The organism is Flavobacterium fluviatile, from assembly GCF_010645065.1.
GTDB classification, from domain to species: domain Bacteria; phylum Bacteroidota; class Bacteroidia; order Flavobacteriales; family Flavobacteriaceae; genus Flavobacterium; species Flavobacterium fluviatile.
Genome location: NZ_JAADZW010000016.1, coordinates 1 through 57671, shown reverse-complemented (window position 1 = coordinate 57671; position 57671 = coordinate 1). Strand labels below are relative to the sequence as shown.

General features: G+C 35.7%; 48 protein-coding genes (1 of these 48 running past the window's edge). 24 read left to right on the top strand and 24 right to left on the bottom strand.

The window, feature by feature from the left end:
* On the bottom strand, nucleotides 1-723 hold the 5' portion of the coding sequence (metG, locus tag GXM17_RS15060; RefSeq protein ID WP_163400152.1) for a methionine--tRNA ligase. It extends 1413 nt beyond the left edge of the window; 723 of the gene's 2136 nt are visible here — the first part of the coding sequence; it begins with the start codon at nucleotides 721-723; its stop codon lies off the left edge, out of view.
* A 409-nt stretch (nucleotides 724-1132) separates the two neighbouring features.
* Here metG and GXM17_RS15055 point away from each other — a divergent pair, with 409 nt between their 5' ends.
* On the top strand, nucleotides 1133-1360 hold the full coding sequence (locus GXM17_RS15055; protein ID WP_073485872.1) for a CDGSH iron-sulfur domain-containing protein: 228 nt from the start codon (nucleotides 1133-1135) through the stop codon (nucleotides 1358-1360).
* Between the two features lie 47 nt (nucleotides 1361-1407).
* Here GXM17_RS15055 and GXM17_RS15050 read toward each other — a convergent pair whose 3' ends face one another.
* The 4 genes from GXM17_RS15050 to GXM17_RS15035 all read right to left on the bottom strand — a co-directional run bounded on the left by GXM17_RS15050 (nucleotide 1408) and on the right by GXM17_RS15035 (nucleotide 4158).
* Nucleotides 1408-2307, bottom strand: coding sequence for a PhzF family phenazine biosynthesis protein (locus tag GXM17_RS15050; RefSeq protein ID WP_163400151.1), 900 nt, complete (start codon nucleotides 2305-2307; stop codon nucleotides 1408-1410).
* A 119-nt stretch (nucleotides 2308-2426) separates the two neighbouring features.
* Nucleotides 2427-2984 (bottom strand): YdeI/OmpD-associated family protein, encoded by a 558-nt coding sequence (locus GXM17_RS15045; protein WP_163400150.1) that lies wholly within the window; start codon nucleotides 2982-2984, stop codon nucleotides 2427-2429.
* A 6-nt stretch (nucleotides 2985-2990) separates the two neighbouring features.
* Nucleotides 2991-3569, bottom strand: coding sequence for a YdeI/OmpD-associated family protein (locus GXM17_RS15040; protein ID WP_163400149.1), 579 nt, complete (start codon nucleotides 3567-3569; stop codon nucleotides 2991-2993).
* A gap of 133 nt (nucleotides 3570-3702) precedes the next feature.
* The gene (locus GXM17_RS15035; protein WP_163400217.1) at nucleotides 3703-4158 is read right to left on the bottom strand and encodes a protease complex subunit PrcB family protein; all 456 of its coding nucleotides are present in this window, start codon (nucleotides 4156-4158) and stop codon (nucleotides 3703-3705) included.
* Between the two features lie 518 nt (nucleotides 4159-4676).
* Here GXM17_RS15035 and GXM17_RS21575 point away from each other — a divergent pair.
* The 10 genes from GXM17_RS21575 to proC all read left to right on the top strand — a co-directional run bounded on the left by GXM17_RS21575 (nucleotide 4677) and on the right by proC (nucleotide 15225).
* On the top strand, nucleotides 4677-4844 hold the full coding sequence (locus GXM17_RS21575; protein ID WP_167522123.1) for a hypothetical protein: 168 nt from the start codon (nucleotides 4677-4679) through the stop codon (nucleotides 4842-4844).
* Between the two features lie 35 nt (nucleotides 4845-4879).
* Nucleotides 4880-5422: a DMP19 family protein gene (locus GXM17_RS15030; protein ID WP_163400148.1), complete on the top strand. Its 543-nt coding sequence runs from the start codon at nucleotides 4880-4882 to the stop codon at nucleotides 5420-5422.
* Between the two features lie 80 nt (nucleotides 5423-5502).
* A complete protein-coding gene (locus tag GXM17_RS15025) occupies nucleotides 5503-7056 on the top strand; it encodes a patatin-like phospholipase family protein (protein WP_163400147.1) in 1554 nt (517 codons plus the stop codon).
* An 84-nt stretch (nucleotides 7057-7140) separates the two neighbouring features.
* Nucleotides 7141-8064 (top strand): hypothetical protein, encoded by a 924-nt coding sequence (locus GXM17_RS15020; protein WP_244307410.1) that lies wholly within the window; start codon nucleotides 7141-7143, stop codon nucleotides 8062-8064.
* 195 nt (nucleotides 8065-8259) lie between these two features.
* Nucleotides 8260-9531: a serine--tRNA ligase gene (gene serS, locus GXM17_RS15015; protein WP_163400146.1), complete on the top strand. Its 1272-nt coding sequence runs from the start codon at nucleotides 8260-8262 to the stop codon at nucleotides 9529-9531.
* 86 nt (nucleotides 9532-9617) lie between these two features.
* Nucleotides 9618-11399, top strand: a complete 1782-nt coding sequence (locus tag GXM17_RS15010; protein ID WP_163400145.1) for a tetratricopeptide repeat protein — start codon at nucleotides 9618-9620, stop codon at nucleotides 11397-11399.
* Nucleotides 11400-11549: 150 nt separating this feature from the next.
* A complete protein-coding gene (locus GXM17_RS15005; RefSeq protein ID WP_163400144.1) occupies nucleotides 11550-11861 on the top strand; it encodes a DUF4286 family protein in 312 nt (103 codons plus the stop codon).
* A gap of 328 nt (nucleotides 11862-12189) precedes the next feature.
* Nucleotides 12190-12975 (top strand): 16S rRNA (adenine(1518)-N(6)/adenine(1519)-N(6))-dimethyltransferase RsmA, encoded by a 786-nt coding sequence (gene rsmA, locus GXM17_RS15000; protein WP_163400143.1) that lies wholly within the window; start codon nucleotides 12190-12192, stop codon nucleotides 12973-12975.
* Nucleotides 12959-14308, top strand: a complete 1350-nt coding sequence (gene mgtE, locus GXM17_RS14995; protein WP_163400142.1) for a magnesium transporter — start codon at nucleotides 12959-12961, stop codon at nucleotides 14306-14308. The genes rsmA and mgtE overlap by 17 nt, the downstream gene beginning before the upstream one ends.
* A gap of 140 nt (nucleotides 14309-14448) precedes the next feature.
* Complete coding sequence (proC, locus tag GXM17_RS14990) at nucleotides 14449-15225, top strand: pyrroline-5-carboxylate reductase (protein ID WP_163400141.1); 777 nt, start codon at nucleotides 14449-14451, stop codon at nucleotides 15223-15225.
* A 65-nt stretch (nucleotides 15226-15290) separates the two neighbouring features.
* Here the strand turns inward: proC and nhaA are convergent, their stop codons facing one another.
* Nucleotides 15291-16439: a Na+/H+ antiporter NhaA gene (gene nhaA / locus GXM17_RS14985; protein ID WP_163400140.1), complete on the bottom strand. Its 1149-nt coding sequence runs from the start codon at nucleotides 16437-16439 to the stop codon at nucleotides 15291-15293.
* Nucleotides 16440-16610: 171 nt separating this feature from the next.
* On the opposite strand from nhaA, the gene GXM17_RS14980 reads away from it, so the two are divergent.
* The 3 genes from GXM17_RS14980 to GXM17_RS14970 all read left to right on the top strand — a co-directional run bounded on the left by GXM17_RS14980 (nucleotide 16611) and on the right by GXM17_RS14970 (nucleotide 18444).
* On the top strand, nucleotides 16611-17558 hold the full coding sequence (locus GXM17_RS14980; RefSeq protein ID WP_163400139.1) for a 2-hydroxyacid dehydrogenase: 948 nt from the start codon (nucleotides 16611-16613) through the stop codon (nucleotides 17556-17558).
* Between the two features lie 165 nt (nucleotides 17559-17723).
* Nucleotides 17724-18146, top strand: a complete 423-nt coding sequence (locus tag GXM17_RS14975; protein ID WP_163400138.1) for a DUF805 domain-containing protein — start codon at nucleotides 17724-17726, stop codon at nucleotides 18144-18146.
* Between the two features lie 19 nt (nucleotides 18147-18165).
* Nucleotides 18166-18444 carry a TM2 domain-containing protein gene (locus GXM17_RS14970; RefSeq protein ID WP_163400137.1) on the top strand — a complete coding sequence of 93 codons (279 nt, stop codon included), beginning with the start codon at nucleotides 18166-18168 and terminating at the stop codon, nucleotides 18442-18444.
* A gap of 58 nt (nucleotides 18445-18502) precedes the next feature.
* On the opposite strand, the gene GXM17_RS14965 is transcribed toward GXM17_RS14970, so the two are convergent.
* Nucleotides 18503-20311 carry a GNAT family N-acyltransferase gene (locus GXM17_RS14965; protein ID WP_163400136.1) on the bottom strand — a complete coding sequence of 603 codons (1809 nt, stop codon included), beginning with the start codon at nucleotides 20309-20311 and terminating at the stop codon, nucleotides 18503-18505.
* A 114-nt stretch (nucleotides 20312-20425) separates the two neighbouring features.
* Between GXM17_RS14965 and GXM17_RS14960 the strand changes: the two genes are divergently transcribed.
* Both GXM17_RS14960 and GXM17_RS14955 read left to right on the top strand, forming a co-directional pair.
* Nucleotides 20426-21187 (top strand): exodeoxyribonuclease III, encoded by a 762-nt coding sequence (locus GXM17_RS14960; RefSeq protein WP_163400135.1) that lies wholly within the window; start codon nucleotides 20426-20428, stop codon nucleotides 21185-21187.
* A gap of 254 nt (nucleotides 21188-21441) precedes the next feature.
* Complete coding sequence (locus GXM17_RS14955) at nucleotides 21442-22383, top strand: OmpA/MotB family protein (RefSeq protein ID WP_163400134.1); 942 nt, start codon at nucleotides 21442-21444, stop codon at nucleotides 22381-22383.
* Between the two features lie 72 nt (nucleotides 22384-22455).
* Here GXM17_RS14955 and GXM17_RS14950 read toward each other — a convergent pair whose 3' ends face one another.
* The 14 genes from GXM17_RS14950 to GXM17_RS14885 form a co-directional block, all read right to left on the bottom strand.
* Nucleotides 22456-23625 carry a beta-ketoacyl synthase N-terminal-like domain-containing protein gene (locus tag GXM17_RS14950; RefSeq protein WP_163400133.1) on the bottom strand — a complete coding sequence of 390 codons (1170 nt, stop codon included), beginning with the start codon at nucleotides 23623-23625 and terminating at the stop codon, nucleotides 22456-22458.
* 222 nt (nucleotides 23626-23847) lie between these two features.
* Entirely contained in the window at nucleotides 23848-25119 is a 1272-nt protein-coding gene (gene bioA, locus GXM17_RS14945; protein ID WP_163400132.1) for an adenosylmethionine--8-amino-7-oxononanoate transaminase, read from the bottom strand.
* A gap of 62 nt (nucleotides 25120-25181) precedes the next feature.
* Nucleotides 25182-25802 (bottom strand): dethiobiotin synthase, encoded by a 621-nt coding sequence (gene bioD / locus GXM17_RS14940; protein ID WP_163400131.1) that lies wholly within the window; start codon nucleotides 25800-25802, stop codon nucleotides 25182-25184.
* Between the two features lie 162 nt (nucleotides 25803-25964).
* Nucleotides 25965-26579 carry a hypothetical protein gene (locus GXM17_RS14935; protein ID WP_163400130.1) on the bottom strand — a complete coding sequence of 205 codons (615 nt, stop codon included), beginning with the start codon at nucleotides 26577-26579 and terminating at the stop codon, nucleotides 25965-25967.
* On the bottom strand, nucleotides 26569-27072 hold the full coding sequence (locus GXM17_RS14930; RefSeq protein ID WP_163400129.1) for an RNA polymerase sigma factor: 504 nt from the start codon (nucleotides 27070-27072) through the stop codon (nucleotides 26569-26571). Before GXM17_RS14930 ends, GXM17_RS14935 begins: the two co-directional genes overlap by 11 nt.
* Nucleotides 27073-27079: 7 nt before the next feature.
* On the bottom strand, nucleotides 27080-27943 hold the full coding sequence (locus GXM17_RS14925) for a TraB/GumN family protein (protein ID WP_163400128.1): 864 nt from the start codon (nucleotides 27941-27943) through the stop codon (nucleotides 27080-27082).
* A 217-nt stretch (nucleotides 27944-28160) separates the two neighbouring features.
* On the bottom strand, nucleotides 28161-29315 hold the full coding sequence (locus tag GXM17_RS14920) for an aminotransferase class I/II-fold pyridoxal phosphate-dependent enzyme (protein ID WP_163400127.1): 1155 nt from the start codon (nucleotides 29313-29315) through the stop codon (nucleotides 28161-28163).
* A gap of 184 nt (nucleotides 29316-29499) precedes the next feature.
* Nucleotides 29500-29781 carry a F0F1 ATP synthase subunit delta/epsilon gene (locus GXM17_RS14915; protein WP_163400126.1) on the bottom strand — a complete coding sequence of 94 codons (282 nt, stop codon included), beginning with the start codon at nucleotides 29779-29781 and terminating at the stop codon, nucleotides 29500-29502.
* An 81-nt stretch (nucleotides 29782-29862) separates the two neighbouring features.
* Nucleotides 29863-31374 (bottom strand): F0F1 ATP synthase subunit beta, encoded by a 1512-nt coding sequence (gene atpD, locus GXM17_RS14910; RefSeq protein WP_163400125.1) that lies wholly within the window; start codon nucleotides 31372-31374, stop codon nucleotides 29863-29865.
* Between the two features lie 235 nt (nucleotides 31375-31609).
* Entirely contained in the window at nucleotides 31610-33172 is a 1563-nt protein-coding gene (locus GXM17_RS14905) for an SGNH/GDSL hydrolase family protein (RefSeq protein WP_163400124.1), read from the bottom strand.
* 91 nt (nucleotides 33173-33263) lie between these two features.
* On the bottom strand, nucleotides 33264-36080 hold the full coding sequence (locus GXM17_RS14900) for a carboxypeptidase-like regulatory domain-containing protein (protein WP_163400123.1): 2817 nt from the start codon (nucleotides 36078-36080) through the stop codon (nucleotides 33264-33266).
* A 296-nt stretch (nucleotides 36081-36376) separates the two neighbouring features.
* Nucleotides 36377-38224 carry a glutamine--fructose-6-phosphate transaminase (isomerizing) gene (gene glmS, locus GXM17_RS14895; RefSeq protein WP_163400122.1) on the bottom strand — a complete coding sequence of 616 codons (1848 nt, stop codon included), beginning with the start codon at nucleotides 38222-38224 and terminating at the stop codon, nucleotides 36377-36379.
* 10 nt (nucleotides 38225-38234) lie between these two features.
* The gene (gene bamH, locus GXM17_RS14890) at nucleotides 38235-39944 is read right to left on the bottom strand and encodes a BamH family beta-barrel-assembly machinery protein (RefSeq protein ID WP_163400121.1); all 1710 of its coding nucleotides are present in this window, start codon (nucleotides 39942-39944) and stop codon (nucleotides 38235-38237) included.
* 21 nt (nucleotides 39945-39965) lie between these two features.
* Complete coding sequence (locus GXM17_RS14885) at nucleotides 39966-40772, bottom strand: glycogen/starch synthase (protein WP_163400120.1); 807 nt, start codon at nucleotides 40770-40772, stop codon at nucleotides 39966-39968.
* Nucleotides 40773-40850: 78 nt separating this feature from the next.
* On the opposite strand from GXM17_RS14885, the gene panC reads away from it, so the two are divergent.
* The 5 genes from panC (at nucleotide 40851) to GXM17_RS14860 (ending at nucleotide 46762) form a co-directional block, all read left to right on the top strand.
* On the top strand, nucleotides 40851-41729 hold the full coding sequence (panC, locus tag GXM17_RS14880; protein WP_163400119.1) for a pantoate--beta-alanine ligase: 879 nt from the start codon (nucleotides 40851-40853) through the stop codon (nucleotides 41727-41729).
* Between the two features lie 14 nt (nucleotides 41730-41743).
* A complete protein-coding gene (gene panD / locus GXM17_RS14875) occupies nucleotides 41744-42094 on the top strand; it encodes an aspartate 1-decarboxylase (RefSeq protein WP_031456621.1) in 351 nt (116 codons plus the stop codon).
* A 167-nt stretch (nucleotides 42095-42261) separates the two neighbouring features.
* Nucleotides 42262-43419: an alpha/beta hydrolase gene (locus GXM17_RS14870; RefSeq protein ID WP_163400118.1), complete on the top strand. Its 1158-nt coding sequence runs from the start codon at nucleotides 42262-42264 to the stop codon at nucleotides 43417-43419.
* Entirely contained in the window at nucleotides 43419-44780 is a 1362-nt protein-coding gene (radA, locus tag GXM17_RS14865) for a DNA repair protein RadA (RefSeq protein ID WP_163400117.1), read from the top strand. The genes GXM17_RS14870 and radA overlap by 1 nt, the downstream gene beginning before the upstream one ends.
* A 17-nt stretch (nucleotides 44781-44797) precedes the next feature.
* Nucleotides 44798-46762, top strand: coding sequence for a biosynthetic peptidoglycan transglycosylase (locus tag GXM17_RS14860; RefSeq protein ID WP_163400116.1), 1965 nt, complete (start codon nucleotides 44798-44800; stop codon nucleotides 46760-46762).
* A 192-nt stretch (nucleotides 46763-46954) separates the two neighbouring features.
* On the opposite strand, the gene GXM17_RS14855 is transcribed toward GXM17_RS14860, so the two are convergent.
* Both GXM17_RS14855 and GXM17_RS14850 read right to left on the bottom strand, forming a co-directional pair.
* The gene (locus GXM17_RS14855) at nucleotides 46955-47704 is read right to left on the bottom strand and encodes a LytR/AlgR family response regulator transcription factor (RefSeq protein WP_163400115.1); all 750 of its coding nucleotides are present in this window, start codon (nucleotides 47702-47704) and stop codon (nucleotides 46955-46957) included.
* Entirely contained in the window at nucleotides 47701-49512 is a 1812-nt protein-coding gene (locus tag GXM17_RS14850; protein ID WP_163400114.1) for a tetratricopeptide repeat-containing sensor histidine kinase, read from the bottom strand. The genes GXM17_RS14855 and GXM17_RS14850 overlap by 4 nt, the downstream gene beginning before the upstream one ends.
* A 176-nt stretch (nucleotides 49513-49688) precedes the next feature.
* Between GXM17_RS14850 and GXM17_RS14845 the strand changes: the two genes are divergently transcribed.
* A complete protein-coding gene (locus GXM17_RS14845; protein ID WP_163400113.1) occupies nucleotides 49689-50849 on the top strand; it encodes a vWA domain-containing protein in 1161 nt (386 codons plus the stop codon).
* Between the two features lie 28 nt (nucleotides 50850-50877).
* Complete coding sequence (locus tag GXM17_RS14840; RefSeq protein WP_163400112.1) at nucleotides 50878-51501, top strand: murein L,D-transpeptidase catalytic domain-containing protein; 624 nt, start codon at nucleotides 50878-50880, stop codon at nucleotides 51499-51501.
* Nucleotides 51502-51844: 343 nt separating this feature from the next.
* Here the strand turns inward: GXM17_RS14840 and GXM17_RS14835 are convergent, their stop codons facing one another.
* Nucleotides 51845-52882, bottom strand: coding sequence for an aldo/keto reductase (locus GXM17_RS14835; protein WP_163400111.1), 1038 nt, complete (start codon nucleotides 52880-52882; stop codon nucleotides 51845-51847).
* Nucleotides 52883-53418: 536 nt separating this feature from the next.
* On the opposite strand from GXM17_RS14835, the gene GXM17_RS14830 reads away from it, so the two are divergent.
* The coding region (locus GXM17_RS14830; protein ID WP_163400110.1) for an Ig-like domain-containing protein at nucleotides 53419-57671 on the top strand (4253 nt) is incomplete at its 3' end.

Genomic DNA, 57671 nt, shown 5'->3' with positions numbered 1-57671 from the left:
ATCCAGGTCACGTGTTACGGCACGAGGCTCTAATCCGGCATCAATCCATGATTTTACCTGTCCGTAAACGTTCGTTTTCCAGTCGTTTTTATGACCTTCCAAAATCCATTCACGTAAGAAAGCATCGTAACGATCCAAAGGTAAAAACCAGTGTTTTGTTGATTTCAAAATTGGAGTCTCTCCAGTAATTGTCGATTTTGGGTTAATCAGATCGGTAGCGTTCAAAGTCGAACCGCATTTTTCGCACTGATCGCCGTAAGCTTCCGGATTGTCACATTTTGGACATGTACCTACAACAAAACGATCTGCCAGGAACTGATCTGCTTTTGCATCGTATAATTGTTCTGTAACCTCTTCTATAAAATCGCCTTTATCATACAATGTCCTAAAGAATTCCTGAGCCGTTTCATGATGAATTTTAGCCGAAGTTCTGGAATAATTATCAAACGAAATTCCGAAATCAGCGAACGATTTTCTGATAATTCCGTCGTATTTGTCTATGACTTCCTGAGGTGTAACTCCTTCTTTTTTGGCTTTCATCGAAATGGCAACGCCGTGTTCATCGCTTCCGCAGATAAAAGCAACGTCTTTTCCCTGCATGCGCAGGTATCTTGAATAAATATCCGCAGGCACGTAAACCCCCGCCAAATGCCCAATGTGAATTGGTCCATTCGTGTAAGGCAATGCCGCTGTAATGGTATATCTTTTTGGATTTTGTATCATCTTTCAAATTTATTGAGTGCAAAAATAAGCAATAGAATTGAGATTTTGTTATTGCGCATTGATTCGCAAAGGTTTTTCGCAGAGATTCGCAGAGAATTTTTAATCTAGCAGACTCGCGAAGTCACATAATTTAAATTAAACAATGAATTGCCTCCTGCTTTAGCTGGAGGTTTGCAGGATGTCAATTTATTTGGCTTTAGCCAAAATGAGTGGTTTGGCTAAAGCCAATTTGGAAGTCAATTATAGTTTCATCCAGCTAAAGCTGGACGCAATTCAATAAAAACCTTTGTGTATTTCTGCGGAATTGCCCATTAAAATAGAACCAGTTTAAACTAACACTACAAGCGAGATCTTCAAAATATATTTCGCAATCTTTGCCATCCAAAAAAACAATAAAAACAAATTTTTTATGAGCAAGACTAAACTTATTATCAATAAAAACGGATCAATCAAAATTGAAGGTGATTTTGAAATCATGGATCCGGAAGGAACTCTTTACGGGTTACAGGGACGATCAGCATTAGGCCTCTGCCGTTGCGGATTATCAAATAATAAACCATTTTGCGATGGAGGGCACAGAAACAACTTCGAACATGATTCTGTGGCATTTGATTTGCCTCCGATGAAAACGAATTAAGGATTTTGTCCAAACATAAAAAGCGGTAATTGTAAATGCCGCTTTTTTTATATGTAAAGTTCCCCTTTCATCGTAACAATCGAAGAACCACCCACCAAAATATCATTTTCACGATTCATTACTTCAATTATTGAAGGCTGGTTTAGCTTAACGCCTTGCAGAATTTTATATTCCTGATTGGGTTTTGTGTATTTCTTTTGAGTAAGAAACCCAATTAAGGGCCCGGCAGCAGTTCCCGTTGCAGGATCTTCATTGATTCCGATTACAGGGTTGAAAAACCGGGTTTCGGCAATGTTGTCATTCTGATCTGAAATAGTAAAGCAATAAAACCCGTCAGAGTGGTATTCTTTCGAAATCCCGATTAAAAGTTTGTTGTCAGGAACGATTTCATTAAGAATCCGGCTGTTTTTGACAGGAACCATCGTATGGGCAACTTCTGTTTTTACAATCGTCGGTACAAAATCATTGCTGTCTAAATCTTCGATTTTTAAACCAAGTGCAACAGCTAATTTATATGTAGGAATTTCTTCTTTGACAACTGCTGGTTTTTGGTGCATCTGTACTACCGGATATTGCGTAACCGGATCAAAACTTACTGTTACCGGAATCGCAGAATGTTTCATGATCACAAACCGACTGCTTTCTGATTGTTCTTCAAATATGGGCATTTTTTTGAATAAGGCGCCACAGACTGCACCCAGCAAATTGTGTCCTGCGCCGTCAATTTCAATTCCGTTAGAGGTAAATGAACGGACGTTTAATGCTTTTTGCTCTTTTGAATAATAAACGAAAGAAGTCTCAGAATAACCAAATTCTTTAGAAATATCCTGATAGGTTTCGATTGGTAAATTTCCGGTAGTAAAAACAACAGAAAGCGGGTTTCCTTTATAACTTTCGTTCGAGAATACGTCTAAAACATAATATTCTAATGCTTTTCTTTCCGTCATACTTTTCCTTTTTAGAGCTGAAATCTTTTAGAAGGAATAAAATTACAGTTTATTCTTGTATTTCGATTATAAGATTAACCTTTCATACGTTATTTTAGCATTACTTTAATATTAAAAATTTAAAGAATGCGTTTTTGCTGTGCACTTGCAGCTATCGCTTTTTCAAGTCTCGAAATTCTGGTTTTTTCCTGTTTGGCACTCATTATTATATGAATCACTACTCTTTTGTAAGATGGAGCCTGTTTTTCAAAAAAATCCCAGGCGATTTTATTGGCTCTGAATTGTTTTTCTAATTCAGGGTCGAGTATATAAGCTTCTTTTTCGTGTGAATAAATTCCGGATCTTTCTTCAGATTTTAATTCGAAAGCTTTTAGTCCGGCTTCTTTCATGAGTCCGGCTTTTGTAAGCTGTTCGACTTTTTTGATATTGATAACACTCCAGATACTCGATTTTTTTCTTGGCGTAAACCGAATCGAATAACTTTCGTCATCAATAGTTTTGCGGATACCGTCAATCCAGCCAAAACAAAGTGCCTGATCTACAGATTCTGACCAGGACATGGTTGGTTTTTTGCTGCTCACTTTATAGAAACCAACTATTAATTCGGTTTCGGTTTGATAATGTTTTTCCAGCCATGCTCTGAAGTTTTCCTGGGTTGGGAAGAAGGTTGCTTTCATATTGGGCTAATCATTTAATCCTTTTCCGTTAAGAATGTGCGGAATTGCTTTTTCAATTCGTGACTCTCTGGTTTTAGATTGCTTAGGTGCAGAAAAATGAAGCATATAGGCTCTTTGTCGTCCCGGAGTCAATGCCTCAAAAGCGGTTTTTAAATCCGGATTTTCATTTAATCTGGTTTGAAATTCTTCGGCGACAGCGAATTCTTGCGTTTTTTTGAATTCAAATTTCAAACCAGCTTTTTCTACTTCAACAGCTTCATAAATATAGGCTTTCAGGACAGGCTCCAGTTCGTTGATTTCCTGAATATTGGTAAACCGGATCTGGCGTGCCGACTGTACATTGGCGGTTTGCTGTACCAGAATATGGTCTGTGTCTTTTAATAAAGCACCTTTGAAAAACAATAGCGCACAATATTCCTTAAAATCATGAATCAGAACGATATTTTTGTTTTGGAAAGTATAGCATGGAGTTCCCCATTTCAATTCTTCGGATAACTGGCAGTCCAGAACAATGGTTCTTAATTTTTCGGTTTCTTTCTGCCATTTTTCGTTTTTGCTAAAATAAAAATCAACTTTAGGATTCATTCTATATCATTAATTTTAGTAGTTTGTAAAAAGGCTAAGTTCCTGTAAAGACTTATTATACAGAGTCTCTGCAGAAACAAAAATACAAATAAATCAGAAATGGATTTGACTTGTAAATTATAGGATTATCCTTTTATTTAAAAACTACTTTTTTTGGAGACTTAGCTATTTTAACGATATGATAAGGCTGCGTTACCACTGTAGCAATGTTTCCTTTGAGCAATTTTTCCACGTGCACGAATATGCTATTATTATTTTCAGTGATTTTTGTGATGTCAATCGAATGCCCGCCGTTGCCATATACCTGATCAAAAACAATAATGATCTGATATTTTGTAAAATCAATACTGGTTTCCGTAAATTTAGAGGTTTCGTAGCTGCTCATTTTACTCAGAAAAGCGTTCCAGCTTTCGGTATTTTTTACGACAAAATTTGATTTAGAAATATTTTCTGTCTGAGAAGGACTTGGGTCTCCCTGAGCAATAACTTTAAATTCAACATCGGACTGACCTGAATCGTTATTGTCATTATCATTGCTGCAGCCAGTTAATAAAAATAAAATAGTAAAAAGGGTAATAATCTGTTTCATGGTTTTTAGTTTTTTAGTTTTGAGAATTGGTTAGTTATTCTCTTTGTTAACAGATGTTTATTTTTTTAAAAGGTTGCGTTGAGGTTCTGGTCTTTAGGATATTTAATTAAAGAGATTCTTTTTAATGTCGCATATTAATCTTTTAAAACTAAATCTTCTTATGAAAACGAGATTGCGTTAGGGATAGAATTCAATGTCATTAAATTAAGGGATATTGTCGTCAGTTCGAGTGTTTTCTTTAAAAATGCGATAGCTTTTTTTAAAGAAAATGTATCGAGAACCTTAGTATTAGAAAGCTTCTCGATACAATTTTTAATAATAAAGCTATCGCATTATGATTAAAAATCACTCGAAGTGACGTTAACTTAATGACATTGGGATAGAAGTGGAAAGCCCGCAGGCTGACGAAGGAAGAGTGTGGACTTGCAACGGATAGCCCGGCCCGGAGGGAAACGCCCAAAAATTTATTGCCAATTTTATCATTATTTACCCGAAATTTGCAAAAAACAAATTGTATCATGGCAAAAGGACCTGAAAAAAATACAAAAAACAAGGCGTTACACACCAAATTGCTAAACCGGAAAAAGGCCAGAGTTCAGGAAGAGAAAAAAGAGCGTGCCATGCGTTTAAAAGCTTTGGTGGCAAAAATGAATGAAAAGAAGAATAATGACGAGGGTGTCATATAATCAGATTGTGCAAAACAATCCCTAAACAAATCAAAATGGAAGAATTCGGCAGAATACAAGTTTCAGAAACGGCTATGGACAGCAGCAATCCACAGGATATAATCAATTCTAATATTTCCGTAATCAATTTAATGCGTGAAGAAGGCGTGGGCGACGAGTTTATTCACGAAGATGCTTTGATGAGTTATTATCTTGACTTTTATGTGTCTAAATATACTGAAGGTAATTTTGCAAAATTTGTATATGATTCCCGTTGGAATAAGGAACTTAATGAACTTATCGAAGAAGGTCTTGCCCTGATTGGTGCCGAAAAACATTTAGAATTATTTCAGGCTCAGGCCAAAAGGGTTAAATTATTAAGCAGTGTAAAAATTGGTAAATTCTTAAACGGAAAGTTTGAAGGCATCAATCCAACCAGGGATTTACTGAACAATAATGCCTTTTTTGAATTGAATGAAAACCTTACTGAACTCAATGCAGCCTTCTTAAAAAACCATCCCGATTTTGAAGTGCTTCCGGTTGACGATATGTTTGCTGTTTTGGAGGAATATTTGGGTCATGAAATTAAGCGTTCTTAGTTGTATATTTCGATTAGGGTTGTTTTTGTATTTAACTTTCTTGTAACTTCGCTTTCAGTGAATTAGTTATTAAAGTCAAAATGAAGTGCACATATTCCAAGATTGTCCTGATTGTATTTCTTTTTAGTTTTAAACCAGGAATTTCTCAAAATAAAATCAGTCTTTTCTCTGAGATTAGCTACAATTCGATTCCGCCCGTTTCTTTAAGTGAATATAAATCGGTTCAGGAACGCGATAAAGACTTCCAAAATCCCAATATTGCTTTAGGAGTGGCTATTTCAGGCGGGGGTTCCAGAGCACAGTTTTTTAGTATGGGTGTGCTTTTGGGATTAGAAGAAATCACAGAAGACAATTCCCATCACAAATTTTTAAACGAAATCGATTATTTCTCAACGGTTTCCGGAGGCTGTTATTCGGCAGGTTACTATTTGACGATTCTGAAAAACAAACTCTATCAGGAACATCAGTCCTTTAATGATTTTTACTTTTCCAAAGCCGATGCTTATAAAGATTATGTGAATAAATCGGCCAGTATTTTATCACTTCTCAATAACAGTAAGAACGAAAAAGGTGATAAAATATCGATGAGTCAGCAACTGGATCTGGAGGTTTTGCAATATGACAGCACTAATCCTGACAATCCTGATAAATGCAAAACCCAAATGCTTTTGTCTGATTTTTTTGTTCCAAAGGGCAGCACTTTACAGCCTTTTTTGCCGATGATGGTGGCCAATGGAACAGCCTATAACAACGGAGAACGAATTGCGTTTATGCCGCACGTTATCAGAGGGCTGCATATAAATTCGTCTCTGGCTCCCAATAAAGCTTCGATTTGTTTAGACGAAAACGATGTAAACGATGGTTATGGTTTTCCGCTTACATTCGGAATTACTGCGAGTTCTGCTTTTCCGGGAGTGCTTCCAAAAACGAAATTCGGAATTAAAGGGCAGGATAAAATATTGTGCATCATAGATGGAGGCGCCTCGGATAATATGGGTTATAAAACTTTAATGGAGCTCCTTCAAGATGATACTAAAGTGAATAATAAAAACAAAAAAGCACTTTTTATCGATTGTCTGGGTCAGGGAAAAAAGGAACCTTATATAAATGATGAAAAAATTAAACTGATTTCATTGCTTGAAACCGCTTCCTTATATACGGTTCAGACGCGATACATGACTTTTGAGAGCGATATTGAAGATGCATTTGAAAGTTATAAAATGCCTTTATCAAATTATCAGATAATTGGTTTTACGACCCTGAAAGATCATTTGCTAAAACTTAAAAAAGACGAAGCATATGAAAAAATCGTTACAGAACTGAAAAATGCTGATGATGATTATAATAACTGGCTCAAATTTTATGACAAGTTCAGACACGATTTAACAGAACAGTTTGGAGAACTTAGTTTTACACGTGACAAAGACGGAGAAATAATCCTGGCCACACTTACCCGTGATAAGTTTAACGAATTAACGGCATCCAATATCCTGATTTTATATGAATTTGCTTCGCATGTTGAAACCAAACTAAAAATAACGCCCGAAGAAAGAGAAATGCTCTTGTTGTCCGGACGTTTTGCTGCCTTTTTAAAAGCCAAAGAATTAAAAGGTTTGCTGACCGAGCATAAATAGTTATGTATCAATTAATCTGGTTTTATTTAAAAAGCTTAGTAAGAATATTTTATATTTGAAAGCCCCTAATAATAAAATCAAAAAATGATGAAACTTAAAACCTACCTGATTGTCATTGGCGTTTTCTTATTTTTAAGCTCCTGCGAAGAACATAAAAAACAAACCATTGGTGAAAATTCCACTCTTGTGGAAGATGTGCAAACTGAAAATGAAAAACCAAAACCAGTCGAAAAGCTTGTTTTTAAAGACAATGAAAATATACTACTGTCTGATGAACTGGATTTGGATCTCTTGAAAAAAACAGCTACAAGTCTAAATATCAGCTATTCTGATTTAAGAATCAATGAAACAACTTCTGTTACTTACAATGATAAAATTACCTTTTTTGTCATCACTTATTTAGTTGATACCGAAGAACACGGTCAGGAAGCAGAAGAGTATGATTTGGGTGATTATTTTGAAAGAAAATACATTTTTGTTAATAAAGAAGATGGTAGAATAATTGCGCAGGAAGCCGATTTTAATCTGAGTTACAATGAAAATGAGGGAATGAAGTTTTCGAAAACCTATATTCTTAAAGATTTGATTCAGCTTAATGAAAATACAACAGGTGTAGCAATTTATACCGAGGAAGCTTCGGGTAGTCGTGTTAGTTTATATTCTCAGCAAAAATTTACGATTTTGGCATTAGTAAATAACAAAATCAAAAAAGTGTTATACGAATATCCAATCAGAAAAACGCAGGGTGATTCAAACGGAAGAAGTTCTTTTGAATTGGAGACTTTAGAAACAGGTTTAATAGTTTGTAATGAAGAAACAAATGGTTTTCTGGATTTAATTGTTTCAAAAAACTTTTTGTATGAAGTTGCTGTAGAAGCAGACGAGGAAACGGGTACGGAAGAAAAGTCTACTATCAAAGTAAAAAAGGAATCCGAAAGACTAAAATACGACGGTCATGCTTACGTGTTTAAAAAGGATGACCGATACAGGTTTCTGGATTATAATTAAGAGTTCGAATTTAAATTGTAAATTGATTTTTAGTTTGCCACGATAAAATTTTGCCAATCTCTGTATAACCTTCGTGCAACTTTGCGAAACAATCTTCTGAACACATTTTCCCCTGAAACTTTGTCGTAATCTTAGGAAACATTTCCTTAAATTTGCTTCCGTTATAAAAAATACAATAGTTATAAAAACCAAGCTATGTTACAAATCGCATTTATTAGAGAAAATCAGGAGAAAGTAATCAAGGCTTTAGCAAAACGAAATATCGATGCTAAAAGCGTTGTGGAAGAAGTGGTGCAATTAGACGAAAACCGTCGTGCAGCTCAGGTAGAATTAGACAATACTTTATCTGAATCTAATAAACTGTCCAAAGACATAGGCGAGTTGATGAAAGCTGGTGAGAAAGCCAAAGCAGCAATTTTAAAAGAAAAAACGGTTTCATTAAAAGAAAAAAGCAAAGAATTAGGAGAAAAAGCAGAAGCTCTGGCAGCTGAACTGACCAATAAATTATACACGTTGCCGAATCTTCCGGCTGATATCGTTCCTGAAGGGAAAACACCGGATGATAACTTAAATGTTTTTGAAGAAGGTGATATTCCGGTTTTACACGAAGGCGCACAGCCTCACTGGGAACTGGTAAAAAAATACGACATCATCGATTTTGAACTGGGTGTAAAAATTACAGGTGCAGGATTTCCGGTTTATAAAGGAAAAGGTGCCCGTTTACAGCGTGCTCTGATCAATTATTTTTTAGATAAAAATACGGCTGCAGGTTACAACGAAGTTCAGGTGCCGCATTTGGTTAACGAAGCTTCAGGTTACGGAACAGGGCAATTGCCGGATAAAGAAGGGCAAATGTACCATTCAACTGTTGACGATTTATATTTGATTCCGACAGCCGAGGTTCCGGTTACGAATTTGTTCCGTGATGTGATCTTAAACGAAAGCGATCTTCCAATTCTGCATACCGCTTATACACCATGTTTCCGTCGCGAGGCTGGTTCATACGGAGCGCACGTTCGAGGATTAAACCGTTTGCACCAATTTGATAAAGTAGAAATTGTACGAATAGAGCATCCTGATAATTCTTATGCAGCGCTTGACGGAATGGTGGAGCACGTAAAAAATATTTTGCAGGAACTGAAACTGCCATACAGGATTCTTCGTCTTTGCGGAGGCGATATGGGTTTCACTTCAGCATTAACGTATGATTTTGAAGTGTTTTCTACAGCTCAGGATCGCTGGTTAGAAATCAGTTCTGTTTCTAATTTCGAAACATTCCAGGCAAATCGTCTGAAATTGCGTTTCAAAGACAAAGACGGAAAAAACCAACTGGCGCATACGCTTAACGGAAGTTCATTAGCACTTCCTAGAGTTTTAGCCGGAATTTTAGAAAATTACCAAACGCCGGAAGGAATCGTAATTCCAGAAGTTTTACGCCCTTACTGCGGATTTGATATTATAAACTAATTTTAGTAATTTAGAGTTAACCTAACAGGTTTTTAGAATCTGTTAGGTTTCTTAAATTGCAAATCCCCCACATTAAAAACTGAAATATGAAAAACATCTGTATCTATATCGTTTTATTGTGGTCCCCTTTTGCATTTTCTCAAAACGAACAGCTTGCTCAGTATTACTATGATAAAGGCGATTTCGAAAAAGCAAAAATCAGTTATGAACAGCTTTTAAATGCCTCGCCATCCAATACCCAATACTTTTTAAGAACTGTTGAATCTTATCAGCAGCTGCAGCAATTTGCGAATGCCGAAAAAATGATTCAGGAGCGTTACAATCGCTATAAACAAGGCGTTTTTTTAGTTGAACTGGGATATAATTTTCAATTGCAGAAAAACGAATCGAAGGCTAAAAATTTTTACGATCAGGCAATTGAAAAAATCAAAACCAGTCCGAATGAAGTTTACGGAATTGCCAATTCTTTTGAGAAAAAAGTATTGCTGGAATATGCTTTAAAAGCGTATCAGACAGGAATGCAGATGCAGCCGAATTACAATTTTAATTTCCAGATTGGAATGCTGTACGGGCAATTGGGGAAGACTGACCAGATGATTGATCTTCTGCTAACCGAATCTTTTCAGAATCCGCAGAATACGAATCTGATTCAGACACAATTATCGCGTTTCATGAACGGAGAAACTGATAATACCGCTTTTAAGGATGCGATGCGGAAAGCCTTAATCCTGAAAACACAGCAAAATCAGGATGTATTCTGGAATCATTATCTCAGTTGGTTTTATGTGCAGCAAAAAGAATTCGGAAAAGCTTTTATTCAGGAAAAAGCGATTTACAAACGGGAACCTGAATCTTTAATCAGCATTATAAATTTAAGTCAGTTTGCACTGAACGAAGATGATACTGAAACAGCGGCAGAAATTTTGAATTTTATTCTGCAGAACACAAAAGATCAGGATTTGCTGATCCGTACGAATGCCAGTCTGATGCAGATTAAAATTGATAAAGCATCAGAAATGGATTACCCTGCCATCGCTGCTGAGTTAGAACATTTGCTTGCAACTTACGGCGTGACTCCTTTTACCTTACCTTTACAATTAATTCAGTCACATTTCCTGGCTTTTAATTTAAAAAAGACAGAAGAAGGCAAGACAATTATAAAAAAGGCTTTAGAACTGAATTTAAATGAATACCAGAAAGCGGATGCAAAAATGGAACTTGGCGATATTTTGCTTCTGGAAGAAAAATTCAATCAGGCGCTGATTTATTATTCGCAGATTCAGCTGGATTTAAAGAACGATATGATGTCACACGAGGCAAGTTTAAAAGCGGCCAAAACAAGTTATTTTAAAACCGATTTTGAATGGGCTTTAAAACAATTCAAAGAATTAAAGTCGGCCAATACACAATTGATAGCAAATGATGCCCTGGAATATTTTTTACTCATCAATGACAACACCGTTGCCGATTCAACACAAACTGCTTTAAAACAGTTTGCAAAAGGTGATTTTTTACTTTATCAGAATAAAAAACAGGAAGCAATTACACAGTTTCAGAACATTCTAAAGTCATTCAAAGGGCAGGAAATTGAAGCTGTAACAATGTTGCGTTTAGGTAAAGTCTATGAAAGCCTGAAAGATTATAACCCGGCTTTAAGCCAATACCAGCAGGTGATTGACCATCATAGCGACGGAATTTATGTAGATGAAGCACTTTTCTTTTCGGCAGAAATTTACAATCATGATCTGAAAGATACCGAAAAGGCAAAACCTTTGTATGAAAAAGTAATTTTTAACCATCAGGATAGTATTTACTTTGTCGATGCGAGGAAAAAATACCGCGAGTTGAGAGGAGATAAGAATTTATAAAATTTCAATATTTTAAATTGCTTCGCCAGTTCGCTGTCGCTCGAGTCTAAATTCCAAAAGCAAAGAATTAGTAATTAAGATAATTTGTTTTAAGTTTTGAGTCAAAAACTCATGACCTTAGAAGCTTAGTATCTCAGAACCTTAAAAAATATGATTATTTACAACGTTACCACCAATATACACGAAAGCGTTCATGACCGATGGTTGAAATGGATGCAGGAAAAACATATTCCGGAAATTCTGGCTACCAATAAATTTTCTTCCGCACGAATTGTAAAAGTTTTAGTAGAAGAAGAAATGGGCGGAATTACCTATTCTGTTCAATATACAACTGACAGTAAGGATACTCTGGAGAAATACTATCTTGAGGATCAGCCACATTTTGATAGGGAAGCACTTGAATTGTTTGCTGATAAAATGCTTTCTTTCAGAACAGAGTTGCAGGTTATTTCAGAACATTAATTGATTTTCAATTAGTTTTTACTCAAAAAAGGGTTATGGAAATTCGATTTCAAACCAAAGAAGAAAGTAATAAGCAACGGCAGGAAGACTTTTTGAAATTATCAAAAGTTGAGCGATTTTATAGTTTTTTACGATGAGTGAACGAATAAGTAGGTTTCCTGTAAAAAACAAGGTTGATAAAAACAAAGATAATTTCCAGATTATCATCGATTCAGGAGAAAAATGAACTTTGTTTCTTAGTGTCTTAGAGGCAAAAAAAGCGAAATAAACTTTAGTCTTCGCTGCAAAAACAATACTTTTGCGCCCTCGTGGCAAAACAAGAAAGAAAATGGAAAAAGTAAAAGCCAAAAAACATTTAGGACAGCATTTCCTTAAAGACGAAAGCATCGCAAAAGCAATTGCAGATACTTTAAGCTTAAAGGGATACGAGGAGGTTTTAGAAATAGGACCGGGGATGGGTGTGCTTACTAAATATTTACTTGACAAACCAGTTACGACCCGGGTAATCGAGATTGATACTGAATCTGTAGCGTATCTGGATGCCAACTATCCAAAATTAAAAGATAAAATCATTTCAGAAGACTTTCTGAAATACAATATAAACCAGGTTTACGAAAACAAGCAGTTCGCCATAATTGGTAACTTTCCTTATAATATCTCTTCACAGATTGTTTTTAGAGCATTAGAATTCAGAAATCAGATTCCGGAGTTTTCAGGAATGTTTCAAAAGGAAGTTGCAGAGCGGATCTGCGAGAAAAAAGGATCAAAAACTTACGGAATACTGTCCGTTCTGGCACAGGCTTTCTATGATACTGAGTATTTGTTTACTGTTGATGAAAATGTTTTTATTCCTCCGCCCAAGGTGAAATCGGGTGTGATGAAAATGACCCGAAAGGAAGATTATAGTCTTCCGTGTGGCGAAAAGTTATTTTTTACAGTGGTAAAAACGGCTTTTCAGCAAAGACGAAAAACATTACGTAACAGTTTGAAAACATTAAATTTAACTGATGATTTGCGATTAGACACTATCTTTGATAAACGTCCCGAGCAACTTAGCACAGAAGAATTTATTGAACTGACTCAAAAAATAGAAGCCGATGGAGTTCAAAGTTAGTAAAGAATTAATCCAGCAATTAGAAGAACAAATTGTTCAGAAAAACGACAAAGAACTTGAAGTTTTACTGAATGATCTGCACCACGCTGATATCGCCGAAATCCTTGATGAACTGGATTTTGATGATGCGACCTATATTTTTAAGGTCTTAGATAGTGATAAAACCGCTGAGATTCTCCTTGAATTAGAAGATGACCTGCGTGAAAATATCTTAAGCCGACTTTCACCAAAAGAAATCGCCGAGGAGCTTGATGAGCTCGAAACCAATGATGCGGCAGATATTATTGCCGAACTTTCGCAGGAAATTAAAGCTGAGGTAATCTCAGAATTAATTGACGTTGAGCATGCAAAAGACATTGTCGATTTATTGCGCTACGACGAAAATTCTGCCGGTGGCCTGATGGGGAAAGAGCTTGTAAAAGTAAACGAAAACTGGAATGTTCTCACATGCGTAAAAGAAATGCGTATTCAGGCTGAAAATGTGTCCAGAGTGCATTCGATTTATGTAGTAGATGATGAAAACCGCTTAAAAGGAAGATTGTCGCTAAAAGATTTACTGACTTCTTCGACCAAAACACAAATAGGCGATGTTTATATCCGTAAACTGAATTTTGTAAACGTTGATACCGAAGACGTTGAAGTAGCCCGTATCATGCAAAAATACGATTTGGAAGCAATTCCCGTTGTAGATGAGCTTGGGCGTCTTGTTGGAAGAATCACTATTGACGATATCGTAGATGTAATCAAGGACGAAGCAGATAAAGATTATCAGCTTGCAGCGGGTATCACTCAGGATGTTGAATCAAATGATAGTATCCTGGAATTGACCAAAGCACGTTTGCCATGGCTGCTTATTGGGATGGTGATAGAAATTGTTGCTTCAAAAGTTCTTGAAGGCAATCAGAATTCAATGCAGCCTTATTTTACTTTAATGATTTTTGTGCCTTTGCTTTCAGCTACTGCAGGAAATATAGGTGTTCAGGCATCTGCAATTGTTGTTCAGGGTTTGGCAAATGGAACTTTAAAAGACTTCAGCAGGGCATATCTTACTAAGGAGCTTTCGGTGGCATTGATTTCAGGAATGATAATTTCCTTATTTTTATTTTTGTATCATTCTGTAATGTATCAACAATATCTGGTTGGATTTGCAATCTCAATTTCTATGCTGGTAGTAATCATTTTTGCTGCGACATTAGGAGTATTAGTTCCATTATTTTTGAATAAAAACAAAATTGACCCGGCAATAGCAACAGGGCCTTTTATCACTACTACCAACGATGTCTTTGGAATAATGATTTATTTTGGCATAGCCCGATTAATCTTAGGTTATTAAAACGGTTTTTGCTTTTAGATATAACAATTATTCCAGATTTATTTATAATTTGAAAGAATAGATTCGGGATAAATCATGTAATTTGTAGCTCCATTTTAAAAAACTACAATTAGTAATTAATAAGAATAAAGTAAACCGGAATGAAAGTACATATTATAGGCGGAGGAAACCTGGGAGTTTCTGTTGCCCTGGGGATTGCAAAATTTTCACAAAACCATAAAGTAACGGTAACCAGAAGAAATACTGCCAGTATTCAGTATTTAACTGAATTAGGAATTACGGTTTCGTCTGATAATAAACATAACATCCAGGAAGCGGATGTGATAATTTTAACAATAAAACCGTATCAGGTTGATACTGTTCTTGCTGAGATTCTACCTGTTATTCAGGGAAAAACCATAGCTTCTGCAGTAAGCGGTTTGTCTTTGGATATGCTTCAGTCTAAAACAAATAATGAATACCCGGTAGTAAGGATCATGCCAAATATCGCAGCACAATTTGGGGAATCAGCGACTTGTATTTCGTTTCCTGAAAAAGACAGGGAGAAAGCTTTGCCAATTGTAGATCTTTTCCAGGATTTAGGAACTGCTCCGGTTATAGATGAAAAATTAATGGACGCTGCAACTGTTTTAGGTGCCTGCGGAACAGCTTATGCTTTGAGATATGTTCGTGCATCAATGCAGGCAGGAATCGAAATTGGATTTGACTCTCAGACTGCGCTCGCCATTGCGGCACAAACGGTAAAAGGAGCAGCCAAAATGCTATTGGAAGAAAAAGTTCATCCGGAACAGTTAATCGATCGCGTTACAACACCTCAGGGATGTACAATTGTCGGTCTGAATGAAATGGAACATAATGGCTTCAGTTCTTCATTAATCAAAGGAATCAAAACTTCTTTAAAACAAATTAAAGGATAGTTCAAAAAATCATTTAAAAAAATCCAAATTTCAGTTTAATTTGAAATTTGGATTTTTTTATGGAATTACTTTTTCTTCTTCTTTTTGTTTAAAATATATTTCAAATAAACAAAGCCAAAAATTCCTGAAAGTACAGAGGCAATTAAAATCGCAACTTTTGAAAATATAATGGTTTCATGGTCTTTAAAAGCCAGAATGGTTATAAAAATTGACATTGTAAAACCAATACCTCCAAGCATACCTGCACCTAAAACATGCTGCCATTTTAAGTTATTTGGCAATGTGCAAATTCCTGCACTTACTCCGATAAAAGAAAAAAGCAATATACCTAAGGGCTTTCCGATAATTAGGCCTAATATAATTCCAAATGTATTGGGATGATTCAGACCTTCATGCCAGTCTGATTCAATGGCTATACACGTATTTGCCATAGCGAAAAGTGGCAATATTGCAAAAGCTACCGGATAATGCAAAAAATGCTGTAATTTATAAGATATAGATTTTTCATCACCTTCACCAAACGGAATAACAAAGGCCAGTATGACACCTGTTATAGTTGCATGGACACCTGAGTTAAGCATAAAATACCACATAACTGCCCCGCCAATCAAATAAGGAATCAAATTGTAAATTTTCATTCGGTTCAAAATAAATAAAAAGATCCAAATTCCCAATGCGATTCCCAGATTTATAAAAGAGATAGACGCAGTGTAAAAAACAGCAATTACAATTATGGCTCCCAAATCATCAATTACGGCAAGAGCTGTCAGGAAAATTTTTAAAGAGACAGGAACTTTTTTACCTAAAAGTGATAAAATACCAATCGCAAAGGCAATATCTGTTGCCATAGGGATACCTGCTCCGTTTTGCGTTTCGGTTCCGTAATTTAAAGTTAAAAAAAGCGCGGCAGGAATTATCATTCCTCCTAATGCAGCCATTATGGGTAATGATGCATTTTTTATACTGGACAATTCTCCGTTGTAAATTTCACGCTCAAGTTCTAATCCTATTAGTAAAAAGAAGATTGTCATCAAGCCGTCATTGATCCAGTGAGTTACAGAATGATGACCAATTGGGGTTTCCCAGAAAGAAAGATAACTGGTTTTGAAGACAGAATTTGCGAGATATAGAGAAATAACAGTTACAAAAAGCAATAACAGACCTCCGGATTTTTCGCTTTCAAAAAATGCTTTAAAAGTTTTGGTTAATTTCATTTAAGATATTTTATGCAGATAAAGGCCGAATCTTGTAATTACACCTTTCTTGCAGTGTTATTTTCAAAGTTAAAGAAAATCTTCTCAATAAAAAATTTATGATACCCTGATGAGCATCGAAATCCTTATAATAAATAATAAACATTATTTTTGTTTTTCTAAATCAAAAAAATGAGCATAAAAATTCTACATATTGACAGCAATCATCCGATACTTTGGAAACAATTAGAAGAAGCAGGTTTTGAAAATCATGCCGATTTTACCTCCTCAAAAGAAGAAATTGAAGCCAAAATTCAGGATTATAACGGAATCGTTATCCGAAGCCGTTTTAAAATTGATAAACACTTTATTGATAAAGCAGTCAATCTTCAGTTTATTGCCAGAGTAGGAGCAGGCCTTGAAAGTATTGACTGTGAATACGCTTTGGAGAAAGATATCCATCTTATAGCGGCTCCGGAAGGTAATTGCAACGCTGTTGCAGAACATACTTTGGGAATGATTTTGTCTCTTTTTAATAAACTGAATCAGGCAGATAGCGAAATTCGCTCAGGAGCATGGAACAGGGAAAGCAATCGTGGACATGAACTTGACGGAAAAACGGTGGGAATTATCGGATACGGAAACATGGGAAAAGCCTTCGCCAAAAAACTGCGTGGTTTTGATGTTGAAGTCTTGTGTTATGATATTGCAGATAATAGGGGAGATCAAAATGCAAGACAGGTTTCATTACAGGAATTACAGCAAAAAACAGATGTCTTGAGCCTGCATATCCCTTGGACGCCTGAAACCGACAAAATGATCGACTTGAATTTCATTAATGCATTTGCAAAACCAATTTGGATCATAAATACTTCCCGAGGTAAAAACATCGTCACAGCTGATTTGGTTGAAGCCATGAAGTCCGGAAAAGTTTTAGGGGCAGGTCTGGATGTTTTGGAATATGAAAAACTTTCTTTCGAGACACTTTTTCAGGAAAAAAATACCCCGGAAGCTTTTCAATACCTGCTGGATGGGAAAAAAGTAATTCTGACTCCTCATATTGCAGGCTGGACATTTGAAAGCCATGAGCGTTTGGCGCAGGTAATTGTTGATAAAATAAAGGTTTTGTACTCAAAATAAACAACATAGGTTTAGATTTTAATAACAGGTTTTTTCTGTAAAATTTATTTCTATAATTAGTTTTTGAAGTTATTTTTTTTTAATATTGTTGTTAAATTTAACAAAATTTTTAAAAATGAAATAAGTAAAGGCTTACATGAGTGAAGATTAAATAAAATATTTTTTATGATTGAATGGTACAAAAAAGTAGTTTTTGAAAACTATGCAAATTTTAATGGTCGTGCAAGAAGATGTGAATATTGGTATTTTGTACTGGCGCAAATTTTAATTGTTTTTGGCATTTTAGCTATAGGATCTTTTTTAGGAATGTTTTTCGATAATAGTGAAGATGGGTTTTCGATAGCTTTTGGTTTTTTTGTTATTTATTTTTTGGCAATTTTAATACCATATTTAGCATTAATTGTAAGAAGAATGCATGATATTGGGAAAAGTGGATGGTTTTATCTTGTTCGTTTTATACCTGTTGTAGGAGGTATATGGATACTTGTTCTATTGTGTACAGAAGGGAATTTTGGTTCAAATGAATATGGTCCGGATCCTAAAGAAGAGTTTGACGAGATCAATAAAATTGGAAGTGTAGAAGAATAATTAATTTATATTTAAAAAAATGGAAAATACAAAAACAGAAGACTGGAATAATCCTCCGGTTCGCAGAGAAGAAAACAAAAAAGTTCTTGCCGGAGTCCTCGGTATCGTTTTAGGGGGATTTGGAGTGCATAAATTTATTTTAGGATATACTCAGGAAGGGATAATCCAGTTAGTAGTCACTTTAGTTACTTGCGGATTCGGGAGCCTAATTGGTTTCGTTGAAGGCATTATCTACCTGACTAAAACAGACGAAGACTTTTATCAGACTTATCAGGTTGGTAAAAAAGGCTGGTTCTAAAACATAAAAAACCCATTTCAAACGAAATGGGTTTTCTTTTTTGTGTAAAAAAATTTTCTTAACTGATATCTTCTTTTTCAGATAATTTGCGCTCCAGTTCAATCTGAAACTCTTCGATTACTGGTTTCATGGTGCTTTCCGGTATGTCTGCAATCCTGATGTACATTAAACCATCTACAGCGTTATTAAACAAAGGATCTACGTTAAAAGCTACTACACGTGCATTTTGTTTGATGTATTTTTTAATTAAAACAGGCAAACGTAAATTTCCAGGTTCAAGTTCGTCAATAATTTTATCAAACTTGTTCAGGTCTGATTCGGCTTCATCAAAAATGAAGTCTTTGTCAGCATCCTTCAGTTTTACCTTATAAGCCTTTTTTGGGTGGATATATTGTGCAATATACGGATCGTAATAGTTGGACTTCATAAATTCAATCATCAACGATTTTGAGAAGTCTGAGAATTGATTGCTGATACTTACTCCGCCCAATAAATATTTATGTTCCGGGTAACGCAAAGTGGTATGGATAATTCCTTTCCATAGCAAGAATAACGGCATTGGTTTTTGCTGATAATCTTTAATGATAAAAGCACGTCCCATTTCGATAGATTTGTGCATCATATCGTGTAATTCAGGTTCAAACCTGAAAAGGTCATTGAGATAAAAACCTTCAATTCCGTATTTCGGATAAATTTCAGAACCTAATCCCATTCGGTAAGCTCCGGCAATTTTTTTAGTATCCTCATCCCATAAAAACATATGGTGGTAATATTGGTCAAACTGGTCTAAATCTATTGATTCGTTTGTGCCTTCACCAACTTCACGGAAAGTAATTTCACGTAAACGCCCAATTTCATGTAAAATATTCGGAATTGATTTTGCCCTCGCGAAAAAAACCTCATAATTTTTACTTTGCAGTAAACGGCAATTGCTGTTTCTTAATGCCTGAACCTCATCAATCATTTTTGCTTCGTTGGCAGCAGTAACAATCTTTTTAGGCGCTTTCGGAATTTTTAAATTGGCTGTATCCAGTAATTTATGCTCTTTTTCGAAAGGATTGGCCAGCATATAGGTTTTCTTTCTTAAAAACTCGGAGTATTCTTCAAAAGATTCGATTTCGTTTTGCTCGTTCACTGAAATTGGTTTTCCAATACGAACTTTAATGACACGGTCTTTTTGTGTAAGAAGCTCCGATGGTAATTTGGCAGTACGCAAAGTATCGTCAATTTTAGAAAGCCAGTAGAATAATTTGCTGTTTTTGGCGTGAAAATAAATCGGTACAACCGGAACTTTTGCTTTTCTGATTAGTTTTATAGCTCCTTCTTCCCATGGTTTGTCAACTACTAATTTGCCGTCTTTGTAAGTCGAAACTTCACCTGCAGGAAAAATCCCCAAAGGTTTTCCGTCGCTTAAATGACGCAAAGTTTCTTTGATACCTATTACGCTCGATTTCGCATCCTTATGATTTTCAAAAGGATTAACCGGCATAATGTATTTTTTCATCGGGATAATTCTATGTAACAAAAAGTTGGCGATAATCTTGAAATTAGGTTCTCTTTCAAGCATTAATTTCAAAAGTAAAATACCATCAATTCCTCCAAGCGGATGATTTGAAATCGTAATATAAGCACCATCCTTAGGCAGACGTTTTAAATCTTCTTCAGGGATTTCGAATTTAATTTCCATCTCATCCAAAATACCGTTTAAAAAAGCAACATCTTCTAAATGTTTATTGTGATCGTAAATTTTATTGAGGGTCGATATTTTAAGAACCTTCATGAGAATCCAGCCAGAAAAAGTACCGAAAACTCCGTACTTGTCAACATTTATTGCCTTTGCAACTTCTTTCGCGGTAACTAAACCCATGTACTTTTTTAATTTATTAGAACAGCGAACAAAGATAACAAAAAACTCTACTTTTAGTGTTTGTTAGGTAAACTTTCCGCATTTTTATTACTTTTGAAAATCTAAAAAAATCGCATGAAAATTATTTCTTATAATGTAAACGGAATACGCGCAGCTATTTCAAAAGGGTTTATTAACTGGCTTCAGCATGCCAATCCTGATGTAATTTGTCTACAGGAAATTAAGGCTACGAAGGAACAAATTCCCACAGAAGAGATTACCGCTGCCGGGTATCCGTATCAATATTATTACCCTGCAACCAAAAAAGGATACAGCGGTGTCGCCATTTTATCTAAAATTGAACCCCAGCAGGTGGTGTATGGAACCGGAATTCACCATATGGACTTTGAAGGCCGTAATCTCCGTGCCGATTTTGATGATGTTTCGGTAATGAGCCTTTATCTTCCCTCAGGAACCAATATAGAAAGATTAGACCATAAATTTATGTATATGGATGATTTTCAAACTTATGTGACCGAGCTAAGACAGTCTATCCCTAACATCATTATTTGTGGCGATTACAATATTTGCCACGAGGCAATCGATATCCACGATCCCGTTCGAAACAAAACCGTATCCGGATTTTTGCCACAGGAGCGTGCATGGCTGGACGGTTTTATGAAAACAGGCTTTATAGACAGTTTTCGCCATTTCAACAAAGATCCGCATCATTATACCTGGTGGAGCTATCGTGCAGGGGCCAGAGGAAATAATAAAGGATGGCGTATCGATTACAACCTGGTAAGTCAGCCTTTAGAGCACAGACTCAAACGTGCCGTTATTCTTCCTGATGCCATACATTCAGATCATTGCCCCGTTTTGGTTGAGATTGAGTAATTCTGGTATTGTTATTGTTAGAAAAAGCAACGTTCTAAGTCCTGAATAATTGTCATTCTAAGCGAAGTCGAAGGCTTTAAAGCGAAGGGCAGAATTGTTAGCAGAATAAAGGTAAGGAGCTGTTTCCTGCTTTCCATTGCAATCTTTGTGTTTTTAAAGAAAAAACACAAAGGATTTCCATTTCAATCAGGGCTAGGGCATCGCGGTAAGAAGAATATTTAAAGAATAATAACCTAATTATAAATACCATAAAAATGATTAAAAAAGCCTCACTTGGATTGCTTGTTCTGGCATTATCAACGTCTTGTGTTTCCAAAAAAATCTACAATGACCTGGAAACAAAATATTCAGACTTAAAAAAAGAAAACCGTTCTATTGCTGATGAAAACAGTGAATTAAAAAAAGATAAAAATCAGTTAGAATTAGACCGTGATAAATTAACCAAGGATTTAGCTGCAACAAAGGATGAATTAGCAAAACAAAAAGCGGATCTGGCTGCTGAGCAAAAAAAGTACAAAGTGCTGCAGGAATCTTATAATGCATTAGAGAAAAACAGCAACGATGCCTTAGAAAAAAACATGGCTAAAAACCGTGAATTGTTAGCGCAATTAGAAGCCAAAGCCAAAGCACTTGCCGATGAACAGGCTCGTTTAGACAAAACGGCAAACCGTCTTAAGGAATTAGAAGATATGATTGCGGCTAAAGAAGAGGCTATGCGTAACCTGAAAGAAACTTTATCTAAAGCTTTAAATGGTTTTGAAGGTAAAGGTTTGACTGTAGAACAGAAAAACGGAAAAGTTTATGTTTCTATGGAAAACAAATTGCTTTTCAATTCAGGAAGCTGGGCAGTCGGTGCAGAGGGTAGAAAAGCGGTTGTAGAGTTAGGAAAAGTATTGGGCGATAATCCGGATCTGTCTGTTTTAATCGAAGGACATACAGATGATGATCCGTACGGAGGCTCAGGTCCAATCGCCAACAACTGGGATTTATCTACTAAAAGAGCAACAGCAATCGTAGCTATTTTAAGTGAAAACGGTAAAATCAATAAGCAGAAATTAACAGCTGCAGGTCGTGGGGAATTTTCGCCATTAGCAAGTAACGCAACTCCGGAAGGAAAAGCTAAAAACCGCAGAATTGAAATCATCTTAACACCAAGATTAGATGAAATCGCTGACATGCTGAACAGTATCAACTAAGCGGAATTTTATAAAATTCAAAAGGCTCAGAGTTTTTAACTTTGAGCCTTTTTTAATTGATATGGTTTTATATTATGCTTTTTCTATCAATATACTAACGGCATTTCCTCCAAAACCAACGGCATTAATAAGTATCTTTTTTATGGTTTTCGCCTGATTTTGAGATTTTGAAAAAGGGACATTGATAAATTTATTGTGCTGGATCATCAAAAGCGCCAATTCTAAACTCAAAATTCCTGAAGCTCCAAAAGTGTGGCCGATTTTCCATTTGTTGGTGGTCAGCAATGGTACATTTTCTCCAAATACTTTTTCGATTGCACGCAGTTCTGTTAAATCGCCTTTTATAGTCCCTGGTGCATGCATAACGATAACGTCTATCTCTTTTAAATCGGTTTCTTGTAAAGCCATTTTCATCGATTTCTGAAAACAGTCCGCTTCTGCAGAAATCGAAATATTATGTTCCAGGATTTCAGTTGCATATCCAACACCGGTTATGTAAGCTATTGCATTGGGTACATCACCGGCTTCAAGACAGCAAACCCCGGCTGCTTCACCTAAAATCATCGTATTTTGCGTTTTCTCAAAATCAAAAGCCAGATTGGGCCACGATTCTTTCGTTTGGTCAATACGCGAATATATTTTTAAAGCCCGCATCTGGGCAATCGTAAAATCGGTTAAAGGGGCTTCACTTCCGCCTACTAAAAACTTATCTGCCATTCCCGATTTTAGCCAGGCAACACCATTTAAAATCGCATGAAGCGCAGTAGAACATGTAATAGAATGTGAAATTTCAGGGCCTGTACTTTGCAAATCATGTGCAATCCAGGAAGAAATATTTCCTAAAGTGGTGGTAGGTGAGGCGAGGGTCTGTGCTTTTCCGGTTTCTGTATATTCTTTAAAATGCTTTTCGAATAAATCTGTTGCCCCGCGTGAAGAGCCTATGTTAATTCCGAATACGTGATCAGAATTCCAGCCTGCCTCTTTGATAGCCATTCGAGAAGCCGCCAAAGCAAACAAAACAGAATCATCCAGAAATTTGTATTTAGGATCTGATTCCCGGATCTCATCAATAATTCGCTTAGAATCATCTTCAAGAGCTGCTACAGAAGTTTCCTGATGATCTAAGAATTGCTGCGAAAAGCAATGCTGATCGTTTAGGTATTTTTTCCAGACTTCTTCAGGATTATTTCCTAATGGAGAAATAGACGAAAATGCTGTTATGGAGATTTTAGTAGTATTCAATTTTTTTTATTTAACCGCAAAGTTCGCAAAAGTTTAGGCAAAGTTGGCAGGCTTTTAAATAAAAATTAAACCATAAAAGTGATTTAAGTTTATATACAATTCTATGTCTGGCTGAGCGTAGTCGAAGTCTTTGTTTTCATAAGCGTTCGACTACATTCAGGATAACAGTAAGGTATTCGAGGCAAAGTTAAATGAACTTATATCACTTATATGGTTAAAAAATTATACCATTTCAATAGCCTCTTCGATGGTTTTATAAACCTTTTGAAGCTGTTCGTCTGTCATTATGTAAGGAGGTAAAACATAAACGATGTTTCCTACCGGACGTAAAACAACACCTTTTTCGATAAAAAAATTATACAATTTGGTACGCATCGAGCCATAATAACTTTCCTCAGAATCAGATTTAATTTCGACTGCGAAAATAACTCCTAATGTTCTGGCGGTAATTACTTTGGGATGATTTTCAATTTTCTTCTGGAATGCTAAATGATTCTGGGTGATTCTTTGAATATTAACCTGCATTTCATCTTGTTGTAATAACTCGATACTGGCCAAAGCCGCTGCACAGCCTGTTGGGTTTGCTGTAAAAGTATGACCGTGAAATAGAGCTTTATTGATGTCGTCATCATAAAAAGCATGAAAAACGTTCTGAGTAAAAGTGGTTATCGCCATCGGAATTGTTCCTCCTGTCAGTGCTTTGGATAAACACATCATATCCGGAACTTCAGCAACATAGTCCATTGCAAAGGTTTTTCCGGTTTTTCCAAATCCAGTCATTACTTCATCAGCAATGGTTAAAACGTCGTTTTTTTTGCAAATTGTAATCAGTTTTGCCAAAGCTTCGGGTTCATACATTACCATTCCGGCTGCGCCCTGAACGAGAGGTTCAAAAATAAATCCGGCACAATTATGATGCTGAATTGCATTTTCCAGAGCCTCAAAACTTACTTGTTCCTGACCTTTTACCGGAACCGGAATCCGGACAACATCTATAAACATTCCCTGAAATGCCTGGGTGTAGAAAGAAATTCCGCTTGCTGCCATTGCCGCAAATGTATCGCCATGAAATGCATTTTCAAAAGCGATTATCGTGGTGCGTTTTTCGCCTTTATTGAAAAAATACTGTAATGCGACTTTTATGGCAACTTCGACTGCAGTTGATCCATTGTCAGAAAAGAAAATTTTCTGCTGGTTCTTTGGTAAAATTTCCATTAATTTTTCGGCTACTTTGATGGCGGGTTCGTGCGTAAAACCACCAAACAGTACATGTTCCAGAGTTGTGAGCTGTTTGTAAATTGCATCGGCAATAAATTTGTTACTATGTCCAAACGGATTTACCCACCAGGAAGCAATGGCATCGATGTATTCTTTGTTGTTTTCGTCCCAAAGCAAGGCGCCTTCACCTCTCGAAATAACGATTGGTGTTTGCGAAGTTTTGTGCTGTGTATAAGGATGCCAGAGATATTGGCTGTCTTTTTCCTGTAAAGTCATACGATTGATGATTTTAAATTTTTGATTAACGATTTCAGATTCGAAATTGATTTTTGAAATTGTTATTGAAGTTGTAAAAGATTTTCCCGAAACAAATCGGCATATTCTTTAATTATATTTTCGTCGAAATACGGTTCTTCGTCAATTCTTCCAATGCATTTAATTCCGGTTTTATTTAGGATCAGGCTTTCGGTTGATTTATTTTCGCTTCCGCTAAAGATGATTCCGGAAACCTGAAAACCCCTATTCTGAATGGCCTCAATCGTTAATAGTGTATGATTGATGCTGCCTAAATAATGTCTTGATACTACAATTACTTTATAATCGGGCTGAATCAAATCTGCAATAGTATCTTTTTCGTTTAGCGGAACAAAAATACCACCTGCGCCTTCAATAACGAGATGGTTCTCAGTTACAGGTTCCTGAATTTCATTTAAATCAATTAAAATTCCATCAATTTCAGCAGCCAGATGAGGACTGGCTGGTGTATTTAGTTTGTAACTGTTTTCGAAGATTTTTGTTTTTGAATTAGAAATCCGGGCTTTTATTTTATGACTGTCCGAATTGTCTAAATCGCCGGCCTGAACCGGTTTCCAGTAATCTGCTTCTAAAGCCTCAACTACGATAGCAGAAGTTATCGTTTTGCCCACATCAGTTGAAATTCCTGTAATAAATATTTTCATGAGATTTGTTGTTTCGCAGAGATTCGCAAAGAAGACACAAAGCAACACAAAGCATTAATAGTTTTTGTGAATCTCTGCTTCTACTCTGCGAATCTCTGTGTAATATTTCCCGCAAAAATACCAATAAAAATACAAACCCATCAATTACGATGGGTTCTGTTTTTATTCTTCTTTCAGTTCGTCTATGACTTTTCTAATTTCTTTGGCATATTTTCCGTAGAATTTATGAACCCACCATTCTAAAATAATTCCCATAAAAAGCATGCTGAAAACCACAATCGAAAAAAATGCTATCAATTGATAATTAGTAAATTCTTTAGAGATAAAACCCGGAATTTTAGAAAATTCAAAATAAAGAAAACTTATCAGATACAGAATTAAAAATGGCGTTAAGGCAAATCCAAAGGTTTTATACAACTCCATATTTAACCTTATATCGAAGTAAGTTTCATATAAATTGTCTTTTGTTTTTAAGGTAAGTGAGCTTAATCTTTTGTAAAACACATAAAACTTAAATAAATAGTAGGCACATACAGCCACATAAAAACTAAAAAGAAGGTAATATAAGGTTGTCATTTTTTCTGGAAAATCGTACATTAAAGGAACAAATCCAACTAATACAATTGAACAAATTTGATAAATAAATTCATTTTTTAAATTTCTTCTGATTCTGTCTAATGGCGTATTTGCCGATTGTATTTTTTCTAAATTATCGGGAAGAACAACATTATCGGTCTTTTCGTTATTCCATGCGTTTTGTATATCGTTAAAATCCATATCCCTGATTTTTAATTATTTCTTTTAATTTTTCTTTTGCCCTATTTAGCTTGACTCTGGCATTTCCCTCTGAAATTCCGAGATTCTCGCCAATTTCCTTATGAGAAAATCCCTCCAGTTGATAGAAAATAATAGCTTTATCAATCTTTTCCAGTTTTTGAACTGCCTTATAAAAATGATCGATCTGACTTTCTTTGATATGGGAGTCGCCCTCATCATCTTTGATGTTTTCTGAAGCAATTTCATATTTGTCCACTTTTCGCTTTTCTTTTCGAAGGAAAACAATAGCTGTATTGACTGCCACACGATACATCCAGGTCGAAAACTGACTTTCGTTTCTGAAGGAATCATACGATTTCCAAAGCTGGCAAACAATCTCCTGAAACAAATCCTGCTGATCGTCGTGATTGTCCATATACATCCTGGAGACTTTGTACAGAATTCCTTTGTGATTTTCTATCCGGTTTAAAAACGCTTGTTCTTTTTCTTTCAAAGCTGTTCTAGTTCATTACTGGTTTAACGGTGTAACCCGCTTTTCTCAATAAATTAATCAGGCCTAAATCACTGGCTAAATGTGCTGATCCTACTGCGATGAATGTGCTTTCTTTTTTAATTACTGCAGGTATTGTTTTAAGCCAATTTTGATTCCTGTTGTCTAGAATTGCTTTTTTGGTTTCTTCAGTTATCATTTTTTCATCAGTAATCATATCATACAGGGAATTGATGTTTTCTTCTTTGTATTTTGCTACCAGTTTATCTGTTTCTTCTTTGCTGAATTCTTCCAGCATTTGGATCATTTCAGTATCAGAATAAGCATTTTCAAACATATTCATTTGCTCTTTCACGGTTTCAAGGCCCATAATTGGAAGGTTTCGTTGTTTGGCTGTTTCAATAAAGTTCATTTCATAGAATTTTAAATCATTACAGCCAAAGCTTTTCACCATCACTAAACTCATAATCGTGAATAAGCTATAACTATCCACTTGCTGAATGCTCATTCCCGTCTTTTTTTGCAGTATATTATCCAGTTTTAATAAATCCGGAGCACTTAGTGTTTTGCTAAGAGGTTCTTTTCCCATTGCCATTTGCTGCATATCATTCATTTCTTTAGGATCAGACATATCAATTTCTAAAACTAATTTCTCTGATGCTTCAAATGCTTTCTTCGTTTTATCTGAAAGAAAATAATCTGATCCGCAAATCATGTGTATGGTTCCGTACAAATAGGAAGGTTTTGATAAACCGTTCCCTGAAATCTCCCACAAAAGAGAATTTTCAAGTTTTGGAGATTTTGTTTGAGCCTGAATTGATAAGCCCAAAATAATTGCAACTACAATTATTACTGATTTAAGTAAATTTTTCATTTTATTGATTGATTTAAGTTGATGATAGAAACTCTTTTTATTTTGATTACAACTTGTAAGTGATAGAATAACAGAAACGTTACAAAAAATTTAAACTTTTTGAAAAATTTAAAGCATACGGTTGGTTCGCAGAGATCTACGAAGCAAAAACAGAGATTCACAAAAAATATTTGCGTATCTCTGTGCTACTTTGTGTAACTCTGTGAAATAATTTAAACTAAAAAACGAAATCCCTCAGAAGTTCCAAAACCTGATTAATTTCTTCCTCCGGGTTATAACTGTGGATACAAAAACGAAGACGTTCCTGACCCTCCGGAACAGTTGGAGAAAGAATTGGTTTTACGTCAAAACCTTTGTCCTGTAATTGCTGGGCAATGTGTTTTACGTTTTCATTACCAGGTATGATGGCTGATTGAATAGCTGATTTACTGCGAACAAAAATTGGCTTCAAGCCCAATAAATTTCTCTGCTGATTAAAGAATACAATATTTTGACGGAGTTGGTCAATTGTTACTTTTTCAGTTTCTAAGTGCTGATACGCCACTAAAATTGTAGAGACAGAATGTGGAGACAATCCTGTTGTGTAAATAAAACTTCGGACAAAGTTTACAAGGTATTCTTTTAGTTTTGTACTTCCCAAAACAACAGCGCCGTGACATCCTAAACCTTTTCCGAAAGTCATAATCCGGGCAAAAATTTTACTGTGTAAGTTAAGATACTGTGCGAGTCCTTCGCCTTTTTCTCCAAAAACGCCCAATGTATGTGCTTCGTCAACTACCAGATAACAATTGTATTTTTCGGTGAGCTGCACTAATTCTTCCAGGTTTGGGCTGTCACCATCCATTGAAAAAACCGTTTCTGTAACAACGTATATATTGGTTGGAATTTGGGTTTTAGAAAATTGAAATTTAGTGATCAGCCGTTCTAAATCTTCAAAATCATTATGATTGAATTTGTATGATTTAGCGTTTGACATTAAAATTCCATCGCGAATTGAAGCATGACTGAGTTCATCATACAAAATAACATCATTTCGCTGCGGGACAGCGCTAAAAAAACCAAGATTGGCATCATAGCCTGAATTAAAAATTAGAGCTGATTCTGCTTCATGAAATTCTGCTATAAGACTCTCTGTAATTTGATATAGATAATGATTTCCGGAAATTAATCGCGAACCTGTTGCGCCATTCTGAATAATTTCATTTTCGACTAAATAATGATGTGCCTGTTTGAAAATAGCCTCAGATCTTGAAAATCCGATATAGTCGTTTGAAGAAAAATCAACCAGGTTGTTAAAACTTGGTAATTGTCTTAACGAATTGTTTTGCTTTCGTGCTTCAAGTTTTAGAATAAGATTTTCAGGTAATTTCATAAAAGCAAAGTTATGAATTTCAGATTGAACTTCTTAGAAGTTCTGATTTTTAGCCCAGATGGAAGCGGCATCCTTTGCCTGCCTCCTTTAGGCAGGCAAAGATAAAGCGGACAGCTGGAATTGCTCCTAAAACAAAAAGCCAAACATTGCTGTCTGGCTTTAAATTTTTTATTTATAAATTGTCTTAGTCTGCTAAAACAATTATTTTATTGTCTTTCATTTCGATAGTACCTGACGTGATATCCAATGTGTATGTCTGGTCGTTTACTTTCGTGAATTTACCCGCTACTTCCTTAGAAAAATTAAAGCTTGCTGCTGCAATTTTAATAGTCCCTTTTTCCAGAATAGAAACAATAGGTGCGTGATTATTCAAAATCTGAAAGCTTCCATCAACTCCAGGCAATGTAACAGAGGTTACTTCTCCTGAAAATAATTTTGCTTCTGGTGATACTATTTCTAAAATCATATTTTTTAAGTTAGAAGTTATTTGTTAAAAGTTAGAAATAAAAAACATTTTACTTCTAACCTCTAACGTTTAACTTTATTTTTATGCTTCTGCCAACATTTTTTCTCCGGCTTCGATAGCATCCTGAATAGAACCTTTCAGGTTGAAAGCAGCTTCCGGAAGGTGATCTAACTCACCATCGATAATCATGTTGAAACCTTTGATAGTATCTTTAATATCAACTAATACACCAGGGATACCTGTAAACTGCTCAGCTACGTGGAATGGCTGAGACAAGAAACGCTGAACACGACGTGCTCTTGATACAGCAAGTTTATCTTCTTCAGATAACTCTTCCATACCTAAGATCGCGATGATATCCTGTAATTGTTTGTATTTTTGAAGAATTTCTTTTACTCTTTGTGCACAGTTGTAATGCTCATCTCCTAAGATATGTGGAGTTAAAATTCTTGAAGTAGAGTCTAACGGGTCAACCGCAGGATAAATACCTAACTCTGCAATTTTACGAGACAAAACTGTAGTTGCATCCAAGTGCGCAAAAGTTGTAGCCGGCGCCGGGTCAGTTAAGTCATCCGCAGGAACGTAAACCGCCTGTACAGATGTAATAGATCCTTTGTTTGTAGAGGTAATACGCTCTTGCATTGCACCCATCTCAGTTGCCAATGTTGGCTGGTAACCTACCGCAGATGGCATACGTCCTAAAAGCGCTGATACCTCAGAACCTGCCTGAGTAAAACGGAAGATGTTATCAACGAAGAACAATACATCTTTCCCCTGATCAGATCCGGCTCCATCACGGAAATATTCAGCGATAGATAATCCTGAAAGTGCCACACGTGCACGAGCTCCAGGTGGCTCATTCATTTGTCCGAAAACGAAAGTAGCTTTAGACTCTCTCATTCCTGGCATATCTACTTTAGACAAATCCCATCCTCCATTTTCCATAGAGTGCATGAAATCTTCACCATATTTAATTATTCCTGACTCTAACATCTCACGAAGCAAGTCATTTCCTTCACGTGTTCTTTCACCTACTCCAGCAAATACCGAAAGTCCACCGTGACCTTTAGCGATATTGTTGATCAGCTCCTGAATCAATACTGTTTTACCAACACCTGCACCACCAAACAATCCAATTTTTCCTCCTTTTGCGTAAGGCTCGATCAAATCAATTACTTTGATACCTGTGAATAAAACTTCAGATGAAGTTGATAAATCTTCGAATTTTGGCGCTGGTCTGTGGATAGGCAGACCGTTTTCTCCAGTTTTAGGCAATTCTCCTAAACCGTCAATGGCATCTCCAACAACATTAAATAATCTTCCATATACATCCGGACCGATTGGCATTTGGATTGGATTTCCTGTTCCAACTACTTCATATCCTCTGGACAAACCGTCCGTAGAGTCCATAGAGATTGTACGCACAGTGTTTTCTCCAATGTGAGATTGTACTTCAAGAACTAAAATTGTTCCGTCTTTTTTTGTGACTTCTAACGAATCATAAATTTTTGGAAGTTCAACATCCTTACCGTTGAAAACTACGTCAACTACTGGTCCAATGATTTGAGCAACTTTTCCTATTACTTTTGACATTACTTATGTGTTTATTAAATAGCTATTTAGGTTTATCGAAAATACCTCTTTTTTCAGAGCGCAAAGATAATTTTTTAAAATATAAAATCAATATTTTTTTTATAAAAAATACTTAGTTTTTTGTTATACTATTAAAACATGGATCTCAAATGTCTAATAATATAAAATTTACTATTACTAAAAAAACCACTGCATTGTAAAAATGAGTGGCTTTTTCTATTAAAAAAAATTGGCGTTATTGTATTACTGCCGGATATTGAATGGGGTATGAAGCCAAATCAACAGGACGCAGTGTTGAACCATATTTTTTATTGATCGCATCTATAAAAATATTAGCGATTAAACCATAACCTCTCGGACTTGGATGAATTCCGTCTAAAGAAAAAGCCCCGCCCACTGCATAGGAAGAAGTCATTACAAAAGTTCCAAATCTAATTCCTCCACTTGATAATTTTTCTAAGGTTGCTTTCGTATCAACAAAAGCCAGGCCTTTTGCTTCTGCAGCAGTAGAAATGATAGTGTTATAAGCATCTGTAGCTTTTTTGATTTCATCAATTTCCGTCGGGATCAATACGTGTTTGTCTTGTAAAGGATAAGAGATCCCAAATGCATTTAACGGAGCTGGAGGTGCAATTCCAATTCCAGAATTCGTAGCTGTTGGTGCAGTACCGATATCTGCTCTGGTAGTCAACAAAACTAAATCAGTTGGTTTAGCTTGTCTGGTTTGTCCAAAAACAAGACCATAAAAAGCAGCGTTTTGCGCACCGACTAACGGCGTAAATTCAGCAATTAAACCTGCAGTCAAATTTTCAAGTGATTCATCTTTTATTAACATAGGACTTGCTCCTGTCTCAGAAAGGAGATTAATCCTGTCTCCGGCGCCTAACTTAGTCAAAACTAACTTCAAAGGCCCGTATAATTGTGTGTTAAGGGCTTTAATCGTAGCCACACCTACAGCCTCATTATTTTTTCCAATCAATTTTGCCGTTAGCGGATTATAAGGAACAGTTGTAAAATGAGGCAAACTTGTAATGTAAGGTAAATTTGCAACAACACCTTTTGCGCCATTTGCAGTTAAAGTTGTAATAAGTGTATTATATGCAAAATTAAAAGTTGCTGCCGGTGTAATATCGTCACCCAAAACCGGATCTTGTGAAGTAGGAACACCGCCATTTGTAGCATAGCCTAAAACATCATTACCACCTATGAATAAAGAAAAAAATGTGGGCGCCTGAGCCATAGCATCAGCTAAAATACTTGTTGTTGGAGAAGAAGAAAAGCGTGCAAAATACGGATTAGCAGTCGCAGGGGTTGTAAATACACCAGCTAGATTTCCATATCCCGGGGCAATCAGATGGAAGCTTTTCGCACCCGGAACTCCCATATTGTTAAATGTACCTGATAAATGAGCTGTAATTGCTGTACCAGAAACTCCTGGAACATTTACTGGCGAACTTGTCTTTGGATCAAAAATAAACCTTGTAGGGAACTTAGGAATCTGAACCCCTCCGGAAGAAAAACCTCCAACATTATCAACCATCATAGGAGTTGTAAAAGCGCCGCCGCCTGCAGCCACAAATTGTTGTGACAATATATTTGTATAGGAGTTAGTCTGCCCTTTTGCAAACAAAGCACCATCACTATAACCTGCGGCAAAAGAATCTCCAAGCGCTACATATTTTGTGAAAACTGCTGATCCCGGAACAACGGGTATTTCTGCTGGGGAATCATTATCATCATTATTACATCCAATAAAGGTTAATGAAACAAATAAAAGCCATATTATATTTTTTTTCATGTCGTTGAAGTTTAAAAATTATTACTTCTTTCTAATTTGTTTCTTTAGAAAATAGAAAGAAAACTTACTTAGTCAGATTAGTTGCTTTTAATTATGGATTTATTGTCCAGGAAGCAAATAACATCTGGCCAATCATACCTGCACCCACTACCTGAAGATAATCTTTCCCGAAAAGGTTGGTTGCTCCAACTTTAATAACTGATTTTAATTTCGGAATACCATAATTTATCTGGGCATCAAGAACTGTATTTTCCGGAATCATTCCGTCTCCAAATGAAGATTGCCATAAGTATTCTGTATTCCATCTTACATTTACATTGAATCCAAGATTTTTAGTCACATTCGCATTACCAAAGGAGCCTTTAATTCTATGTTTTGGTGTATTAAATCCAGCAACAAAACTTGGATCTTCTGACTGGTCAAAATCAAATTGTGCATAATTATAATTAACTCCTAATTCAAAGTCCTTGTACACTTTTTTAGATAAACCAACTCCAAAACCTAATGAAGTAATTTGGGCAGTAGTATTAGTATATACCTGATAAACTCTTCTGTCGCCAAAAGCTAAAGCCTGATAGCCTAACTGAACGCTGGCATCTGCAGGATTTGTTCCAACTGTTCCATAGTAAGGTGTAATTACTCTGGAAGTATTCATGAAATCATTATAAATATTGTAATACGCATTCATATCAATCGACAAGTCGTTTTGAATTACTGTACGATATCCTGCTTCAAAAGCCTGTACTTGTTCCGGTTTTACCAATGAAGGGTTTGCAACTTTAAGGTCATTTGGATTTGATGATGCAGCGAATGCCTGAACAGAAGCTAATGTATAAGAGTTTTCATAGGCACTACGTCCGGATAAATTAACAATTGGACCGATGCCTGCGCCCGGAATAGCCTGACCTGCAGCGCTAACTGGTTGAGTCTCCTGAAAACGATCTAAATTTTCAGCTGCGGAACCGATTAATGCAAACGGTCCTAAGTCTAAACCAATGTATTGGTCTTGTGTAGTTGGGTTTCTGAAACCTGTTTGGTAAGAAACTCTGAAGTTATGTCTTTTTGATTCGCCTGCAGAGTAGACAAAAGAAATCCTTGGTGAAATATTACCATCAAAATTCTGGCTTTTGTCATAGCGAATAGATCCTGTAAATTTCAATCTGTCATCCATCCATTTTTTTTGCAATTGTGCATAAGCCCCATATTCCTTGTAATCGATTGGACCATCATAATCTGTAAAAATTGTTCCTTCTGAATCCATGATGTATTTTCTCCACGAACCACCTACCTGAATTTCTGCAAATTTGATAATATCCCTGAAATTGTAGTTTACATCAGAATGATACAGTTTTGAATGATCAATAAATTTAGCTCCCTGAGTTAAGTCAGGATTAGAAACAACTGTTGATAATGCATTATTGAATTGTGCAGAGCCCGGCTCAAATCTAGGGGATCTTGGTGCATCTGGATTAAGAGGGTCAGTATTTGGTGTTAATCCCAAAATTGGCGAAACATTATAATCTGCAAAATTTCTGGCATAATTTGCTGCATCATTCGCATTAAGGCCAAGTACAGCAGAAGACAACTGAAATGCAGTTCCATAATCTGTAAACCAGTTTTTGTCTGATTTAGCTAACCTGTTAACATTCCATCCGGCAAATCTCATATCGTATGAATCTCCAGCATCCTCACTGGTAAAATAAACCCTTCCGAAAAAGTTTTTGCCTTTTATTTCAAATTTTCCCTGCTGCATCAGGAAGTTTTTTAAGGCATATCTGTTTGCTCCCTGATAAATTGTGCTTCCTGTACCAATTTTATATTGCAATATGATTTCGGTATCGTCTGACCAAGGTTTAAAATGTGCGCTAAAATCAGCTTTCATACTCTTGACTTTATTGTCAGTTAAGTCTTGTTCTCGATATCCGGTTCTGCTAACCTGTCCAACATTTGGAATAAAGGTTGTAACCTCGTCCCCATAGATATTCAGTCCATCGTAATTTTGGTTCATAGCATGTCCAACAGATCCTCCTGTCATACTTCTGGTATCGGCTGCAATCCATTCAGAAGCTTCCATATATGTGAAGTTTGCTTTTAATGCAAAATGCTTCGTAAAGGCTTTTGCTGCCCTAATGCCAAAATCATTATAGTCATTTGTTCCGGCAGCATCCTGACTTGTTTGCCCATATTTATAGTAAACACTTATTCCTTCATTCGTAAAAGGACTTTTACTGGTCATAAACATGATACCGTTAAAAGCATTAGCGCCATAGAGTGCAGAAGATGCTCCGGGCAAAAGCTCGACGCTCGCTACATCGATATCAGAGATGCCAATTAAGTTGCCTAATACAAAGTTTAATGCAGGTGATGAATTATCCATTCCGTCAACTAACTGCATAAAACGAGTATTTGCTACCGTAGCAAAACCGCGTGTATTTATTGATTTAAAAGAAATACTGCTGGTATTAAAATTAACCTCTTTTAAATTCTCCAGACCATCGTAAAAAGTAGGGGCAGTAGTATTTTTAATTTCCTGAAGTCCCATTCTTTCAATGGTAACAGGAGATTCAATTACGCGCTCCGGCGTTCGGGAAGCTGAAACCACAATTTCATCAAGTTTAGTTTCTTCCTCATTCAAAACGATGTTTACATTTTGATTTGCCGATGTGATATTGATTGATTTGGTTTCGAATCCTACAGCAGATATCTTTATTGTAAAGGGAGGTTTGGCGGGAGTGTTTAATTTAAAAGTGCCATCAAAGTCTGTGGAGGCTCCGGTTGAACTTCCAACTACATTAATATTGGCTCCGGGAATTGATTGTTTGTTGCTGTCTGTAACAGTTCCTCTAATGGTACTTTGTGAAAAAGATAATCCACTGATAAACAACATAATTAGTAAATATGCTCTCATTGGTTAGTTTTTTGTTAGTTCGTATAGCCAAAATACAAATAATTTTAATATTAATAAAAAAACGTTTAAAAAAATTAATATATATCATAAATACACGATTTTTTTATGTATTCAATATTTGTTTTTATTAAATTAAAATCAAGAAATAAATACTAACAAGGTAAAATAGTATGCATACATAATAATTTTAAGAAAAAAGATGAATTAATCTTAAAAATTAAATAAAGAAGAAAAAAATATGATAATAAAAAAAAGCGAGATAAAATCTCGCTTTAATCATAAGGTTGTATATTAAATTACTCTACTGTAACTGACTTTGCAAGGTTTCGGGGCTGATCTACATTACACCCTCTCATTACGGCAATATGATACGATAAAAGCTGCAAAGGAATTGTAGTAATTAATGGAGACAAGGCATCCGACGTTTCCGGAATTTCGATAACATAATCAGCTAATTCACGTACCTGGGTGTCACCCTTGGTAACGACAGCTATGATTTTGCCGCTTCTTGATTTTATTTCCTGAATGTTACTTACAATTTTATCATAATGACCTTGTTTCGGAGCGATAACAATAACAGGCATTTGCTCATCAATCAAAGCTATTGGACCGTGCTTCATTTCTGCTGCAGGGTATCCTTCTGCGTGGATATAGGATATTTCTTTAAGTTTCAATGCGCCTTCTAAAGCCACAGGAAAATTATAGCCTCGTCCTAAGTACAAACAGTTAGGTGCATCTTTAAATGCAGCTGCAATTTCTTTCGATCTTTCGTTTGTTTCTAATGCTTCTGCTACTTTTTCCGGGATTATTTCTAATTCCTGTAAAAAAGTATGGAAGTCTGTATTTGTCAAGGTACCTTTAGCTTTTCCTAATCTCAAGGCAATCATTGTCAAAACAGTGATCTGAGTTGTAAAAGCTTTGGTAGAAGCTACTCCGATCTCTGGTCCTGCATGAGTGTAAGCACCTGCATGACTTTCTCTTGAAATTGAGGATCCGACAACATTACAAACTCCAAATACAAAAGCACCATTTTCTTTTGCTAATTTAATAGCAGCCATGGTATCAGCAGTTTCTCCGGATTGAGAAATAGCGATAACAACATCGTTTTTATTTATGATTGGATTTCTGTATCTAAATTCAGATGCATATTCTACTTCAACAGGAATACGGGTAAATTCCTCAAAAATATACTCTGCAACCAAGCCTGCATGCCATGAAGTTCCACATGCCACAATTAAAATTCTGTTGGCGTTGAGGAATTTTTCAATATTATCTTCAACACCGGCCATCTGAACGATTCCTTCATTTGCATGAAGTCTTCCTCTGTATGTATCTTTGATAACATTTGGCTGCTCATAAATTTCTTTTAGCATGAAGTGATCGTAGCCGCCTTTTTCAATTTGCTCCAGATTCATCTGAAGTTCCTGTATGTATGGGTCAACCAATGAATCGTCTTTTATTTTTCTGATTTTAAGAGGTTTATGCAATCTGATATTTGCCATTTCACCATCTTCCAGATATACTGCGTTTGAAGTGTATTCAATGAATGGGGAAGCATCAGATGCAATAAAAAATTCATCTTCCCCAACACCAATGGCTAATGGGCTTCCTAATCGTGCGGCAACAATCTCATCAGGGTTTTTTTTGTCAAAAACTGCAATGGCGTAAGCACCAATTACTTGGTTTAGAGCAATTTGAACTGCTTTTCCAAGTTTTATATTTTCGTTTTTCTGAACTTCTTCAATAAGATTTACTAAAACTTCAGTATCAGTATCCGATTTAAAAGTGTAGCCTCTCTTGATTAATTCTTCTTTAAGAGGAGCGTAGTTTTCAATAATTCCATTGTGTATGATAACTAATTCTCCGGAATTTGAAAAGTGCGGATGAGAGTTAACATCATTAGGAACTCCATGAGTTGCCCAGCGTGTATGCCCAATTCCGATAGTTCCGTTGCTTGTGAAATCTGTTTTTGCTTTTTCCTCAAGATCAGAAACTTTTCCTTTTGTTTTACAAAGTTTAATGTTTTCCTGGTCGTACAACATGACGCCCGCACTATCATAACCTCTGTACTCCAGACGCTTTAATCCTTTGATAACAATAGGATAAGCCTCTCTGTGACCTATATATCCAACAATTCCACACATATATTATTTTTTAATTTGGTTTCGTGTAGTAAACTTCAAGTTTTACCCTTTTGTCATAATTATCCACATCACTTTCGGGAATATTGCCTCCAAACAATACAGTTCCTAATGGATTCAGTACTGATGCAGTCGGTACTGCAGATATTACGCTTCCAACATTGATTTTAGTTGGGTCTAATTTATTTGATGTAACTATATTGATGTCTTCAGTAACAACTAAACCTAATTTCACGTTCTTAACATCAGCATTTTTAATCATATTTCGGATATGATTTGTAATTCTTATTTTATATGTAGTACCTCTCCCGCTTGTTGCATCTTTATTAATCATCCCATTAAAAACGGTTCTGTTTTTTTTAGGATCACCATTAAGTGCGGTAGTTCGATCTGCACTATAATCAGCAAGTACTGTGTTATTGTCTAAATCATACAAATAGATTCTGCCCGGTTCGGTCGCAACGGTTTTTGGGTCATTTCCAATTAGCGTAGCCATTTTTTGAGAATCAATAGTAAATACTAAATTAGCTTCATTGGCCAGCCAGTTTTTAGAAGTAACATTATTTCTGATTTCGTCTAATTCGTCAGGTACTTGGTTAGGATTGGCTACCCATTTCCCTTCATCATCATATCTCCCCAAGTCGGTTTTGTCAAAAAGTTCAATTACTGCCATTGATCCCTGGCCGCCTTTTAGATATAAGCGTTCGTCCGGGACAGGGGGATTTTCTTTTTCGGTTGCCGTTGCATAATCAGTATTTGAATTGCTTTCTTCTAAAAGACTGACAGTATTTCCTTTTAAATTCAGCACCAGTGTTTTGGAATCCATTGTAGTAGCTTCGGCGTTAGCTTTTGATTTATAAAAAACAGTTATTGTTCCCCTGCTGAAATCCATCATGGCCATACTGCTTGATAAAGTCCCTGACTTTTCTACTTTAAAATACAATCCTTTAAAATAATTTTTAAATACATCATCAGATGCTAATTTGTTTGCCGGGGCATCAAATATTTTGGTTTTAAAAAAGTTCTTATCCAAATGCAGACGCATTTCAGGCTTAATTCTTTTGGTGGATAGAGGTGTTGTTTCTGTTGCTGGTGTTGTTTCTTTTATTTCTTTCGAATTAAAAAAGAATCCGTCATTTTCAGCTGTATTGGATGAGTTGTTTAATCTCTGTCCAAATACGCTGGGGTTAGTATTAGCCTGTGTTTGAAAATCACTATTTTTGTCTGTATTGTAGAATTGGCTGATGTCATAATTATTAGCATTATAAGTATTTAGAAAAATACCCGATTCGTAAACGCTTAACTTTATTTTTCCGGTTTCAGGACCATAAATAGAATCCAGTTCATAAGTTGTAACGCCTTGAGAATCAACAGATTTTGCTGTACTAAAATAAGGAATATTTAAAGTAACACTGTCAATAACAGCTTCTACTCCCAGTGTTGGGGGATAAGTGGACAGCGCAACCTGAGTATTAAAATTTGCAGTTGTTGTGCCAAAAACAGGATTATCATATATACCTAATGCATTTACCGGTAAATTATTTGAGGCAACAGGGGTTACTTTTTGATTATAAGCTGTAACACTGTACTCTTCTGCTTCCAGATCAAAATGATTGTCCCCAATTAAATCATCACCAATGGCATTGAACTCTTTATCGCAGGAATAAAATACAGCAAAAGTTGCTATTAAAAGAATTTTCTTAAAAAAAGAAGTATTGTACATGTTTAATAATAAAGTTAAAATTTAAAGCCCCATAGTTCGGTAGAAATTTGTATACGCTTCTGCGAATGCATCTTTCGTGGCGAAAGGTAAAAAAGGTTTTCCTGAAGATTCTATAAATTTTGTTAAACTTGGGGATACATTTTCTGAGGCAATTATTACCGCATCAGAATGTAAAATGCTCGCTTTTAGGATGTTTTCGTAGTTTGGGGTTTCTAAATCTGCAACACTCTCATGCGGGACACCGTCAAATTTTATTTTGTTGATCATTTCTATATCCAGATTTTCATCAAAAGATTGTCCGTAAACAGAGGTTACAATTTTAGTTTCAGAGAACAAGGCTTCATTTTTATAATAATGTTTCATGTAAATTGGCAGCATAGCAGCAAGCCATCCATGAACGTGAATGATATCGGGTACCCAATTCAGTTTTTTTACAGTTTCAACTACACCTTTTGCAAAAAAGATGGCTCTTTCATCATTATCAGGGTATAACACACCCTCTTCATCAGCAAAAGTTGCCTTGCGTTTGAAGTATTCATCATTATCGATAAAATAAACCTGAATTCTTTCTTTAGGAATTGATGCTACTTTGATAATCAATGGCATATCTAAGTCGTTCACTACCAAATTCATCCCTGAAAGTCTGATCACTTCGTGCAATTGATGCCTTCTTTCGTTAATGTTTCCATATCTTGGCATGAAAATTCTTATCTGGCCGCCCTGATCATTAATCATTTTAGGCACATCATAAGACATTAATGAAACCTCATTTTCCGCCAAATAAGGCACGACTTCAGATGATACATATAATATCCTCTTATCTTTCATAATAGTATTTTACTTAATTTTTGGTAATAAAAACGATGCAAAATTACAAAAATTTATGCAGTTTATAACTAATATATTATGTTTGCACTAAATTTTAATAATACCGCCATGCATATTTTCTACGGCAAAGTAGCCCTGATAGCCTATTTGAAAACTATCAAAACATCAAATTCGACTATAGGGTTTGTACCAACAATGGGCGCTTTGCATCAGGGTCATCTTGCTTTAATGCAACGCGCGCTTAAAGAAAATGATGATACTGTTGTGAGTATTTTTGTTAATCCTACACAGTTTAATAATCCTGAAGATTTAGAAAAATACCCCCGCACATTAGAAGAAGATATAAAAAAAATGCGTGGTTTAAGTGATAAAATAATCTTATATGCTCCTTCTGTGGATGATATTTATGAAGGAAAAACAATATCACAATCATTTGATTTTGACGGTTTAGAAAACCAGATGGAAGGAAAATTCAGGCCCGGCCATTTTGATGGTGTCGGAACCATTGTTAAACGGTTATTTGAAATTGTAGCACCAACAAATGCATATTTTGGAGAGAAAGATTTTCAGCAGCTGCAGATTGTAAAAAAGCTGGTCGAAAAAAATAACTTACCGGTTCATGTGGTGGGTTGTCCTATTTTTAGAGAAGAAAACCAGTTGGCAATGAGTTCGCGTAATGAACGTTTAACTTCCGATGAACGAAAAGAAGCAGCGATTATCTACAAAACCTTAACTGAAGCTAAAGAAGTATTCAGGACAAAAAGCCCTAATGAAACTATAGAATTTGTAGAAAATGCCTTTAGGGATAATGAAAGATTTGATCTGGAATATTTTGTAATTGCTGACGAATCAACATTATTACCAATTGAGCATAAAATTGATGACAAAAAATACCGCGCCTTTATAGCGGTATTTGTTAATTCTATAAGGCTGATTGATACCATTTCATTAAATTAATTTACCTTTGCAACATGCAAATTCAAGTTATAAAATCAAAAATTCATCGTGTTAAAGTAACCGGAGCTGATTTAAATTATATTGGCAGTATCACTATCGATGAAACTTTACTGGACGCCTCAAATATCATTGAAGGAGAAAAAGTATCTATTGTAAACATTAATAACGGTGAACGTTTTGAAACTTATGCTATAAAAGGCGAGAGAAATTCAGGCGAAATTACCCTGAATGGACCTGCAGCAAGAAAAGTTCAAAAAGACGATATCATTATTATTATTTCATATGCAACCCTGGAATTTGAGGAAGCTAAAACCTTTAAACCATGGATTGTTTTTCCGAATGAAAATGATAATTCGCTAACCTAAATTTCTTAAGTTTTATAGATTCCTGATCGTTTGTCAAATTCATTTTGAACAAACAGGAAATTTTTTTGTCTTAAATTTCGCTGCTTTTTAAAAACTCTCTTAAACAAAAAGCAAATAAAATGCTATATTGCCATCTTATTTCTAATACTTTTTAATCTTCCCCAATCATGAAAAAAGTTTGTTTATATTTTGCTTTATTGATTTCTGTTTCTGCTTTTGCGCAAAAAACATTTGAAAATATTAAATCCGAAAAACTTGGTACAGACAGAAGAATAACTATTGGTCTTCCTGCTTCCTATGAAACCAATCCAACTAAAAAATATCCCGTTTTATATTTGCTGGATGGCGATTATTTATTCGATCCTTTTTTAGGGGCAATAAATTATGGCGTTTATTGGGATGATTTACCTGAAATGATTATTATAGGAATTCATCAGAACCATGATGGAGAACGTTTTGATGATTCTACTATCGACCAAAATGTAGGAGTGCCGTTTGAAAAAGGAGCAGAGTTTTTTGAATTTGTCGGTGGAGAATTACTTCCATACATTGAAAAAAAATACCGTACTGCACCTTTCAAAATTATTGCAGGTCATGATATAACAGCAAGTTTTATAAACTTTTATCTATACAAAGAGAGGCCGCTTTTTAACGGATATATTTGTTTAAGCCCTGAGCTTGCACCAAAAATGGAAATACGTATCCCGGAGAAACTTGCTCAGGCTAAAGAGCCTTTTTTTTATTACTTGTCTGCAGGTGACGGAGATATAAAAAAGATAAAAGAACCAATTGAAAAATTAGACAGCAATATCAAAATTGCTAATAATCCGCTGGTACATTACAAATATGATGTGTTTAAGAACGCTACCCATTATACGGAAGTTTTGCATTCGATTCCAAGTGCCCTATATCATATTTTTGATGTTTATAAGCCCATTAATTCTGCTGAGTTTAAAGATAAAATCGCTGTGCTTAAGTCGGGTTATGCAGATTATTTAGAAAATAAATATAACATTATGTCAGAAGTTTTAGGAATTGATATTCCGGTCAGGATGAATGACTTTAAGGCTGTTGAGAATCTTATCCTGAAAAATAATGCTTACGATGAATTGGGGAAAATGGCTGAGATAGCAAATGTTGATTATCCAAGAGCAATGTTAGGCGAATATGAACTGGGTCTGATGCATGAAAAAATGGGTGAACCTAAAAGAGCATCCAAAAGATATCAGAATGCTTCACAAATGGAGCCTATTGGCGAATTGACAAAAGATATGATGTACGAGAAAATTGATGAAATGAATACGCTTGCAAAAAAAACAAAATAATGTCTAAAGTTAAAACTTCCTTTTTTTGCCAGAATTGCGGAACACAATATGCCAAATGGCAAGGACAGTGCAATGCCTGTAAAGAATGGAATACTATTGCCGAAGAGATTATTCAGAAACAGGAAAAAGTAGCGTGGAAAAGTGAACCTGTCCCAGCAGGTAAAGCACCACGGCCATTAAAAATTAAAGAAATCGATTCGGCTCAGGAAATTCGGATGGATACTACTGACGGTGAATTAAACCGTGTTTTAGGTGGTGGAATTGTTCCCGGATCTTTAACACTTTTAGGAGGAGAGCCCGGCATTGGTAAAAGCACACTTTTGCTGCAGATTTCGTTAAAATTACCTTATAAAACCCTTTATGTTTCCGGAGAAGAAAGCCAGAAACAAATTAAAATGCGTGCCGAAAGAATTACTCCAGACAGTGACAATTGCTATATTCTGACGGAAACCAAAACACAAAATATATTCAAACAGATTGAAGCGATTCAGCCTGAAATCGTAATTATTGATTCCATTCAGACCCTTCATACTGATTATATCGAATCAACTGCCGGAAGTATTTCGCAGATTAGGGAAACTACTGCAGAACTTATAAAATTTGCAAAAGAAACCAGTATTCCTGTTATTTTAATTGGGCATATTACTAAGGACGGAAACATTGCCGGACCAAAAATCCTGGAACATATGGTCGATACCGTTTTGCAGTTTGAAGGAGACAGAAATCATGTTTACCGAATTTTACGTTCGCTAAAAAACCGTTTTGGATCAACAGCCGAATTAGGTATTTACGAAATGTTAGGAAGCGGTTTACGTGAAGTAAGCAATCCGTCTGAAATATTGATTTCGCACAAAGATGAAGAGATGTCCGGAACTGCGATTGCCACAACGATGGAAGGTATGCGCCCGTTGATGATTGAAATACAGTCCCTCGTTAGTACAGCTGTTTACGGAACTCCACAGCGAAGTACAACAGGTTACAATGCCAAAAGGCTCAACATGATTCTGGCCGTTTTAGAAAAAAGAGCCGGATTCCGCCTTGGCGCAAAAGATGTTTTTCTTAATGTTACAGGCGGAATTTCGGTGGATGATCCTGCTATTGATCTGGCTGTTGTGGCTGCTATTTTATCATCCAACGAGGATATTCCGGTTACAAAAGGTTTTTGTTTTGCCGGAGAAGTAGGTCTCTCAGGAGAAATTCGGCCTGTTAACCGTGTAGATCAGCGTATTCAGGAAGCCGAAAAATTAGGTTTCAACACTATCTTTGTGTCCAAATACAATAAAATTGCCCTGAAAAATACGGGTATCAAAATTGAACTCGTGGCCAAAATTGAAGATGTGGCAAGTATCCTGTTTGGTTAATTTTTATAAATTTCTTTATGCAATTTCCAAAACAAAAAATATTCAAAGCCTTAAAAATACTTATCTTAATATTTATACTGCTCTGTATTGCGCTTTACTCTTTTCGAAATTCGCTTTTAAAACAGGCTATTGCGAAAGTAACTCATAAAATGGCAGTCGATTATAATAGTGATTTTTCTATTAAGGAAGCTTCTTTTGATGGCTTCTCAGGAATTAAATTAACCGATGTGATTCTGGTACCAAAAAATGCTGATACCCTTTTCAATATCAAAAACATAGAAACGAGTATTAATCTTTCTAATCTTTTGGTTGGTGATGTTCAGGTGGGAAGTTTAAAAGTTGATAAGGGGTATATTCAATTCGTTAAAAAAGGAAAAATCAGAAATTTTGATGCCTTTCTGAAAAAGAATGATACTGAAGAAAAATCAGATGAAAAACGTAAATACGCTGATTTTGCTTATCGTATTATTTCAAAATTGCTGAATTTGGTTCCGACCGATATGAAATTGCAAAACCTTAATTTCAAAATCGATGACAATGGTAAAAAAGCAACTATTGCTGTTAGTAAACTGGTTTTGGCAAACAAACAGCTTACCACAAATTTACATGTTCAAAGCAAAAATTTTGATCAGCGCTGGAACATAAAAGGATTTGCCGATCCGAGAAATAAAAAAGCTGATATTCGGTTTTTCAATCTGGATACCGGGGCAATCAGGGTTCCTTATTTGGATGAACGTTATAATCTGAAAGCAAGTTTTGACTCGATACGTTTAAACGTTGCCAATATTGATAAAGACGGAAGCGAATTGCATATTGACGGTTATACTTCTATCACCAATTTAAAAATTAACCATCCAAAGATTGCCAGTAAAGATGTAGTAATAAAAAATGCACGATTCGATTATCGCTTTTTATTGGGTTCCGATTTTATTTCGATTGACAGCACTTCAACGATGCAGCTCAACAAAATAAAAGTGAAGCCGTATGTTTCGTATAATACAGAATCGGATACGGTTTATACATTGAAAGTGGAAATCCCTAAAATGAAGGCGCAGGATTTTATCGTTTCATTGCCTGGTGGGTTGTTTACCCATTTTCAGGGTATGGAAGCGACCGGTAATTTTAATTATAAGCTGGATTTTAAATTCAATAAAAACAAACCAAATACTTTAGTTTTCGATAGTAAATTAAATAAAGAGAATCTTAGAATAACGAAATACGGAGAAGCTAACCTGAATAAACTAAATGGTGAATTTGTGTATCGTGCCATTATTCAGAACGTGTTGCAGCGTCCGGTTTTAGTAGGGACTGCAAATCCGAATTATACTCCTTTGGATCAGATTTCGCCTTATTTGCAAAAATGTGTATTGACTACCGAAGACCCTTCTTTCTTTTCGCATCGCGGATTTATCAATGAAGCTTTCAAACAATCGATTCTAAAAAACATCAGAACCAAAAAATTCTCTCGTGGCGCCAGTACCATTAGCATGCAATTGATCAAAAATGTTTTCCTGACACGTGAAAAGACACTTTCGCGCAAGCTGGAAGAAATTCTGTTGGTCTATATTTTAGAAAACAACCGAATCGTAAGCAAGCAAAGAATGCTGGAAGTGTATTTCAACATTATTGAATGGGGACCTAATGTGTACGGAATTGGCGAAGCAAGCCAGTTTTATTTCCAGAAAAGCCCTTCGGATTTAAATGTTGATGAATGTTTGTATCTGGCAACTATTATTCCGAAGCCCCGAAAATTTATGTATCAGTTTAATGACGAGGGGAATCTGAAAGATTATGCCTTGCAAAATCAAAAATTCTTAAAGAACTTAATGTTCCGTCGTGGTCTTTTGATTCCGGAAGATACACTTGGACAGCTGCCGGTTTACATATCCGGAAATGCGCGTTCGTTATTGCGAATTAAAGCTCCTGATTCTACAGCTGTTCCGGTTGATTCTTTGTCGATAAATGATGAGTTTGATTTGTAAAATTTAAAAAAACAATGATATAGTTTGTCATTTCGACCTTTTGGGAGACTCGAGCGATAGCGACAGACGAAGTAAATCACACTCGGGATTCGACAAAGATTGGAACCATACTTTATGGAGTTTCTGGTGTGATTTCTCCCTCCGGTTGAAATGTCAAGATTGGGTTTAAAACTTTGTGTTTTGCTTTAAAAATCACTTAAAATTCTTCAAAAAATCATCTTTATAAGTTGGCGAGACTTCAATTTCAGAACCGTCGTTAAGCGTAATAATACCGCCTTTGTTATACGATTTTACACAATTGATATTGATGATATGTGATTTGTGAACGCGAATAAAAGGCAATGGCAAAATTTCTGAAAAGTGTTTTAAAAACCGGCAGACCATTTTTTTACTGCCGTTATTCAAATACAAATCGGTGAAGTTACCGTTACCGCGGAGGCGGACGATTTCTTCCATTTTAACTACCTCAAAACCTTCCAGTGTTGGCAGTATTACCTGTTGTTTCTCGGGTTTGGATTCATGGAAATTCTCGACGATGATTTTATTTCTGTTGAAGATTTCATGATTCATAATTTGATGATGTACCTTGTTTACAGCCACAATTAATTCTTCAATAGAAATGGGCTTTAGCAAATAATAAGCAGCACTTTGATTTAGTGCTTTTAGGGAATATTCCGAAAAGGCCGTTACAAATATGGTTTCGAATTGCAGATCTTTGCAGGCTTCCAGAACATCAAAAGCATTCCCGAAAGGCATTTCGACATCCAGAAAAACCAATTGTGGCCGAATTTCATGTAACAACGGAACCGCTTCTTTTATATGCTGTGCTTCCCCAGCCACTTCTACCTGCGGACAATATTTGCTCAGGTAATTTTTGAGCACTTCGCGTGCTGCCAGTTCATCTTCGACAATTACACTTTTTATTTTTTGAAAAGTCATCATATCGTATCGATTAATGGAAAAATGATTTCGACTACAGTTCCGGATTCCGGCAATTCTTTTTCTTTGATTGCAAACGAAATGTTCTTTTTATACAATTCATTCAGCAAAGCAATTCGTTCTTTGGTATTGTTGAGGCCTCGTGATTCATGTACTTTCTGATTGCTTGTTTTGAGTTCCCCGCTTCTTGTTAAACCAATTCCGTTGTCTTCAATACTTACTTTTACTTTTCCGTCATTCAATTGAAACTTGAGGTGTAAAAACCCTTTTTTATCGAGATAGCGCAAGCCATGCCAAATCGCATTTTCGAGATGTGGCTGAATAATCATATTGGGTACAAAAACTGTTTCGGCATCAAGATTTTTATCGACCGTAATTTCAAAATCAAATTTATCCTGAAAACGCAAATGTTCTAAGTCTAAATATTTTTTTAACTGCTCGACTTCTTTATCCAGTATAATGAAATCTTTATTGGAGTTTTCCATCATATCACGCATCAGGGTAGAGTAGGAAGTCAGATATTTATTGGCTTCGAGTTCCTTGTTTTCAGAAATAAACTGGTTCACACTATTTAGACTATTAAAAATAAAGTGAGGATTCATTTCACGTCGTAACGACTGCAATGCGATTTCTTTGTTTTTTGTTTTGATGGAATAGAGTGATTTTACAATAAAAAGAAACAGGACCAAAAGTAACATAACAGATCCTATTAAAAAATAATTGAAGGTGTTTTTCTTTGTGATTAATTCATCTTTAAGAAATTTTTCTTTTTCTAATTGCCGAATTTTGCCCTCTGTAATCTGGAATTTTTTAGTATTAATTAAGGTAGTGTCAGACTGAATTAACTGATCGAAATTTTTAAGAAACCCTTCATAAAGCGCCATGCTTTCTTTTTCATTTCCTTCAGCTTTATAATATTGTACCAGCTCGGATAATGTTTTTTTTGCTTCCGCCGAATTTCCTTTACGGGAAGCTAAATCATAAGCTTCTTTCAGGGAAGTAATTGCTTTTTGGGGTTCTTCTTTTTTAAAATAAAGAGAAGCCAGCGATTGTAATTGCTTTATCTGGGTATTAAAATCCTGTTTAATTACGGCTTCTGCCAAAAGCTTTTCGTTGATGCCAATTGCTTTTTCAAACTGATTATCTGATGCGTAAACTTTGGCTATTTCGTTTTTGATTTTAATTACAGATTCAGGTTTGTCTTTTGCATACACGAGGGCTTTTTTATAGCTTTCTATGGCAACCTTTTTATCTTTCAGGTCTAATGAATTCTTCGCTTTCTGAACATAAGCTTCCGTAACTTCCTTGCTTTTCTTTTCTTTTTTCAGCAATTCAATATTAGAATCGACGTAATCGGTCTGACTGGCGGGATTTGCGCTATTACGTAAACGATTTGCATCATTTAAATTGATTTTTTCTTCAGAAGCATCTTTTGCCAATGAACCAGCGACTTCGTAATTTTTAATTGCCGATTTAAAGTTTTTTTGATCTTCCTGTACTTTGGCGAGACTTCTTGTAACACGGCTTTTATCTTCAGTAAGTTTTAGCTTTGTATAACTGTTTAAAGCTTTTTTAAAATATTCCTCTGCTTTGGTATTATCCCCTTTATTTAGAAATTCGTTAGCAAGACTTTCATAATTTCGTGCAATTTGACTCTCATCATTAACATCAAGTGATTTTTCCAGTTTGCTCGCCACTTTGCTGATTTTGCCTGATGGTGCCGCTTTCTTTTTGGCAAGGGAATCCTGTGCAGTCATTCCAAAAGGAATCAGCAGTAAAATGTATAAAGATGTAATAATTATTTTTCGCATTCTTTACTTTTTAACAAAACCGCAAAGGTTTCAGTTAATATTGTAAAGTAAAGTATTTTAAACTCCTTTTACAACTGGTTTCACCAAGTCAGAATATCGTTTCACCATTTCTTCAAAAAACGAGGATTTTAAGTTTTTAAGTTTGATCTGTAATCAACCTTTAAAATCACAAAACCATGAAATCAAACTTATTTATTTCGACACTTTTGGCAGCAATAATAAGCTTAGTAAGCTGTAATGCATCAAATGCGAATCCAAAAAAAAATACCGGGATTGAAAGACCGGCTTCAACAGAAAATGCAAAAATACAAGTTGCCCTTTTATTGGATACTTCCAGCAGTATGGATGGATTAATCGATCAGGCGAAATCAAGGCTCTGGAACATCGTCAATACATTAACAACATTAAAATATGAAGGAAAAGCGCCGGATATTGAAATTGCTTTGTATGAATATGGCAATGACGGACTATCGAAGCAATCCAATTATATCCGACAAATAACACCGCTTTCGACAGATTTGGATTTAATTTCAGAAAAGTTATTTGCTTTAAGAACCAATGGCGGCAATGAATATTGCGGAGCTGTAATTCAGGATGCCACCAAACAATTAACATGGGCGAGAGAAAAGAGTAATATGAAGCTCATTTACATCGCCGGAAATGAAGGCTTTGATCAGGGTGGAATCAATTATAAAGAAGCCATTAGTGATGCTTTAAAAAGAGATATTTATGTCAATACTATTTTTTGTGGAGACAAAACAGAAGGCATTAACACCTATTGGAAAAATGGTGCAGATTATGGAAAAGGCAAATATTTTAACATTGATTCTAATGAGTCTGTAAGGTACATCGCTACCCCGTATGATGATGAGATTTCAAAATGTGATGAAAAGATCAATAAAACTTACATTAATTATGGTTCAAAAGGCTATGAGAAAAAAAGGAACCAAAATCTGCAGGATCAAAATGCAAAAAAAGTTTCGGCTGCAAATTATACGGAACGTGCCGTGAGCAAATCAAAAGCAGTTTATAAAAACGAAAGCTGGGATCTGGTTGATAAAGTAAAAGATGATGCAGCTGCAATTTCTAAAATTAAGAAAGAAGAATTACCGGAAGAACTTCAAAACAAATCGGCGGAAGAAATAAAAAATTTTGTAGCTCAGAAAACAAAAGAAAGAGAAACAATCCAAAAAGAAATTGCTGTCTTAGCCAAAAAACGTCAGGAATACATAGATGCAGAGTCTAAGAAAACCAAAAAACAGGATGATTTAGGGAATGCTATCAATACCTCGATACTGGGTTTTGCTCAGGTGAAAGGTTATACAGTTGAAAAATAAGAAGTATCCAAAAGCCAATCTGTAAAATATGAAAAAGAATATTTTGATTTTGCTTTTAATTGGAATTTTTGGCGCAAGTTTTGCATGCAGAAAAGACAAGGAAAAGACTTTAAAAACTATAAATACAAAATCGGTTTATTCCTTCGAAGAGAAATTAAAAAGTGAGGTAGCTGTTATAAGGAGATTTTTGGGGAAATCTCCTAAATATAATTCAGATGTTGCCTTCTTTTTAGATATGAAGATTGAATCAGGAAAAAACCGGTTTTTTGTTTACGATTTAAAGTCTAATGAAATAACCTCCAAAGGTTTGGTGGCTCATGGTTCCGGTTCAGAAACAGGAATTCGGGGAAAACTAACCTTTAGTAATGTGAAAAATTCTAACTGCAGTTCCTTAGGTAAATATGCAATTGGAAGTTCTTACTCAGGAAGTTTTGGAAAAGCTTATAAATTATATGGTTTAGACAAAACAAATAGTAAGGCTTTTGACCGGAATATAGTTCTGCACAAATATTTTGATGTTCCTTTTGAAGAACAAGTGTATCCTATCTGCAACAGTCTTGGCTGCCCAATGGTGAATGAAAAGTTTTTTGGAGTTATCGAAAAACTCATTGACAGTTCAAAAAAGAAAATCATTTTGGTTGTTTATTATTAAAGTAACCCATTGGGTGAAATTAAAAATAAGTGTCAGGCTGAGTCCATTCGGCTTCGCTCAGGATAAACTTAGTCGAAGCCCTTTCGTGTTCAAAAGCCTTCGACTACGCTCAGGATGACATCAATTCCTTAAGTTATAAATGATGTTTTACTCCCGATTTTATACTTTTTATAAGCAAATCAATTTTTTTAATCAATTTCACCCAACGGGTTAAAGTAATTATAAAATAAATCCCGATGACTTATGGTTATCGGGATTTGTATTTTGTTTTTTGTCAGGCTGAGCGGAGTCGAAGCCTTTTTTTATTCGCAAATTTTCAACTTCGCTAAGTATGGCACTTGTATTACGGAGCCGGATCCGGAATAATATTCTGAACTTCTTCAATCTCTGCTAAGATTTCTTTTGACAGCGTTACGTCAATAGTGGCTATGTTTTCTTTTAACTGATCTAATGTCGTAGCGCCAATAATAGCACTTGTTAAAAAAGGCTGTTGTAGTACAAAACCTAAGGCCAGTTCGGTTAAAGTCAATCCGTGTTTCTGGGCAATTTGCTGATACAAACGGGTTGCCTGAGTGCTTTGATCGCTGTTGTAACGTTTGTATTGAGGAAAAAGATTGATTCTGGCTTTTGGGTGAGGTTCTCCGGTTAAGAACTTACCTGATAAAACGCCAAAAGCTAAGGGCGAATAAGCCAGCAATCCCACATTTTCATGTATAGAAACTTCGGCAGAACCAACCTCGAAAAGACGGTTTAATAAATTATACGGATTTTGAATCGTTTTAATTCTGGGTAAATTTTGGTATTTGCTTTCTTCCAGAAAACGCATCATTCCCCACGCATTTTCGTTAGAAACACCAATATGTTTTATTTTGCCTTCTTTGATCAGACCATCAAAAGTTTCAAGAACTTCCCTGAAATTATCCTCCCAGGTTTCATCCTGAACTTTAAATCCGCGTTGTCCAAAAGAATTGGTTTTGCGTTCCGGCCAATGCAGCTGATACAAATCGATATAATCAGTCTGAAGACGTTTTAAGCTGTTTTCTAAAGCATATTTGACACTTGCAGGAGAGAAATCTAAGTTCTCGCGCATGTATCCAAAATTGGGGTTTGGTCCTGCAATTTTAGATGCTAAAACAATTTTGTCCCTGTTGCCTGATTTCTTAAACCAGGTTCCGATAATTTTTTCTGTACTGCCGTAAGTGGCTTCATTTGCCGGAACAGAATACATTTCTGCCGTATCAAAAAAATTGACGCCATTTTCAAAAGCATAATCCATTTGCAGGTGTCCTTCTGCTTCTGTATTCTGCTGTCCAAAGGTCATGGTTCCCAGACAGATTTTGCTCACTTTGATATCGGTATTGGGTAAAGTTGTGTATTTCATTTTTAAAGTGGTATTATTTTTCAAATGTACGACCGTATTTTTTAAATTAGAAATGAGCAAAAGTTAAAAAACGCTTAAGCTTTTTTACAAAATCAACATTTTTGATTTTTTTGGAAATTTACTTTCTTAATAAAAAACATTGAATATTGAAAATCAGATGTTTTGTGTTTTTTTATGTAGTAATAAACTTATTTTTTAATTTAATTTTCTTAATCTTAATTGTAAGTAAATACTTCTGATTCTTACTTTTATTAAATCAAATTATGTCACTCATCGACTAATACTGCATTTTATCTAAAAGGTCTGAAATTTCATTAAAAACCTGATTTTACAAGCTAATTTTGTATGATATATGAGTTCAAAAAGATTACAAAATTAAATCCTTCCTACGGATTTTTACGTAGGTATAATGGAAACAAAATTCGAAGAATAATTCGGTTTTTGATGCTACTGAGAATCAGGTAGTAATGTTAGGAAATAAATCAACAAAATATAGTTTTTAAAAACTACTATTTATAAGATTTAAAAAATTTTTTATGAAGAAAATTTTACTTATTCTGTTTGTGGGTCTCTTTCAGAATTTCATTTTTGGATATACAATTAGCAGCAATGTAACAGGAGTGAAGTGGAAAGGGACAATGTCAGGTTCATCAGATTATTTTGCACCCTCAGCACCAACTAATATTAGAGGGGATAATGCCACTTGTAGTGGTTATACAGCGAGGTGGGATGGATCTGCAACTAAATTTTATATAGATGTTGCAACTGCAAATACATTTGCATCCGGAACTATTGTTTCTGCTTATGATAATAAAGATTTAGGGAATGTAAGTAGTGTAAACTTAACAGGTTTAAATCCTGGCATCACTTATTATTTTAGACTCAGAGCATGGGATTCTTCAGGGTATAGTAGTTATTCTTCTACAGGTACTTTTACTACTTTGTCTGTGGCTGTTCCAACAAATCCTAGATCAGATAATGTTAATTGGTGTACCTCCACAATAAGATGGGATGGGTCTGCAACAAAATTTTATTTGGATGTAGCAACTAATAATACATTTTCTGTGGGTAGTATTCTTCCAGCATATAATAATCTTGATGTTGGAAACGTAAATAGTCTAACTTTATCCGGTTTATCACCAAATACAACTTATTATTTTAGGGTTCGTCGTTTAGAAGCTTGTGGTTTAAGTGGTAACTCTTCAGTTAGTAATTTTACTACTATGACTATTGCATCTCCTGTAGCCACTTCCGGTTCTGCCAGTTGTAATGATTGGGTAGCCCAATGGAATGGTGTTTATAATGTGAGTGGTAATCAGGTTGATGGGTATTATTTAGACGTGGCAATTGACAATGCATTTACAAATTATGTTTCAGGATATCAAAACTTATATGTAGGGAATGTTAATTCTCATACTATAACAGGATTGGCACGTGGAGGAGTTTATTACTATAGATTAAGAGCCAGTACAAGTTGTGGAATTGGAGGATATTCAAATGTTGTTAGTTTTACTGAAAAAGGAAACAATTCATCGAATCCTGGAACAATTGGTGGGGGAGCTTCTTCAATTTGTGTTGGTGGGACGACTACATTTACAAAAGATCCCAATACCTGGCCTTCAACAGGTACTTGGTCAATATTTAATCAAACAGGTAGTGCTACGATAACGCAAGCTGGTGTTGTAACCGGAGTTAGTGCTGGAACTGTTCTAGTTGTTTTTACTACCTATAATGGTTGTGGTACTTCAACCTCCAGATCATTAACTATTGACGGAGCGACTTTTACTACATTTCCGTCATCACCTGTTTGTACTAATGTTGATGTTACTTACACAACACAATCTGGCAAAAGTAATTATGTTTGGACAATTCCGGGTACATTAGGCACAGATTATACAATTTCTGCAGGTTCTACAACAACTAATTCCGTAACGCTAAAATGGTTAACATCGGGTTCAAAAACGGTTACGGTTAATTATTCAGGTGCCTGTTCAGGGCCACCAGCAACTAATACAGTTATTGTAAATTCGCTTCCGGCAGCAGCAGGAACAATTACTGGGGCATCAAGTGTATGTCAAGGACAAACAAATGTAAGTTATTCAGTTCCTGTAATTGCTAATGCTACATCTTATATATGGAGCTATTCGGGAACAGGGGCAACAATTACAGGAACAACAAATACACCTACAATAACATTTGCTTCAAACGCTACTTCTGGTAATTTGACTGTTTATGGCGTTAATAGTTGTGGAAACGGAATTGTTTCTGCCAATTATGCTATTACAGTAAGTAATTCAGCTCCTGCAACACCAGGGACAATAACACAACCAATAAATAAATGTGCTGGTTCAACTGGAAACATTTTTAGTATAGTAGCTGTAACCGGTGCTACATCTTATAGCTGGTCTGTAACAGGAACAGGCTGGGCAATAACAGCAGGAGGTACAACTACTTCAGCAGCTATTACAATTGGTTCAGGAGTTGGGACAGTTTCTGTAACAGCTACTAATGCTTGTGGTACAAGTTCTACGTCAACAACTGGAAATATTACTCCTAACTCACTATCAGTAGCCCCAACAGGAATATCCGGAACTACTACAATTTGTAATGGAAACTCTACTACACTTACACTAACCGGAGGAACATCAGGATCAGGAGCAACAGCCCGATGGTATTCAGGTTCTTGTGGAGGAACTTTGGTTGGCACAGGAAATAGTATTAGTGTATCGCCAACAACAACTACAAATTATTATGTAAGATATGAAGGTACATGCAACACCACTACATGTGCATCAACAACAGTAACAGTAAATTTTCCTTCAGTAGCCCCAACAGGAATAACCGGAACTACTACAATTTGTAACGGAGGCTCTACAACGCTTACAGTTAATGGAGGGACATTAGGGACGGGAGCAACCGTACAATGGTTTACAGGGTCTTGTGGAGGGACATCAGCAGGAACCGGAAATAGTATTACGGTTTCTCCAACATCTAATACAACTTATTATGTGAGATATAGCGGGACTTGCAATACAACAACTTGTGCTTCTCAATTAGTAACAGTAAATTCTCTTCCGGGAACTCCAGCTGCTACTGCTGCGACAGATGTTACTTGTTCTAGTTTTCTAGCCAATTGGACAGCAGCTTCTAATGCAACAGGCTATTATTTAGACGTATCAACAGTTAATAATTTTTCAGGTATTCTTCCTGCTTATAACGGTTTAGATATTGGACTTGTAAGTTCTTATAATGTTACCGGATTAGATAAAAAAACTACTTATTTTTATCGATTAAGAGCATATAACAGTTGTTCTTCAAGCGTAAATTCTAACTATATTCAGATAAAAACACTCGATGTTCCTAAGGCTACAATAAGTGGAACAACAGCTGTTTGCAGAAATGCAGCTTCGCCTGTTATAACTTTCTCAAATTCTGAGGATAGTCCCATAACGGTTACTTATAATATTAACGGAGGTGCAAATTCCACAATAAATGTGGGTGCAAACGCTACAGCAACTGTTAGTGTCCCAACCGGCGCCTCGGGAACTTTTACTTATAATTTGGTTAGTGCCGCTTATCAGTCGGTTACAAGTTGTCTTACTAGTTTGTCAGGTTCTGCAACAGTAACGGTTAATCCAACACCAACACCAACATTTACAACCGCTGCTCAGGCTCAGACATGTGCCGATACACATATAACTTATGCTACGCAATCTGGACAATCGAATTATGTGTGGACCGTTTCAGGAGTTCTTAATACAGATTACAGACTAATCGCTAGAGGTACAAGTACGAATCATGATATTGTAATTGAGTGGTTAACTGCTGGTTCTAAAACCGTTACAGTTAATTATAATAATTCGAATGGCTGTAGTGGTGCTTCACCAGCAACTTATACAACAAATGTACAAGTAGTAGATAGAGGACAGGTAAACGGAGGAAGAGAAAATCTCTGCAAAGGAGATGCTTTGCCAACATTGACCCTGCATAGTATTGCCGGAAATACAATTGCCTATCCAGATGCTTCATTGGTTTTAAAATGGCAATATAGTGATAATGCTGATAATTCAGATTGGCAGGATATTGCTGGTACTGCAGGACAAATCTCCTATTCACCCACTGCTTTCCCGGGAGCTTTTAGAACTTATCAGGTTGTACTGCAAAGTTCTAATGGCTGTACAAAGACATCAATTCCATCCAGAATTAGATTTCAGGCTTTTTCCCCTCCAACTAATGGTGTTGTAATAAATACGAGTTGTACGGGTTCTACGGGTAGCGTTGTATTAAACGGATTACCTACTGGTAATTGGACTTTATACAGAACGGGTACTTCCAATGCTACTATTACCGGAACAGGAGCAAGTATTACTATTTCAAATTTAGCTGCCGGTAGTTATTCTTTTACATATAGAGAAGGTAATTGTACTTCTGATCCATTGGTCGTTACTATTACCAGAGCAGCGAATACGTGGGACGGTACAAAATGGTCTAAAACTAATAATACTACGTTGCCAACAGCAGATGATAGCATTGTATTTGAAGGCAATTATACACTAACAAGTGATATATCGGCGTGTAGCTGTACTGTAAACTCAGGAAGTGTTGTTGTAAACTCAGGAAGAACATTAACCATAACCAATGAAGTAACAGTTAATGGTGGTTCTTTGACATTCGAAAACAATGCCAGTTTAATTCAGACAACAAATGCGATCAACTCTGGATCAATCATCTACAAGCGATCTTCTCAGCCGATGAAGCGTTACGATTTTACGTATTGGTCCTCGCCGGT

Bases quoted from the DNA above. Each gene is read 5' to 3' on its own strand.
- serS (WP_163400146.1), top strand. From the start codon at position 8,260: ATGTTACAAATCGCATTTATTAGAGAAAATCAGGAGAAAGTAATCAAG.
- GXM17_RS15025 (WP_163400147.1), top strand. From the start codon at position 5,503: ATGAAGTGCACATATTCCAAGATTGTCCTGATTGTATTTCTTTTTAGT.
- glmS (WP_163400122.1), bottom strand. From the start codon at position 38,224: ATGTGTGGAATTGTTGGATATATAGGTCACAGAGAGGCTTATCCTATT.
- GXM17_RS15020 (WP_244307410.1), top strand. From the start codon at position 7,141: ATGATGAAACTTAAAACCTACCTGATTGTCATTGGCGTTTTCTTATTT.
- GXM17_RS14900 (WP_163400123.1), bottom strand. From the start codon at position 36,080: ATGAGAGCATATTTACTAATTATGTTGTTTATCAGTGGATTATCTTTT.
- proC (WP_163400141.1), top strand. From the start codon at position 14,449: ATGAAAGTACATATTATAGGCGGAGGAAACCTGGGAGTTTCTGTTGCC.
- bioD (WP_163400131.1), bottom strand. From the start codon at position 25,802: ATGAAAATATTTATTACAGGAATTTCAACTGATGTGGGCAAAACGATA.
- bamH (WP_163400121.1), bottom strand. From the start codon at position 39,944: ATGTACAATACTTCTTTTTTTAAGAAAATTCTTTTAATAGCAACTTTT.
- GXM17_RS14835 (WP_163400111.1), bottom strand. From the start codon at position 52,882: ATGAAATACACAACTTTACCCAATACCGATATCAAAGTGAGCAAAATC.
- GXM17_RS15035 (WP_163400217.1), bottom strand. From the start codon at position 4,158: ATGAAACAGATTATTACCCTTTTTACTATTTTATTTTTATTAACTGGC.
- GXM17_RS14845 (WP_163400113.1), top strand. From the start codon at position 49,689: ATGAAATCAAACTTATTTATTTCGACACTTTTGGCAGCAATAATAAGC.
- GXM17_RS14920 (WP_163400127.1), bottom strand. From the start codon at position 29,315: ATGAAATTACCTGAAAATCTTATTCTAAAACTTGAAGCACGAAAGCAA.
- GXM17_RS15030 (WP_163400148.1), top strand. From the start codon at position 4,880: ATGGAAGAATTCGGCAGAATACAAGTTTCAGAAACGGCTATGGACAGC.
- GXM17_RS14885 (WP_163400120.1), bottom strand. From the start codon at position 40,772: ATGAAAGATAAGAGGATATTATATGTATCATCTGAAGTCGTGCCTTAT.
- GXM17_RS15040 (WP_163400149.1), bottom strand. From the start codon at position 3,569: ATGAATCCTAAAGTTGATTTTTATTTTAGCAAAAACGAAAAATGGCAG.
- GXM17_RS14955 (WP_163400134.1), top strand. From the start codon at position 21,442: ATGATTAAAAAAGCCTCACTTGGATTGCTTGTTCTGGCATTATCAACG.
- GXM17_RS14935 (WP_163400130.1), bottom strand. From the start codon at position 26,579: ATGGATTTTAACGATATACAAAACGCATGGAATAACGAAAAGACCGAT.
- GXM17_RS14905 (WP_163400124.1), bottom strand. From the start codon at position 33,172: ATGAAAAAAAATATAATATGGCTTTTATTTGTTTCATTAACCTTTATT.
- GXM17_RS14925 (WP_163400128.1), bottom strand. From the start codon at position 27,943: ATGAAAAATTTACTTAAATCAGTAATAATTGTAGTTGCAATTATTTTG.
- GXM17_RS14980 (WP_163400139.1), top strand. From the start codon at position 16,611: ATGAGCATAAAAATTCTACATATTGACAGCAATCATCCGATACTTTGG.
- GXM17_RS14850 (WP_163400114.1), bottom strand. From the start codon at position 49,512: ATGCGAAAAATAATTATTACATCTTTATACATTTTACTGCTGATTCCT.
- GXM17_RS21575 (WP_167522123.1), top strand. From the start codon at position 4,677: ATGGCAAAAGGACCTGAAAAAAATACAAAAAACAAGGCGTTACACACC.
- rsmA (WP_163400143.1), top strand. From the start codon at position 12,190: ATGGAAAAAGTAAAAGCCAAAAAACATTTAGGACAGCATTTCCTTAAA.
- GXM17_RS15045 (WP_163400150.1), bottom strand. From the start codon at position 2,984: ATGAAAGCAACCTTCTTCCCAACCCAGGAAAACTTCAGAGCATGGCTG.
- panC (WP_163400119.1), top strand. From the start codon at position 40,851: ATGTTTGCACTAAATTTTAATAATACCGCCATGCATATTTTCTACGGC.
- bioA (WP_163400132.1), bottom strand. From the start codon at position 25,119: ATGACTTTACAGGAAAAAGACAGCCAATATCTCTGGCATCCTTATACA.
- GXM17_RS15010 (WP_163400145.1), top strand. From the start codon at position 9,618: ATGAAAAACATCTGTATCTATATCGTTTTATTGTGGTCCCCTTTTGCA.
- GXM17_RS14870 (WP_163400118.1), top strand. From the start codon at position 42,262: ATGAAAAAAGTTTGTTTATATTTTGCTTTATTGATTTCTGTTTCTGCT.
- GXM17_RS15055 (WP_073485872.1), top strand. From the start codon at position 1,133: ATGAGCAAGACTAAACTTATTATCAATAAAAACGGATCAATCAAAATT.
- GXM17_RS14965 (WP_163400136.1), bottom strand. From the start codon at position 20,311: ATGGGTTTAGTTACCGCGAAAGAAGTTGCAAAGGCAATAAATGTTGAC.
- GXM17_RS14915 (WP_163400126.1), bottom strand. From the start codon at position 29,781: ATGATTTTAGAAATAGTATCACCAGAAGCAAAATTATTTTCAGGAGAA.
- GXM17_RS15050 (WP_163400151.1), bottom strand. From the start codon at position 2,307: ATGACGGAAAGAAAAGCATTAGAATATTATGTTTTAGACGTATTCTCG.
- atpD (WP_163400125.1), bottom strand. From the start codon at position 31,374: ATGTCAAAAGTAATAGGAAAAGTTGCTCAAATCATTGGACCAGTAGTT.
- panD (WP_031456621.1), top strand. From the start codon at position 41,744: ATGCAAATTCAAGTTATAAAATCAAAAATTCATCGTGTTAAAGTAACC.
- mgtE (WP_163400142.1), top strand. From the start codon at position 12,959: ATGGAGTTCAAAGTTAGTAAAGAATTAATCCAGCAATTAGAAGAACAA.
- GXM17_RS15005 (WP_163400144.1), top strand. From the start codon at position 11,550: ATGATTATTTACAACGTTACCACCAATATACACGAAAGCGTTCATGAC.
- GXM17_RS14855 (WP_163400115.1), bottom strand. From the start codon at position 47,704: ATGATGACTTTTCAAAAAATAAAAAGTGTAATTGTCGAAGATGAACTG.
- GXM17_RS14970 (WP_163400137.1), top strand. From the start codon at position 18,166: ATGGAAAATACAAAAACAGAAGACTGGAATAATCCTCCGGTTCGCAGA.
- radA (WP_163400117.1), top strand. From the start codon at position 43,419: ATGTCTAAAGTTAAAACTTCCTTTTTTTGCCAGAATTGCGGAACACAA.
- GXM17_RS14960 (WP_163400135.1), top strand. From the start codon at position 20,426: ATGAAAATTATTTCTTATAATGTAAACGGAATACGCGCAGCTATTTCA.
- GXM17_RS14975 (WP_163400138.1), top strand. From the start codon at position 17,724: ATGATTGAATGGTACAAAAAAGTAGTTTTTGAAAACTATGCAAATTTT.
- GXM17_RS14840 (WP_163400112.1), top strand. From the start codon at position 50,878: ATGAAAAAGAATATTTTGATTTTGCTTTTAATTGGAATTTTTGGCGCA.
- GXM17_RS14860 (WP_163400116.1), top strand. From the start codon at position 44,798: ATGCAATTTCCAAAACAAAAAATATTCAAAGCCTTAAAAATACTTATC.
- nhaA (WP_163400140.1), bottom strand. From the start codon at position 16,439: ATGAAATTAACCAAAACTTTTAAAGCATTTTTTGAAAGCGAAAAATCC.